The organism is Mesorhizobium sp. M0768 (genome assembly GCF_040320195.1).
Lineage (GTDB): Bacteria > Pseudomonadota > Alphaproteobacteria > Rhizobiales > Rhizobiaceae > Mesorhizobium.
The window spans coordinates 170805-227917 of record NZ_JAMYPD010000003.1 but is presented as its reverse complement, the minus strand read 5'-3'; the positions used below and the strand labels follow the sequence as shown (position 1 = coordinate 227917).

Genomic DNA, 57113 nt, shown 5'->3' with positions numbered 1-57113 from the left:
GTTGACCGAGACGGCGATCGGCCTGCTCACCGGCATGGGCTACAGCGTCGCCCACAACAAGCCCTATGCCGGAGGCTTCATTACCGAGCACTATGGCCGCCCCGTGCGCCATCTGCATGCGCTGCAGATCGAGGTCAATCGCGGGCTCTACATGAATGAGCGGACGTTCCAGAGATCGGCTGGTTTCGACGCACTGGCCGACGATCTGGCGCGGTTTTCGGCCGAACTGATGGCGATGCCCGATCACAATTTCATGGATCTGCCGCTGGCCGCCGAATAGCCGCGGAATCGCGGTACCCGCCGCTCATGCGGCAGCGTAAAAAAAGACCGCATCGTTTGCACGACACGGTCGAAGTCTAGGGAGGAAACGCCCAAGGAGGGCATGGACAGGAACCCCTGTCCGAGAACAAACGTATTGTGCGCTGCACAAATGTCAAGGCGCGTTCCGGCTTTTTTAATTCACTGTGAAGTGGAAACTGCATTTCCATGACGGCGGCGTTGCATTCGAGCAACAGTTGGCACCATGCGAAAGGCTCCGAACGCCCTTGTTTCGGCATAAATCCGTAGGCAAACGGGTATCTCCAAACATGCTGGAGCGGGAGAATCAGTTGGACATCAACATCGAGTTCATGCGGCGCATTGCGCGTGCCGCCGCAGCCGAGACCTTGCCGCGCTTCCGCAACCAGGGCGCGGTCACCAACAAGGAGCGCGGCAGCTTCGACCCGGTCACCGAGGCCGACCGCGAGGCCGAGCGCGCCATCCGGGCGCTGATATCAGCGCAATACCCCGATCACGGCATTCTCGGCGAGGAACATGGCAGCGAAAACATCTCCAGCCGGCATGTCTGGGTGATCGATCCGATCGATGGAACGCGCGCCTTCATTTCCGGCCTGCCGGTATGGGGCACGCTGGTCGGGCTGACGGTCGACGGCGATGCCGTCGCCGGCATGATGTCGCAGCCCTTCACCGGCGAGTTGTTCTACGCCAATGCCTCCGGCTCGCATTATGAAGGTCCCGGTGGCCCCCGAAAACTCGCTACGCGCAAGACGACGAATCTCGCCGAGGCGACGCTGTTCACCACCACGCCGGCGCTGTTCAAGGGAGACGCGCGCCTGCGCTACGACCTGTTCGAGCAACAGGTCCAGCTCGCCCGTTACGGCACCGACTGCTATGCCTTCGCGATGGTGGCGGCGGGCAGCGTCGATATCGTTGCCGATCCCGGATTGAAACCGTACGACATCGTCGCGCTGATCCCGATCATCGAGAAGGCAGGCGGCGTTGTCACCACCTTCGAAGGCGGCCCGGCGGAAAACGGCGGCGACATCCTGGCGGCGGCGACACCGGAGCTGCACGCAGCCGCGATGGCGGCGCTGCGCGGCTAAGCATCCGGTGCACCCACGCGTCTGTTTTGCGCAAATCCGACGGAAACCGCGGTACGGTCCTAAAGCAAAGCGCGCCGCGTTTGAGTGAACTCATGTGACGCGCTTGTTTTATGCATGTTATCGCAAAACCGCTGCGCGACATGCATTAGCTGTCGGCAGGCCAAGCGTCCGAGAGACGCAGGCCCCACAAAATGAGCAGGAAAGAGATGAGGCCGGTCGGCGCGGACGAATACGCCACACCTTTGATCACAGCTTCCTGAAAGGCACTTCCGTGGAAGGCTCCGGCCGCCAACGGCATAGTCTCGTTGCCGGCCGCCCAGGCGCTGGCGATCACGTAGGCGGCCAGGATCGCCAAAGCCGAATAGATCAGCAGCCAGAAAGCAATCCGCGACGTCGCCGCGCCGAGATTGAGCCTAGACCATGTGAGGCCTAGAGCCAGCAAGAGAACGCCCTCCAGGGCGCTGAGCGTGTGCGCGGACAGTCCGAGCCGCGGTGCGGCGAGATACGGTATTGCAAACCCTTCGAATGACGAAAACAGCAGCAGCGCGACGCCAATCTGCAGTAGCCGATGCCCCTGACGTGACAGCGTGTTCGATGCGTTCATGGTCCTTTTTCTCCCGGCGAATGGCCTCCATTCTCTTTGGCAGCAACCTAGCGCTCGATGCCTTAACGGGAATAAGGGGGCACGCTGCGTCGGACAAGCGACCCGTGCGGGCTTTGTTGGCGGGCGCCGGCGAAGCGGTCAAACAGCGTCGCCGGTTCCGGGGATGAAGGCATCGAATGCCGCAAGCAACTGCTCGCGATAGAGGTCGGCTTCCTGGAGGATCTCATGGCGGGCGCCGTCGATCATCACTAGCGAGCCGACGCGCAGACGCCTCGCATAGGCTTCGACTGCCCTGGTCGAGACGACCTGGTCGGCGCCGGCGGCGATCATCAGCAAGGGCACCTGGATCTTGGCCATGAAATCCGGGTCGCTGACGATCAAGGATGCCTCGGTGGCCGCCTTCAGCCAGCGGATCGTCGGTCCGCCGAGCGCCAGCTGCGGATAGGTTTCGTAGATCAGCGTGTTGCGCCGATAGCGTTCCGGGTCGCTGGTCAGCTTGTTTATGGCGAAGGGCACCGATTCCTTGGGCCGCGGCCCCCATGCGGCATAGAGCCGGCCAAGGCCGAGAAGGCAGAACAGCGAACAGAGGCGGCGGACGGTTTTTACCGAAACCGGCAGGTCCGGCACGGTGAAGAACGGTGCGATCAGCACCATGCGGCGCACGCGGTTCGCCATCGAGGGCGCGGCGAGCAGCGCAATCACCGCGCCGGCCGAGTGGGCCAGTATGTAGTAGGGTCCTCGGCAATCGGGCAGCACGATCTCCTCGAAGAACTGCTCCAGATCGCCGGTGTAATCGAAGAAGCTCCGGACGAAGCCGCGCTGTCGGTCGCCGATCAGCCGGTCGGAAGCGCCCTGTCCGCGCCAGTCGAGGGTTGCCACGCCAAAGCCCCGGTCGGCAAGGTTGCGAATGGTCTCGAAATACTTCTCGATGCACTCGTTGCGGCCGGTCAGGACGACGACGGTGCCCTTCATCGGGCGGGCAACCGCGGCAAACAGCCCATAGCGGATCTTCTTGCCGTCGCGCGCGGTGAAGAAGCCGCCGGCCGCGTTTTCCGGCAGCGGATTGCCCGGAGTTTCCTGGAAGAGAGGGGGCTGGTGGAGAAGATCGGTCATGCGGTTTTTGGTTGGTGTCGGTGCCGGTGTGGGCGCAAGTCAGGCATAAACGCCCATGCGCCAAAAGCAAAGGAATTTGGGACGCCGGGGAGCTCGACCGCCAGGCAGCGAACAAGTAAGGCCGGAAGCAGCCTTGGCGTGCTTCCGGCCTCTGTCGACCGGGAGGAAGGGACGTTACACCCGGTTCGGCCTCGTCGTGTCGCCTTTTCCGGCGACCTGTTCGTTATCTCGAGAACAGTTTTAATGCCGCCTGGCTGAACGCTCGCCGAAGCCACGGTTCATCTGCCGTTCATCGGCATCGGGACGTGGGCCGGGACCGGTCCCGTTCGGACGCGGGAAAATCTTGAAATGCCGTCGCCGGCTTCCCAAATTTGGCATGCGGTCGCCAATGTCGGGGCCGCTGGCCCATCCGGAACGCCGTCACGGGTTTCGCACCGGCCATACGCAACTTTGTTGCTCAACAGGAGAACACACTATGCGTCACGTTGATTTTTCCCCGCTCTACCGTTCGACCGTCGGTTTTGACCGGTTGTTCACCATGCTCGATTCGCTTGCGCAGCCGGAAGGCCAGACGTATCCGCCTTACAACATCGAGCGCACGGGCGAGGATGCCTATCGCATCTCGATGGCTGTGGCCGGCTTCTCGGAAGATGAGATTTCGATCGAAGCTCACCGCAATGTGCTGACCGTCAAGGGTGAGCGCAAGGAGGAAGGCAATGGCGAAGGCTCCGAACTGCTCTATCGCGGTATCGCCAGCCGAGCCTTCGAGCGCCGCTTCCAGCTTGCCGATCACGTCGAGGTTGTCGGCGCCGCGCTGAAGAACGGCCTGCTCTTCGTCGACCTCAAGCGCAACATCCCCGAAGAGCTGAAGCCGCGCAAGATCGCGATCACCTCGGCTCCGGCCAAGGCCAAGCAGATCGAGGCCAAGACTGCGGCCTAAGCCAGGCAGCTAAACTCCGGGACGCCAACTCCCCGGGAAGAAAGGGCGGTGCAGCAATGCGCCGCTCTTTTTTGCTGGTGGGCAAGGCTTGCTATCCGGCGAGCAGGTAGCCGAAACGGTCGACCTCGTCGGGCGTGGTCGCGAAGCTGGTGACAAAGCGATAGAGCGCTTCGTCTTCGCCGATGTAGCCGTCGTAGCCGAGCGGCCTGTGCCAGTCGTGGAAGGCCGCCCCTGCCGCTTGCATTCTTTCGGCCTCGGCCTTTTTCATGACCGCGAAGACCTCGTTCGCCTGCGGCAGCCAGGCCAGCCGGGCGGAAGGGGAATCTTCTATCGCCGCGGCAAGCCGTGCCGCCATCGCATTGGCGTGCCGTGCTGTGTCGAGCCACAGCCCACCCCTGAAATAAGCATCGAATTGCGCGGCGATGAAGCGCGATTTCGAGAACAGTTGGGCCGCGCGCTTGCGCAAAAAGGCCAATTCCTTGGCTCGCTCGAGGTCGAACAGCACGATCGCCTCGGCGCACCAACAGCCATTCTTGGTGCCGCCGAAGGAGAGGATGTCAACGCCATGCTTCCAGGTCATTTCGGCCGGCGTCGTTTCCAGCGCGACGAGCGCATTGGCAAAGCGGGCCCCATCCATGTGCAGCGGCAGTCCATGCTGCTTTGCGATCGCCGAAATCCTGGCGATTTCGTTCAGCGTGTAGACGGTGCCGACTTCGGTCGACTGGGTGATCGAAACGGCAACCGGCCGCCCGGAATGGACGTTTTCGGGTGCGAAACGGTCCACCGCCCGTTCCAGATTGCCGGCATCGATCCTGCCGAGTGCGCCTTCGACTGTATAAAGCCGCGAACCGCCGGTGAAATATTCCGGTGCACCGCATTCGTCCTCGATGACGTGCGATTCGCGATGGCAGAAGGAAATGCCGCCTGGCTTGTTATAGGTAGTCAGCGACAGCGAATTGGCAGCGGTGCCGGTGGCGACGAAAAACACCGCGACTTCGCATTCGAAGATCTCATTGAAGCGCTGGTAAACGGTCTTGTCGAGGGCACCGTCGCCATAGGCGGTGGAGAAGCCGTCGGCATGGGCCGACAGGCCGGCAGCGATACGGGGATGGGCGCCTGCCCAATTGTCGGAAGCGAAAATCATGCGTCTGCCTATGCTGGGGAAATCGGTGCGAGCTTGGCCGCTTTCGCATGCCGGCCGCAAGGGGCAGATACCGAAAATCCGCTAAAGCCAGTGAAACGCATGAGCGTAGATGCAGCGACGGAAGGTTACGCTGACACGGCGTTCCGCGCAATTTTCTGTCGCGAAAGCTTCAAGAAATTTGTGAATCGGTCTTGTGTGCATCCAAAATTTCTGTCATAAAAATTTAGGACAGTAGTGCTGTCTTATTTTGTCGCACAAAACTGGCCGCATTGGCATATGATTGCGCCTCTGCGGCCATTGCCGCGAGCGACAGCTAGACAGTCTGGCTCCGGCCTGTACGAATACCATATGCGAACCATGCGGAAAGCCGCACGGTCGGCAAGATTTTCGCAAGACGTGCCGCAGATTGAAAGGGGAGCCACGCGCTTCCCGACGGAAACCAGCGCCCGAAGGGGACGGAACGGAGGACAGGACGATGACGGACATGACGCCATCTGCGACGAAGGCCGCGCAGACGACAGCGGCAGCCGTCAAAAATCCGTCCCTGACCAATATTCGGCGAACCAACACCGGCTATGCCGCGCACGGCCTCTATGATCCGCGCAACGAGCATGATGCCTGCGGCGTCGGCTTCATCGTCAACATGAAGGGCGTGAAGTCGCACCAGATCGTCGAGGACGGCCTTGCCGTGCTCGAAAACCTGACGCATCGCGGCGCGGTCGGCGCCGATCCGCTGATGGGTGACGGCGCCGGCGTGCTGGTGCAGCTGCCGGACCGCTTCTTCCGCGAGGAGATGGCCAAGCAAGGGGTCGAACTGCCGAAGCCCGGCCACTATGCCGTCGGCCAGGTGTTCATGCCGCGCGACCCGGAGCTGCAGGCGCATATCGAAGGCATCATCGCCGAGGTGGCGCAACTCGAGGGCCAGCCGCTGCTCGGCTTTCGCGACGTGCCGGTCGACAATTCGTCGCTGTCCAAGGCGCCCGACATCGCCGCTTCCGAGCCGGTGCACCGGCAGGTGTTCCTGGGCCGCGGCGCCGAGATCGAGAACGACGACGACTACGAGCGGCGGCTCTACATCCTGCGCAAGGTCATTTCCGGTCGCATCCATGAGGAGACCAAAGGCGTCGACAACGGCTTCTATGTCGTCTCGATGTCGTCGCGGACCATCGTCTACAAGGGCATGTTCCTGGCCTATCAGGTCGGCGCCTACTACAAGGACCTCACCGACCCGCGTTTCGAGACGGCGCTGATCCTGGTCCACCAGCGCTTCTCGACCAACACGTTCCCGTCGTGGAAGCTGGCGCATCCCTACCGCATGGTCGCCCACAATGGCGAGATCAATACGCTGCGCGGCAACGTCAACTGGATGGCGGCGCGGCAGGCCTCGGTCGATTCCGAACTGTTCGGCAACGACATCTCGAAGCTGTGGCCGATCTCCTACGAAGGGCAGTCGGACACCGCCTGCTTCGACAATGCGCTCGAATTCCTGACGCAGGGCGGCTATTCGCTCGCCCACGCCATGATGATGCTGATCCCGGAAGCCTGGGCCGGCAACAAGCTGATGGGTCAGGACCGCAAGGCCTTCTACGAGTATCACGCAGCGCTGATGGAGCCGTGGGACGGGCCAGCGGCGGTTGCCTTCACCGACGGCCGCCAGATCGGTGCCACGCTCGACCGCAACGGGCTGCGGCCGGCGCGCTACATCGTCACCGATGACGACCGCGTCATCATGGCTTCGGAAGCCGGCGTGCTGCCAGTGCCGGAGGAAAGGATCGTCAAGAAGTGGCGGCTGCAGCCCGGCCGCATGCTGCTGATCGACCTGGACAAGGGCCGCATCGTTTCCGACGAGGAAATCAAGTCGGAGATCGCGACCAGGCATCCCTACAAGAGCTGGCTCGCCAACACACAGCTCATCCTCGAGGATCTGAACCCGGTCGAGCCGCGCGCCCTGCGCAGGGATGTCTCACTGCTCGACCGCCAGCAGGCGTTTGGCTACACCCAGGAGGACACCAAGCTGTTGATGTCGCCGATGGCGACCACCGGCCAGGAAGCCGTCGGCTCGATGGGTACCGACACGCCGATTTCGGCAATGTCGGACAGATCGAAGCTGCTCTACACCTATTTCAAGCAGAATTTCGCACAGGTCACCAATCCGCCGATCGACCCGATCCGCGAGGAGCTGGTGATGAGCCTGGTGTCCTTCATCGGGCCGCGGCCCAACATCTTCGATCTTGTCGGCAATTCGCGCCGCAAGCGGCTCGAAGTGCGCCAACCGATCCTGACGAATGGCGATCTGGAGAAGCTGCGCTCCGTCGGCCACACCGAAGACCGTTTCGACACCAAGACGATCGACATCACTTACGGTTCGAATGAAGGCGCGGCCGGCATGCAGGGCGCCATCGACCGGCTGTGCGAGCGCGCCGAGGCGGCGGTCGCCGGCGGCTACAACATCATCATCCTTTCGGACCGTCAGCTCGGCCCGGATCGCATTGCCATTCCGGCGCTGCTGGCAACGGCGGCCGTGCACCATCATTTGATCCGCAAGGGATTGCGCACCTCGGTTGGGCTCGTCGTGGAATCCGGCGAGCCGCGCGAGGTGCATCATTTCTGCTGTCTCGCCGGCTACGGCGCCGAGGCGATCAATCCCTATCTCGCTTTCGACACGCTGCTCGACATGCACAAGCGTGGCGAATTGCCAGCGGAGGTCGATGCCTACGAGGTCGTCTCCCGCTACATCAAGTCGATCGGCAAGGGCATCCTCAAGGTGATGTCCAAGATGGGCATCTCGACCTACCAGTCCTATTGCGGCGCGCAGATCTTCGACGCCATCGGGCTCAAGTCGGATTTCGTGCAGAAGTACTTCACCGGCACGGCGACGCTGATCGAAGGCGTCGGGCTGGACGAGATCGCCGCCGAAACGGTCAGCCGCCACACCGACGGCTTCGGCAACGACCCGGTGCTGCGCAACAGCCTCGAGGTCGGCGGCGAATACATGTTCCGCATGCGCGGCGAGGCCCATATCTGGTCGCCCGACGCAGTGGCGACCTTGCAGCACGCCGTGCGCCAAGGCTCGTGGGAGACGTTCAAGGACTATTCCGCCCAAATCGACAGCGAGACGGCGCAGGCGCAGACCATTCGCGGCCTGTTCAAGATCAAGCTTGCGCAAGAGACCGGGCGCAAGAAGGTCAAGCTCGACGAGGTGATGCCGGCGGCCGATATCGTCAAGCGCTTCTCGACCGGGGCGATGTCCTTCGGCTCGATCTCAAGGGAAGCGCACACGACGCTGGCGCGCGCCATGAACGCCATCGGCGGCAAGTCGAACACCGGCGAGGGCGGCGAAGAGGCCGATCGCTATCTGCCACTGCCGGGCGGCGGCAAGAACCCCGAACGCTCGGCGATCAAGCAGGTCGCCTCGGGACGCTTTGGCGTCACGGCGGAGTATCTTGTCAATTCCGACATGATGCAGATCAAGGTCGCGCAAGGGGCGAAGCCAGGCGAGGGCGGCCAGCTGCCGGGTCACAAGGTCGATGCGACCATAGCAAAGGTCAGGCACTCGACGCCGGGCGTCGGCCTGATCTCGCCGCCGCCGCATCACGACATCTATTCGATCGAGGATCTGGCGCAGCTCATCTACGACCTGAAGAACGTCAATCCGGCGGCCGACGTATCGGTCAAGCTGGTCTCGGAAGTCGGCGTCGGCACGGTTGCGGCCGGCGTCGCCAAGGCGCGTGCCGACCACATCACCATATCAGGCTATGACGGCGGCACCGGTGCCTCGCCGCTGACCTCGCTCAAGCATGCCGGCAGCCCGTGGGAGATGGGCCTTGCCGAGACGCACCAGACGCTGGTGCTCAACGGCCTCAGGTCGCGCGTCGCGCTGCAGGTCGATGGCGGCCTGCGCACCGGGCGTGACGTCATTATCGGCGCACTGCTCGGCGCCGACGAGTTCGGCTTTTCGACTGCGCCGTTGATCGCGGCCGGCTGCATCATGATGCGCAAGTGCCATCTCAACACCTGCCCCGTCGGCGTCGCGACACAGGACCCGGTGCTGCGCAAGCGCTTCAAGGGCACGCCCGAGCACGTCATCAACTTCTTCTTCTATGTGGCGGAAGAGGTGCGGGCGCTGCTTGCCGAGATGGGCTACACCCATCTCGACCAGATCATCGGCGACACCGACCTTCTGGAAAAGCGCGAGCTGATCCAGCACTGGAAAGCACGCGGGCTCGACTTCAGCAAGATGTTCTACAAGCCCGATGCGCCGCACGAGGCGGTGCACTGGACCGAGCGGCAGAAGCATCCGATCGACGACGTGCTCGACCGCAAGCTGATCGAACTCGCAAAGCCGGCGCTCGAAGCCAGGCAGCCGGTCAGTATCGAACTGCCGATCCGCAACGTCGACCGTTCGACCGGCGCCATGCTGTCGGGCGAGGTGGCAAAGCGCTTCAAGCACAAGGGCCTGCGCGAGGACACGATCTCGGTCAAGCTCACCGGCACGGCCGGCCAGTCCTTTGGCGCCTTCCTGGCGCGCGGTGTCTCGTTCGAACTGGTGGGCGCCGCCAACGACTATGTCGGCAAGGGCCTGTCGGGTGGCCGCATTGTCATCCGCCCGCCGGAGAACACGAAAATCGTTGCTGCCGAATCCATTATTGTCGGCAATACCGTGCTCTACGGCGCAACCGAGGGCGAGGCCTATTTCTGCGGCGTTGCCGGCGAGCGTTTTGCCGTGCGCAATTCGGGTGTCGCCGCCGTCGTTGAAGGCGTCGGCGACCATGGTTGCGAATACATGACTGGCGGTATCGTCGTCGTCATCGGCCAGACCGGCCGCAACTTCGCCGCCGGCATGTCGGGCGGCGTCGCCTATGTGCTCGACGAGGCGGGTGATTTCGCCGAACGCTGCAACATGGCGATGGTCGAGCTGGAGCCGGTTCCGGAAGAGGACGACCTGATGGAAAAGCTGCTCCACCATGGCGGCGATCTCGACCATAAGGGCCGTGTCGACGTATCCGGCGATATGACCAGCCATGACGAGGAGCGGCTCTACCAGCTGATCTCCAACCACGTTCACTACACCGGCTCGGTACGAGGTCGCGAAATCCTCGACGACTGGGCGACTTTCCGGCCGAAATTCCGGAAGATCATGCCGGTCGAATACCGCCGCGCGCTGATCGAGATGGAGCGGATGCGCATGAACGTGGCGGCGGAATAGATTTGGAAATTGCCGGGAGGCCATGCGTCCCGGCAACCATCTTCATCAACAATCCTGACCTCGGACTGAAGGTTGCCACAGCTGCCTTATGAGGTTAACGGGTGCGTCGCCAGGCGTGCCTTCCGGACAGCAGGGACTGGACAATGGGCAAGGTAACAGGGTTTCTCGAGATCGACCGGCAGGTGCACAAGTACCAGCCGGCTTCCGACCGCATCCGGCATTTCCGCGAGTTCACGCTGCCGATGTCGGACAAGGAGGTCGAGAAACAGGCCGCGCGGTGCATGGATTGCGGCATTCCGTATTGCCATGGACCGACCGGCTGCCCGATCCACAACCAGATCCCGGACTGGAACGACCTCGTCTACAATGGCGACTGGGAAAACGCGATCCGCAACCTGCATTCGACCAACAATTTTCCGGAATTTACCGGCCGCATCTGCCCCGCACCTTGCGAGGAAGCCTGCACGCTGAACCTCGAGGATATTCCGGTCGCCATCAAGACCATCGAGCAGGCCATTGCCGACAAAGCCTATGAAACCGGCCATATCCGGCCCTATCCGCCGGAACGGAAGACCGGCAAGCGCGTCGCGATCATCGGCTCGGGGCCGGCAGGCATGGCGGCTGCCCAGCAACTCGGCCGCGCCGGCCATGACGTTCACGTCTATGAGCGCGAGAGCCGGCCGGGCGGGCTGATGCGCTACGGCATCCCCGATTTCAAGATCGAGAAGCATTATATCGACCGGCGCATCGAGCAGATGCAGGGCGAAGGTGTCAGCTTCCATTGCGGCGTCAATGTCGGCGTCGACAAGCCGGTCGCCGAACTGCTCGCCGAATATGACGCCGTGCTCTATTGCGGCGGCTCCGAAACGCCGCGCCCGGCCAACATCCCGGGCGACGATCTCGACGGCGTGCACGACGCCATGCCGTATCTGGTGCAGCAGAACAAGCGTATCGGCGGCGAGCCGATCCAGTCGGTGGCATGGCCGTCGCGCCCGATCGTCGCCGGCGGCCAGCACGTCGTCGTCGTCGGCGGCGGCGACACTGCCTCAGACTGCGTCGGCACCGCCTTCCGCCAGGGCGCGGTACGCGTCACCCAGCTCGACATCCGGCCGCAGCCGCCGGAAAAGGAGGACAAGCTGTCGGTCTGGCCCTACTGGGCGACCAAGATGCGCACGTCATCGTCGCAGGCCGAAGGCGCCGAGCGCGAATTCCAGGTGGCGACGCTTGAATTCATCGGCGAAGACGGCCAGCTGACCGGGGTCAAATGCTGCGAGGTCGACGAAAAGCGCAAGCCGATCGCGGGCACGGAATTCGTCATCCGCGCCGATCTCGCGTTCATCGCCATCGGCTTTGCCGGGCCAGCCGCTCGCGGGCCGATCTCGGAACTCGACGGGCAGATGAAGATCGTCACCGACAGCCGCCGTTCGAAGAATGTCGAGGCCAATGACCGGGACTACAGGACCAGCGTCGAAAGGCTCTATGCGGCGGGCGACGTGCGGCGCGGCCAGTCGCTGGTCGTCTGGGCGATCCGCGAGGGTCGCCAGGCGGCGCGCGCCATCGACGAGGCGCTGATGGGATCGAGCGTGCTGCCGCGCTGAGCCCGTTCCGAAGAGGTTCTGTTTACTGGCGGATCGCCGTCGTCGTATCGGATGCGGCCGCCGTCGCAGGCTGTGTCTTGGGCGGCCAGGAGAAATCGTCGGCGCGGCCCGGTGAGGCGTCGGGCGCCTTGCCCTCGACGATCAGCCTTTCGCCCGGCAAATTCTTGTCAGCTTTTGCCGGCGGGGCGGCGCCGAGAAGTTCCGAGCCGCCGTCCAGCGCCGGATCGCTGAGCAGCATCGGCACGGTGCGATCGACAGCTATCGGTGCCGCGGCAGGTGCCGGCGCCTCGACGGGAGCGCCGGCCGGGGCAGAAGCCGTCACCACGCTTCCCGGCGCGGCCAGCCCCAGGATCTTCATCAGCGGCTTTTCGGTATAGAAGGCGAGCTTGCGCTTGCCGGCCTTCGACATGTTGATGCCGTCGTCGGAGCGCAGGCGCACCGATTGGCCGTTGATGTCCGGTCCGCTGGTGATGAAGGCGCCGTTCTCGTCGACGAACCCGTCCCAGACGTCGACGAATTCGCCGCCGTGGCTTTCGGCGGACGAGCGGAAGATGTCGTTGAAGGCCAGCATGTCGGAGGTCATTTTCGAGACCCGGAAGGCCGGCATGCCGACCCACAGATACGGCACCTTGGTTGCGGCGATGGCCTTGCCGAACGCATCGGTCCGGCGCTCGTATTCCTTGGTCCAGTTTTCGGATCGCGGCTGCTCGCGTACATCGCCGACGCGCATCTGCTGCCGGTCGTTGGATCCGAGCATGACGACGACGGCTGCCGGTTTTTCGGCAGCGATCAGCGACTTGACCTGTTCTGGCCAGTTGTAGACATCGTCACGCACGAAGCCGGACGATCCGTTGGCACGGACGACGATCCTGACGCCAGTGTTTTCGGCAAAGGCGGCGTCGAGCCCCTCAGCCAGCCCAGACGCCATGAAATCGCCGACCACCAGAACGACGCGTGCATCCGGCGCCTTCTCGACTACTGGGGTTGTCGGCTCGGCCGGCGGCGGCCGGCTAACTGACCGGGGCTTTCTCAGCTTGGGCCTGGGCTTTGTTCTCTGGAATTCTCTCTGGAATTCGGGCGGCGGCTGCTCAAACCGCTCGCTTCTGCGCGGAAACAACAGGTCGCGCAGCGACCAGCCACGACTTTCCGGCTCCTGCGCCATGGCCGCGGTATGAAAGGCACTGGCGCCGCCGACCGCCAGAACGGCGATCGCCAGAACGAGGATCGGCACGCGACGAACGATTAACCGGATGCACGCAGCCGAAACCAATCACCCTCTCCATCCCGCAACCGGCTCTAGTTCTGCCTGAGCCATTTGAGCACTTCCTTGCTCGGATACCCGTCCTGGGTCAAGCCAGCCTTTGCTTGGAAGGCCATGATGGCGGTTTTCGATCCGTCACCGATCTTGCCGTCGAACTTGCCGTCGTAATAGCCGTGCTCGGAAAGTCGCTTCTGAAGCTCCTGCCTTTCCTCGAAGGAGAGCTTGGTAAACGGTCGCTTCCAGTCCTGCACAAGCCCGCCATAGCCGGCAATTTCGTCGGCAAGAAGGCCCACGGCGAGCGCATATTTGTCGGCATTGTTGTAACGCTTGATGACCGAGAAATTCTTGATCATCAGGAAAGCCGGCCCGCCGCTGCCGCCGGGCAGCTTCAACGTCGCTTTGTCCGCACCGTTCTTGAACGGCTTGCCGTTGGCACGGCTGACCCCCAGCGCCTGCCATTGCGACAGCGACTTCGAGCCTCCGGGCAGCTTCTTGCCGTCCGGAAGGCTGACCTCATAACCCCAGGTCTTGCCTGCCTGCCAGCCGTTCTTCCTCAGCAAATTGGCGGCTGTCGCCAGTGCGTCGGGAATCGAATTCCAGATGTCGCGCTTGCCGTTGCCGTCCATATCGACCGCATAGGACTGGTAGCTGGTGGGGATGAACTGGGTATGGCCCATCGCGCCGGCCCATGAGCCGCTGAGATGGCTTTCGTCGATGTCGCCGGTCTGCAGGATCTTCAGCGCCGCGATCAGCTGGGTGCGGGCAAATTTCGCTCGCTTCGGATCGGCATAACCAAGCGTCGCCAGCGAGCGCACGACATTGCGCATGATATCATCGCGCTTGAGGGTTTCGCCGTAGTTCGATTCCATAGACCAGATGGCCAGCAGGATGTAGCGGTCGACGCCGTATCTTGCCTCGATCCTGTCCAGCCAAGGCTTCCATTTCCTTGCCATCTGCTGGCCGACGGCGACCGACTGGTCATGGACGCGGTTGTCGAAATAATCCCAGGCGGGTGCGGTGAATTCGGGTTGAGTACGGGCCTTTTCCAGTACCACCGGGTCAGCATCGTTGATGCCCTTGAATGCCTGGTCGTAGACGGAGCCGGAAACGCCGCTCGCCACGGCGGTAGCACGGAAGCTGGCGACCCATTGGCGGAAGCCGGCATCGGCAAAAGCCGGCCCGCTGGGCATGAGCAAAGCAAGCGAGAGGCTGGCGGCCGTCAGGACGCTGGTGAAGCGCCTTGCGGCGTTGCGAACGGACATCTTTTCCTCCTTCTTCATCTCAGGAAGACTATTCATCGCCGAACCCGGTTAGCATTTGGTTTACCATAGGTGCCGTGCGGGATAAAAAGATGCGTCAATGCTTTACCAGCTGAGATTTATGACCCGCCGTTCAGTAATCCTCGATTTCGGCATGAAAATGTCTCGAATCGGGATTGCCGAACAGGCATGCAAATGGATAATTGGCACATGAAGAGAGTTCGCAAGGCAGTGTTCCCGGTTGCCGGTCTCGGCACGCGCTTTCTCCCTGCTACCAAGGCCATTCCCAAGGAAATGCTGACGGTCGTCGACAGGCCGGTCATCCAGTATGTGGTCGATGAGGCGCGCGATGCCGGGATCGAGCATTTCATCTTCGTGACCGGCCGCAACAAGGCGGTCATCGAGGATCACTTCGATGTCCAGTTCGAGCTCTACGACACGCTTGCGCAGCGCGGCAAGGACGACCAGCTCGCCCGCCTGCAGCGGCTGCAGCCGGCGCCGGGGCAGACCAGCTTCACCCGCCAGCAGGTACCGCTCGGCCTTGGCCACGCCGTCTGGTGCGCGCGCGAGCTCGTCGGCGACGAGCCCTTTGCGCTGCTGTTGCCCGACATGATCATGCAGTCGGAAAAAAGCTGCATGAAGGACATGGTCGAGCTTTACGCCGAGACCGGCAACAACATCGTCGCCGTGCAGGAATGCGATCCGGCCGAGGCGCACAAATACGGCATTGTCGGCCGCGGCGAGGACGCGCATCACGGTTTCCGCATCACCGGCATGGTGGAAAAGCCGAAGACCGGCACGGAGCCGTCGAACCTCTACATCAACGGGCGCTATATCCTGCAGCCGGAGATATTCAAGATACTCGAAGGTCAGGAAAAAGGCGCAGGCAACGAGATCCAGCTCACCGATGCAATGCTGAAGCTGCAGAAGCAACAGCCCTTCTACGGCTACCACTACCGCGGGCGGACGTTCGACTGCGGCTCGCCCGAAGGCTTCGTCGAGGCCAACGTTGCCTTCGCACTGTGGCGCAGAGACATGAATGCCAGCATGGCCGGTGTCATTCGCACGCTTCTCGACGAACTCGCGCCGTCAGAACGCCGCGGCATAGCCTTGTAGTTTCAACACTGGTTGCCGCGCTGATCGGCTAAAGCGCGCCGCGTTCGACCGGCCTCATGCGACGCGCTTTAGGTTCTTGTTTTAGGCAAGTCGTTATCGCAAAACCGCTGCACACTTTTGCGCGACATGCATTTAGCGCTGCAACTTCAAGCCGACGAAGATACTGTTGGCCGTGTAGTCGCGCCCAATCAGGTTGCTGGTCAGTTTTTCAGTCCTGGCGCGGGTGGTGAGCCCGGTGTAGCGGTTCAGCCACCACGTCAGCCCAGCCTCGGCGCTCAGCGTCAAATCATGATCGTCGGAGCCGGTATAGTCGCGCCATTCGAGGCCGACAGCGGCATTTCCGGTCAGGTTGGCGCGGATCAGCCTCTCGCCGGTGAGGCTGCCGGAATAGAGCATGTCGCCGCTTTCGCCCGCATTCGTCGTGTTCTCGGCGGTCGTCTGTGCGGTGAGCCCGATCGTGGTGCCGCGTTCCGGCGACCATTTGAGATCGGCATTGACCGTCGCGCCCGAAATAGGCGGCAGGGCATCGTCGTCGATAGCTTCGCGCAGCCAGCCGACCGAGAACTCGCCGGTAAGCTTCTCGCGGAGATCGAGCTCGACGCCGGCCCGTGCGCCAAGCCTGGTCGAGGAGCGCTGGAAGCCGTTTGGATCGACGCGCAAATCATAAGCGCGCCGGCCGATCTCGATTTCGGTGAACGGGGTGATGGCAGGCGAGATCTCGTAACCGGTACGCAAAATGGCCGTGTAGAGCGTCGAGTCGCGGCCCTTCTGCGACAGCGATCCGCCCGACGAAAGCTTGGCGTCGCCAAAGATGTCGTGCTCGACCGCGCCGGTCAGCGCGAAGCGCATCTTGCCGGCATCCTTCTCGACGGCGAGACTGCCGTTCACGGTCTGGCGCACCGGCTGGCCAACGGCGCCGACGACCGCGTCCGGCGCCGAGGCCGATTCGGGCACGGCCTCATAGCCCAGCTTGGCGATGGCGCGCAGATCATTGTCGAGATCGATGTTGAGTGTGCCGTCGACGCGGCCTTGCGCCTCGTGAATGTCATAGCCGGACAAGGTTTCGCGGAAGATGCCATAGCCCTCAACCGTCGCCGAATTCTCCCGCCAGTCGGAGACGGCGTTGAAGCGCAGCGTCGTTTCCGACAGCAAGGCCGGCTTGCCGAGGCTGCTCGAATCGGCGTTTGTCGAAGACGTCAGGCCTTGCTCGAGCGTCGGCCGGATTACGAAAGAGCCGAGCTTGATGCCGGTGGCGGCGAACGGGTCGTCCTCGTTCTTTTTGTTCTGGCCTTCGATGGCTTCGGTGCGCTCGGCGCCGGGGTCGAGCCTGAGCCTCTCGGCGGAATCGATGGTGACGGCACGGCGGTTGACCGTATCCTGCTCGTCTGTAGCGGCGGTATCGGTGTCATCGGTCGCCGCCGCGGCTGCAGTCGCGGCTCTCTTGCGCTTCTGGCTTTCAGCGGTCTCGTCTTCGGCGTTGGCCGCATTGGCGGCGCGTGGCGTCGCGCTTGGTCGCCGTCGGGGTGGCGGAGCAGGGTTGTCGGGAAATGGGTCGCCGCTGGCCGCTGGTTGATCGAAAGTGCCGCCGGTTGTGGCCGCCTCGCCCGTGCCGTCGTCAGGCAACGCCCCTTGGCTGGCCGGGCGATAGGTAGGCAGCGGCGTATTGTCGTTGGCGGTTGCAGCAGCCTGCGCGGCTTGGGTTCCGGCTATGCTCGATTGCCTGATCTTGTACTGCTGTTCGTCCAGAATTGTCGATTCCGAAACCTCGCCGCGCAGCTCGGTTTCCTGGGCGCAAAGCAGTGCCGGCCGCGACAAGGCAAAGACACTGGTTGCCAGCAGCAAAGCGCAGACCGCCTTGCCCTTTCGTCCCATTTTGTTTTGAAGCTGAAACCCGGACATCGGCACCACTGCTTGCGCGGCGCACGCGCGCCATACTTACGAAACCGTAAATGGGGATGGTTAACGGAGCGTTGAGGCATGGCCCGTCAGGAGGTTCCGGACGGCAATTCCGTTGGACAGGCGCGCGCCGAAGCGCTAATCGCATCGTCCATGGACGTGAAATCCCCAGACAGGAAGCGGCATGACGGGCAGGCCGCGATTGCCTCGGCGCTGAGAACCGTGGCGACGGAGCAGGCCGGCGTCGCGGCACTGGCAGACGCTCTCGAAAACGGGCTGGCCGAGCCGTTCGCACGAGCCGTCGGCATGGTGTCGCAGATCGATGGCCGCGTCATCGTCACCGGGGTCGGCAAAAGCGGCCATATCGGCTCGAAGATCGCCGCAACGCTCGCCTCGACCGGCACGCCGGCCTTTTTCGTCCACCCTGCCGAAGCCAATCACGGCGACCTTGGCATGATCGCCAGAAACGACGCCATAATCGCGCTTTCGTGGTCGGGCGAAAGCCTTGAGCTCAAGGGCATCATCGCCTATTCGAGGCGCTTCTCGATCCCGCTGGTCGCGGTCACCGCGGGTGAAAAATCGGCTCTGGCGCGCGCGGCCGACGTTGTGCTTCTGCTGCCGCGAGCACCGGAAGCCTGCCCGCACGGGCTTGCGCCGACGACCTCGACACTATTGCAAATGGTGATGGGCGATGCGCTGGCCATCGCGCTGCTCGAGGCACGCGGCTTCACCCCGGACCATTTCCGCACGTTTCATCCCGGCGGCCAGCTCGGAGCCAACCTGACGCAGATCCGCGAGATCATGCATGTCGGCGACAGGCTGCCGCTGGTGTCGTCAGGTACCGGCATGCGCGAGGCAATCCTCGAACTGTCGCGCAAGGGGTTTGGCTGCGTGGCCGTGACTGCCGCGGACGGCAAGCTGATCGGCATCATCACCGATGGCGACATCAGGCGCCATATCGGCAGCGATCTCCTGGCAATGAGCGTCGATCAGGTGATGACCAGAGAGCCGAAAATGGCTTCGCCCGACACGCTTGTTGCGACGGCGCTGCAGACAATCAACGACTCGGCTATCACCAGCCTGATGGTGGTCGAAGGCAGGCAGCCGATCGGGCTCGTCCATCTGCACGACCTGCTGCGCATCGGTGCTGCCTAGCGGGTTCCTAGACCGCCTCGACCGTCAGTTCCAGGTCGGTATCAGCGGCGCCCGTCACGCGCACTTGCGTGCCGGCCGGCAGGTCAGGGCCGGAGACGCGCCACAACGTGTCGCCCAGCTTTATGCGGCCGCGCCCGTCCTTGATCGGCTCGGCAAGGGTCGCCGTCCGGCCGACCATCTGTGCGCCGCGACGGTTGAGCAGGGGCTGGTCGGTTTCATCATGGCGCCCGCCCACCAGCCGCTTTCCGACATAGGCCGAGACCAGCGACAGCGCGAGGAAGGCGAGGACCTGGATCTGCCAGGTCCAGAAACCGGCATCCCAGACGAGCAGTGAGACGACGCCGATCAACAGCGCGGCAATGCCGATCCACAGCATGAAAATGCCCGGCGCGATGACCTCCATTACCAGCAGGACGAAGCCGAGGACCATCCACCTCCACGGGCCGAGTTCAGAAACAATGCGGCCGAGCATGGCTGTGGCCTCAGGTTTCGCTCGGACGAACGACCGGCGGGCGGGCGGCCTGTCGTGCGGCACCGGCGGTGCCTTCGCTTCGGAAAACTTCCTTGGCGATTTCGCCAATACCGCCGAGCGTGCCGATCAGCGATGAGGCCTCCATCGGCATCAGCACGAGCTTGCTGTTTGTCGCTGAGCCGATCCTGGTCAGCGCTTCGGTGTATTTCAGCGCGACGAAGTAGTTGAGCGCCTGCACGTCGCCTTTGGAAATCGCCTCCGACACCACCTGCGTGGCGCGTGCTTCAGCCTCGGCCGAGCGCTCGCGCGCCTCGGCATCGCGGAAGGCGGCTTCCTTGCGGCCTTCGGCCTCCAGGATCTGCGATTGCTTGAGGCCTTCGGCGGCGAGGATCTGCGCGCGCTTATTGCGCTCGGCCATCATCTGTCGGCCCATCGATTCGACGAGATTGGCCGGCGGGTTGATGTCCTTGATCTCGACACGAGTGATCTTGATGCCCCAGGGATGCGCCGCCTCGTCAACGACGCGCAGCAGGCGCTCGTTGATGGCGTCGCGGTTCGACAAAAGTTCGTCGAGGTCCATCGAGCCCATCACGGTGCGGATGTTGGTCATCGTGAGATTGAGAATCGCATTCTGCAGGCCGGAGACCTGGTAGGCGGCCTGCGCCGCGTTGAGCACCTGATAGAAGGCGATGCCATCGACGGCAACGGTGGCATTGTCGCGGGTGATGATCTCCTGCGTCGGTACGTCGAGCACCTGCTCCATCATGTTCATCTTGGCGCCGACACGGTCGACGAAAGGCACGATCAGGTTGAGGCCCGGGTTCAATGTCTTGGTGTAACGGCCAAAACGTTCGACGGTATAATTATAGCCTTGCGGAATTGTTCGGATGCCCTTGATAAGCACCAGCACGACAAGGGCGACAAGAACAAGAAGCGCGATATCAAAACCACTGAAACCCATTTGGCTCTCCCCTCAAAGGCCGGCCATGTTGGATATTCCACGCGACCGATTCCACCAAACACTTAAGTGTGTTTCAGCAATGTTACAATCAGGTGATCACGGATTGCGGGTGCATAGACGGGTGATCTGTTCAGGCCCAGCCGGACAGCTCGCGCCGCACCATCGCCTCGATCACCGCCATGCCCTCGGCACTGTCGTTGAGGCAAGGGATGTGTGCGAACTTTTCGCCGCCGGCATGATGGAAGGTCTCGGACGCTTCCCTGCCGATCTCGTCCAGCGTCTCGATGCAGTCGACGGAAAATCCTGGATTGACGATGGCGACCGATTTCACGCCTTCGCGCCCTAGTCTTTCGACCGTCTTGTCGGTGTAGGGCTGCAGCCACTCCTGCGCGCCGAAGCGCGACTGGAAGGTGGTAATCAGCTTGTTTTCATCCCAGCCGAGCTTTTCGCGCAGCAGTCGGGTCGTCTCGAGGCAATGGGCCTGGTAGGGGTCGCCCTTGTCGGAATAGGGTTTCGGAATGCCGTGATAGGAAGCAATGACAATTTCCGGTTCGAATCCGAGGCTCGCCAGATGCTTTTCGATCGAACGGGCGAGCGCCTCGATATAGGCCGGCTCGTTGTAATAGGGTGGCACGCTGCGAATGGCCGGGGCGCGGCGCATCTTCATCAGCGCGCGAAACAGCTGGTCGTTGGCAGTCGCAGTCGTCGTCGCCGAATATTGCGGGTAGAGCGGGAAAGACAGGATGCGGTCGCAGCCTTGCTCGACCAGTCTCTCGGCCACGCTCTCGGTCGAAGGGTTGCCGTAGCGCATCGCCCAGTCGACGACGACATTGGGTAGCTCGCCGAGCGCGAGCCCGAGCTTCTCGGCCTGGGCGCGGGTGTAGGTTCGCAACGGCGACTCGTTGCGCTCCCGGTTCCATATCCTGGCATAGTTGGCCCCTGATTTCTTCGGCCGGGTGGTGAGGACCACGCCGTAGAGGATCGGATACCAGATCGCCTTGTTGAGCTCGATGACGCGCGGATCGGACAGGAACTCCCGGAGGTAGCGCCACATCGGCTTGAAGCCGGTGCCGTCCGGGGTGCCGAGATTGATCAGCATGACGCCGACCTTGCCGGTCCTGACCAGAGGGCGCCCTGCCGACGGCGAGGCGGCAGTCTTCTCGGCTTTGATTTCAGCAGGGTTGGCAAGCGTCATGAGGTTCTCCAACACCGCGAACCAACGGTGCCGCGGCGAAAGTAGCGATGCCGCGCCGGTTTTCAAATGCTGCGTCTGGCCGCACCTTATCCCAGAAATGCAACACCCGCCCGGTCTGCCGGGCGGGTGCATTGCGTTCCTGCGGCCGGATTACTTCGAGGCCGCCGGGATCGTCAAGGTTGCGCCGACCGGAAGGCGGCGTGGCTCGTAGGCTTTGTTGGCATCGGAGATTATTTTCCATTTGGTGCCGTCGCCATAAGCCTTCACCGCGAGATCCCAATAGGTATCGCCGGCGACGATTACATGGCTGCTTTCGGCCGGTGCCGGCTCGGCCGGAGCAGGGGTCGCCGGAGCCGGTGTGGCCGGAGCCGCAGGTGCCGCCGGCTGGGCCGGCTCGGCGGGTGCGGGTGCCGGCGCTGTTTCAGCCGGGACGGCCGGCGGCGTCTTGGAAATGTCGCCGGAGCCGGCCGGCATTTCGGGCATTGCCGGCTCAACGGGCTTTGCCGGCGCAGCCTCAGCAGGTTTTGGCGGTTCGGCAGGGTTGGCAGGTTCTGCGGCCGGGGCCACGGTCGCGGCGATCTCGGTGATGCGGCCGTCGAGCTTCGGCGTATAGGGCCGGTGCGCGCCTAGGTAGTCGGCGACGACCTGTTCCAGCCCCGGGCCGTAATCATAGGCGTTCTTGGCCTTCTCGGCGAACACCTTGTAGCCGTCGCCGCCCTGGCGGACATAGTTGTTGGTGGCGACCAGGTAATCCTTGTCCGGCTTAATCGGCGTCCAGGCGCCGCCTTCCATGACCTCGACCGATTTGACGCGTGCGTTAGGCGGCGCCGATTTGTCGAACGCATATTTCAGGCCGGCAACCTGCGGGAAGCGCCCGGCGCCGTCCTCGACCTGGCTGAGGCCGCTTTCGAGGCCGGCAACCAAATCCTTGCCGGAGATCTGGAAGGTCGCCAGCGTGTTCTGAAACGGCAGGACGGTGAGAACCTCGCCCATGGTGACGGTGCCCTGGTCGATGGAGGCGCGCAAGCCGCCGCCATTCGAGATGACGATCTCGACACCTTGGCCCTTGACCCGGTCGAGGACGGCGTCGGAGACCAGATTGCCCATCTCGCATTCGCGGGCGCGGCAGTTTTCGCGACTGCCGTCGATCGCCTTGGTGGTCTCGGCGACTTCCTTGTTCTTCAAGGCCTCGATCGGCGCGCCGAGTTCCTTGATGCGGGCAAGCACGGCGGGGTCGGGCGTGATCGATTTGTCGAGATGGATGGGATCGCCGCTGGCCTCCTTGACGACGCCGTTGTCGTCGAACACGACCTTGAACTCGCCGAGATATTTCGAATAGGACGCCGCCTGGACGACCGGCACTTTGTAGCCGTCCGGATTGTCGACCATCGTCGGATATGGGCCTTCCGCCTTGGGGTCGGTGTTGGACAGCAGCGAATGGCTGTGGCCGCCGACCACCACGTCGATGCCCGGAATCTTGGCGATCACATCGCGCTCGCGCTTGTAGCCGATATGGGTGACCGCGATGATCTTGTTGACGCCCTCTCGCTTCAGTTTCTCGACCTCAGCGGTGATCGACTTGACGTCGTCTTCGATGGCAATGTTCGGGCCAGGCGAGGCAAGCTCCGGCGTGTCGTTGGTGACCGCGCCGACGATCCCGATCTTCTGGCCGCCGACCTCGACTATGATCGACGGCTTGACGCGGTCGCCGAGCTTGGATTGCGCATTGGCCTTCACGTTGGCGCCGAGCACCGGAAACTGGATCATGTCGAGGAACGGCGCCAGCGCCGACTCGCCATCGTCGAACTCATGGTTGCCGAGAGCCTCGGCATCGAATTTCATCTGGTTGAGGAATTCGCCTTCGGTCTTGCCTTTGTAGGTCGTGTAGAAGAGCGAGCCCTGGAAATTGTCGCCGGCGCTGAGCAGCAGCACGTTCTGGCCTTCCAGCTTCTTGCGCTCCTGCGCGATCGCGGTGACCAGGCGGGCGGCGCCGCCGACGCATTCGCCCTTGGTCTCCTCCTCGGCCGAGCAGGTCGATTCGTACTTGTTGTTGCTCTCGATGCGGCTATGCCAGTCGTTGATGTGCAGGATGTTGAGCGTATAGTCGGCAAAGGATACCCCTGCCGACAGGCCAAGCGCCGATGCCGACAGCGCGGCGATGGCAGCAATCTTCTTCATTCTCGTCTCCCGGATAACTTGACCAGAGGCGTTTAACGCTCTTGTTTGACTGGGATGTAACAGCCCTCTTGGGCTATGTTCACATCGCGTTTCAGTCGATGCAAGCGGAAATCGGCATCAGCTTTGCCGGCGTAAAAAGAAGACGGCGGCTTGAAGCCGCCGCCCTTGTGCAAAGTAAATTCGGAATCGAATTTCAGGTGCGCCTGGTCAGCACAAAATTCTGCCCGCTCGCGCTGGTGCAATTGAGCTGGCTGGTGGAGACCATCAGGCAGTTGAAGCTGATCGGCGTCTGGCGGATCAGCGACGTGCCATGGATCTCGACCGAGGTGCCGCCGGTCATGGTGTAGCTGCCATCGGCAAGCTTCTGGCCGGTGTCGGTTGCGACGGTCGCGAAGCTGCCGCCCTTGAAGGTCGACAAGCCCGTGCCCTGCGCGTCGATCCAGGAGCCTTCAACCCCCTTGGCCGTGATCACCGGCGGCTCGCCTGGGCCGGTTGTCGTGCAGGCCGCCAACGCGACCGTAGCGGCCGCGGCAATGCCAGCCGAAAGCAGTCTTTGCGCAATCGTCATCTTCAAGATCCTCTCCTCTCGCATCGGCCCGAAAATCGATCCGATTTTCGGAAAGCACGATGCGCACATTCAAAGTGCTAGAGCGTACTTTGTGCGTCCAAATGGACGCACGTGGCTCTAGGCCGCCCCTCTTCAATCGCCCGATTTCCGGGCGATTGCAAGCTGGCCGAGTGTCGAGGCAACGCTGCTATCGAACGAGGATGTTGCGGAATTGCCACGGGTCTTTGGTATCGAGATCCTCGGGAAACAGACCAGGCCGATTGTCGAGCGGTGTCCAGTCGGTATAATAGCTCCTGACCGGCCCGAGATAGGGGCCCTGCACGTCGAGGCAGCGCTTGTAATCCATCTCGTCGGCCTCGACGATGCCGGCCTCGGGATTTTCCAGCGCCCAGACCATGCCGGCCAGCACCGCCGACGTGACCTGCATGCCGGTGGCGTTCTGATAGGGCGCCAGCTTGCGCGCCTCGGCCAGCGACAGCTGCGAGCCGTACCAGTAGGCGTTCTTGGCGTGGCCGTAGAGCAGCACGCCGAGTTCGTCGACGCCATCGACCAGTTCATTTTCGTCGAGCACGTGATGCACGGGCTGAGCCTTGCCGGCGACACCGAACATCTCGTGCAGCGACAGCACTGCGTCGTTGCAGGGATGATAGGCGTAATGGCAGGTCGGCCGGTATTGCACCTTGCCCTTCTTGCCGCGCAGCGTGAAAAAATCGGCGATCGAGATCGCTTCGTTGTGTGTCACCAGGAAACCGTATTGCGGGCCGGGCGTCGGACACCATGTGCGCACGCGTGTATTGGCGCCGGGCTGCTCCAGATAGATCGCGGCCTTCGAACCGTTCTTGTGGCTTTTGGCGTTCTTCGGCATCCACGCCTCATGCGTGCCCCAGCCGAGCTCGGCCGGCTGCAGCCCTTCCGAAATGAAGCCTTCGACCGACCAGGTGTTCCAGAACACGTTCATCGGCTTGGGCTTCTTGGTGCGCTGGGTGTCGCGCTCGGCGATATGGATGCCCTTGACGCCGGCCTTCTTCATCAGCCTGGCCCAGCCTTCGCGATCGTGCTGCGCGGGTTCCGAGAAGTCGAGGCCAAGATCTGTGGCGAGATTGACCAGTGCCTGCTTGACGAACCACGAGACCATGCCCGGATTGGCGCCGCAGCACGAGATCGCCGTGGTGCCGCCCGGGTTCTTCGCGATTTCAGTACGTACGGTCTCGCGCAGCGCATAGTTGGTGCGTGAGGCGTTGTCGGCCTTCTCGTCGAAATAAAAGCCGAGCCAGGGTTCGACCACCGTGTCGATATAGAGGACGCCAAGCTTGCGGCAGAGCTTCATCAGCTCAAGCGAGGAAGTGTCGACCGACAGGTTGACGCAAAAGCCCTGGCCGCCGCCATTGGTCAAAAGTGGTGTCAGCAGCTTCTTGTAGTTCTTTTTGGTCACCGCATCCTGCATGAAAGTGATGCCGCGCTCGTCGAGCAATTTACGGTCGGTGTCGCGCGGGTCGATGACCGTCATGCGCGACTTGTCGAATTTGAAATGGCGCTCGATCAGCGGCAGCGTTCCCCGTCCGATCGAGCCGAAGCCGATCATCACTACAGGGCCGGTGATCTCACCGTAAACGGGCCAGTTTTCATTCGCCATTTATCGATTACTCCCTCAAAAAACGCTTCGGAACAGCGGCTTGGCCGCGGCGCGACAAACCATAGATCATTGTCACAATAAAGCGAAAAGCGGACGGCCGGCCTCACGCCGCGCCATCCCGGCTACGGCTCGACTAGTCTTGCGAATGCAGGCTTGAAGAGGTCACGTGCCTCGGAGACCGGCAGTTCCAGCAGATCGTCGGCGCAGGCCTGGATGGCATGCGGCAGGGTCTGGAGCCCGAAAACCAGAACCTGCTTGTCGCCCTCACGCCAGAGGCTGACCGCTAGATATTCGCCGATGAGATCGTCAATGCCGCATTCGGCTTCGTGATCGATATCGGTCTGATCGATCGGTTTCTTGCGCCGCTGCTTGACGAAGGAGGCCAGGGAAGGACCGGGCTTGCCATCCACCGTATCCGAGAAAATGTCCTGAAGGCCAAGCAGGACGCCGCGCCGCAGATCCATGATGTAGGCGTCCGAATAGTTGGTCGGATGCGCTCCGCCGCAGAAGATGCTGCCGGACTCCCGCCAGCTCATCAGCCGCGGAGTCAGCGACGTCACTTCGAATGTGCTGTCCTCATAGCCGCCGAGCGTGCCGCCGTTCATACCGTCAATTGGCCCGCCGTCGTTGAAACCGGCATATTGCGCCGCCACGCAGCCCAGTGCGCCGATGTTTGCGCGCCAGTGCCTCTCTTGCAGCAGAGCATTCGCGGCCTCGATCGGAACGTCGCCGGACAGTTCGACAATGCGCGGCGTGGCAAACCTGGTGCGGGGGTCGACGACATAGCGGTAGGTTGCGTCCGGCCAACCAGTCGTCTTGCCGTTATCGAGCTGAGTGTCCATCCGCAGATAGTCATAAGGGGACGTTTCCATAGTGAGCGGCGTGTCATTGGCGAAGAACTTCATGAAGCTGAAATCGTAGAGATCGAGCGGGGTGCCGGGCTCGTTCCCGGTCACTTGCCGACTTGCGACCCGTTCCAATCTGAGCGGCAGCGCCTTCTTTCCGTTCCAGCTGCCTTCAAGGGTCTTGCCGTTACTGGATGAGGCCAGGCGCCACACAGCGGCAATCGGCGCGGCCTTTCCGTCATCGCAATTGTCGGCGCCGCATGCCTCCTCCTCGGCCAGTTCGAACTTGCTCCCCTTTGAGACCGGGCCTGCAGCGGGATGTCAACGCCCTTCGAGCGGTAGAAATAGCGGCCGGCCAGCGGGCCGCCGGGCGCCGCGGGGTCGCCGTTGAATTCGACGACGATATCGGCCTTTCCAAGCTTGCCGGCATAAGTCACCGGCTCCGCCCCGGCTGCTGTCGACAGCAGCAGGATCGCGGCCATGAACGTGACCGGCCTGCTAAGATGCTGGATCATTGTTCCCCCCAGCGATCATTTTCAGTGTTTCCACCAGCCGGTCACGGTCGGCGGTCATCCCCTTGTAGTCGAGTTGTGCCTCGTCCAGCGCCAGAAGTTGTTCGGCCAAGGACGCCGCGAGCGCCGCGCGGTCGGGGTGGCGTTCCAGCACGGCGAGCGGGTCGAGATGGATGCGGATGGTGAAGAGTACGTCGCCCGAAACGGGGAGCTTTCTCAGCGTCTGCCGCTCGACGCGGATAAAGGCATGGGCGTCGATGTCGCCATCCGGGAATCTCGACGGGCGACTGCTGGCGCGGTCGATGCGTTCGAGGTTGGAGAGCGGGTGGTAGAGTGCGTCGCCCGCCTGGATCGACCAGTTGTAGCGCTCGACGGCTTGGCCCTGGAGGCCGTCGAACATGCGGTTGATGAGATCGGCCGGGCGTGTGCCCGGGCCGAAACCCGGTACCGGCGCGTGGATCTGCTGCAGCGGCTTGCCGAATTTTTCGATCAGCGACCATGACGACGGGAAGCAGAGCGAGCCGGCCGCCAGACGCCAGCCGCTCTCGTCGCGACGCATCAGGATCAAATCCTCCTGGACGAGCAACGAGGCCGCGACAAGCGGCGCATCGCTGAAAGAAGCTGAGGTGCCTGAGCCCTCGAGATTGTCGATGCCGCCGATCACCTCGATCGCATTGTCGGTACGCCTGTGGGTCTCAGGAAAGTTCGCCGCCAGATGCGCACCGAGCAGATCGAGCACTTCGCGCTGAGCGTCGCGCGTTGTTTGCTCCTCGACAAAAACCTTGCCGGGAATTTCCGCATAAAGCCGGCGTTTCTCGGCAAGATAGGGCAGCAGATATTCGTCGACCTCGATCCAGCTATCGAGATTGAGCGGCTTCAGCCCGATGGTGAACAGTTTCGACGAGCCGTCATAGGGTGTGTGGGTCGGCGGGCGGAAGCTCATGCCTCTTTGTAGGCTTCCAGTGCGGCGGCGGCCATTCTCGCCGTGAATTCGGTGATTTCGTAATCGGCGGCACCTGCCTTGGCGAAGGGATCGTCCGCCAGTCTGGCTTCGAGCACTTCGCGTGGACCACGCGCGATGATGATGCCGCCGGTCCTTGGCCGCTTTGGCCCGGAGGCGACAAAGATACCTTGCGCATAGCAGGCCTTCAGCCACTCGACATGCGCTTGCTGCAGGCGGTCGATCTCGGTCAGCGGCACCTTGTAGTTCAGCGAAACCACGAACATTGTTGTCTCCAGATGCTTCAGCCCAGCCGCGCCGGGATCAATCCGCGCAGCGAGTTGCCGACGAACAGCGCCTTGGCCGATTTCAGTTCGTTCCACGTGTAGACCGCTTCACCGGCGCGGCCTTGATCCAGCAGTTCGCCGCGCAGGACGCCAGGCAGCAGGCCGCAATCGAGCCGCGGCGTGGCCAGCACGCCGTCGCCGAAATCGGCAAAGACATTAGTGATCGTGCCCTCGCAGATTTCGCCGCGCTCATTGGCGAGCAGCACCTCGTCGGCGCGCCCGGCGAGATATTCGGCGCGCGCGCGCGTATAGGTTTGTCGGCGGCTGGTCTTGTGGCGCAGCAGCATATCGCTCGAATCAAGCCGCACGCGCGCCAGCTGCAGGGTCCAGACCTTGTCTGCGGCGAGCGGCTCGTAGGGCTGCACCGACACCGCCATTTCGCCCTTGCGCGACAGGACGAGGCGGGTGCGCAACGCGATCTGTTGGTGGCCGACCGCATTCATCAGCGCTTCGCCGACCCTTGTCGGATCGCAGGCGAAACCGAGTTCGCTTGCCGAGCCGTAAAGCCGCGCGAGATGGCGGTCGAAACGGAGGAAACCCGAGCCGGGTTCCCAGCGCATTGTTTCGATCAGTTCGAAATCGGCAGTGTTCCTGTCGCGAAACGGGCTTTCAGCAGACACTCCTGGTACTCCTCTTCGGCTGTCGAATCGAAGACGACGCCACCGCCGACATTGTAGACCGCCTCGCCATTGGCAAAGAGCGAGATGGTGCGGATCGCCACCGAAAAGCGCATCCGGCCCCCGGGCGCGATCCAGCCTATGGCGCCGCAATAGACATCGCGCGGGCCACTTTCCAGCTCGCGCAGGATCTCCATGGCGCGGATCTTCGGTGCGCCGGTAATCGAGCCGCAGGGGAACAGCGCGGCGAAAATCTGATGGATGGCGAGGCCGGGCAAGAGTTTCGCCCGCACGCGGCTCACCATCTGGTGGACGGTCGGGTAGCTCTCGATGCGGAAAAGCTCCGGCACATCGAGCGTGCCAACCTCGCTGATCAGTGAGATGTCGTTGCGCAGGAGATCGACGATCATCCGGTTCTCGGCCTGGTTCTTCTCGTCGTTGCGCAAGAACGCTTTCAGGCGATCGTCCTCGGCTTTTGTTGCGCCGCGCGGCGCGGTGCCCTTCATCGGATGCGTCTCGATCATGCCTTCCGCGTCCACCTCGAAGAACAGTTCGGGCGAACGCGACAAGACGATCGGATCGCCGAGCGCGACCAGCGCCCCATACTTCACCGGCTGGCGTTCGGTCAGCGCGTTGAAGGCGACCAGCGGGTCGCCCGACCACTGCGCATGGACCGGAAAGGTCAGATTGCCCTGGTAGCAGTCGCCCTTGCGGATGTGGTCATGCAGCCTGGCAAAGCGTTTGGCGTAGTCGTCCGAAGACCAGGCTGCCTTGGCGTCGAAGATTGGGCCGTTGCTGGCCGGCGGATCGCCTGGCGCGACCGTCTGCTCGACCGGCGCATCGAACACGCCGAGGCAAAAAAGCGGGGCGCGGCGGCCGGCCGGCAGCAGCGGAACGAGCTTGGGTTCGAGCAGGTAACCGGCCTCGTAGGAGAAATAACCGGCCAGCCATTTGCCGCCGTCATGTGCAGCCTGCGCGGCTTCCAGCGCCGGTAAAAAATCCGCCTCGCCATGCGCTGCGATTATCTCGGCCGGCCGGTCGAAAACGAGCTGCCGCGCGGTCTCGTCGTTCCTGAAAATTGCAAACGGCAGGGGCAGGGACATAAGGCTCGGATGCTGCGGTCACCAGCGATCGATCTATATGGGGGCTCGACCGTGCGCAATCGAGGGAACGGCGTCTCAAGACGCAAAGGCGCGGCGGGCAAAAACAAAAGCGGCGCCCGAGAGCGCCGCCTTGTTCCCGATGCCGCCTTGCGATGGATCAGGTGTTGCTGGCTTCTCCCGCGGTCGGGAAGCGGCGCGCAAATTCCTTTTCGTCGCCGGCGGCAAGCAGTTTCGCCTGCTCGATCCAGCGTTCACGTTCGATGCGGCCGTCGAAATTCAACGTCGCCTCGATCCGCTTGACATCGTCGGGTGTCCAGGCGGCGATCTGGGCATAGGTCGTGACCCCAAGCCCTTTGAGCAGCCGCTCGTTGGTGGGGCCGATGCCGATCAGGCGACGCAGGTCGTTGGCTTTGCCTGGGGCAATAGCTGTTGCCTTGCCGGTCGCGGCTTTCTTTGCCGCCGGCGCGGCCTTGCTTGCCGCCGGCGCAGCCTTGCTTGCCGTCGGCGCGGCGCTCGCTTTCGATGCAGGCGGTTTCGGCGTTGCCGTTTTCGCGGCACTTGCGCGTGGCGCGGTCGCGGCCTTCGCCGTTGCAGATTTCTTCGGCGCCGGTTTGGCTGGTGCGGATGTCGAAAGCAGGGTTGACGGCGCCCGCATCGCCGCCTTGGTCGCACCGGCATTGGCGGCTGGCGCCTTGGCTGTTGCCGCCTTCGCGGTTGGCGCCTGGGTGGTTTTCGCCTCGCCCAGCCGGCGTTCGAGATCGGCGCGGGCGCGGCCGCATGCATCCAACTCACCGGTCAGACGGTCGCTATCGGCCCGCAATCTGTCGCGTTCGCTGCGCGTGCGGTCTAGATCGCCGCGCAAACTGTCGAGTTCGCCACGCAGGCGTCCCCAAATGAACCAGCCAACCAACACACCTACCAGGAACGCCAGGAGCATGTAGAAAAAAGTGCCCATTGTCTTTCTCTCTCCAGTCCGATCCGTCCGCCCTGGCCTGTAGAGCCATGACCTCGGCGAAGGACCATTCGATGGTGGTTCCGCAATTTGCAGAACAGCCGGCTTCGATCGAGCTGTCGGCGACCGGTTTGCCCCTGGCCAACAACCGTTGTCGCATCCGCCGACACGCCATGGCCGGTCGGGATTTTCCGACCGGATCCATTCGTGCCCGGCTGAGCTTGAGGGCGGACGCTATCATACAGCTTACGGGAATCTAACGGAAAACTTCCATGGAAAGTTATTTAAGAACAAATAACCAAGACAAGAATAGACCATCGCCAATATGCGTTGCTGCTAAACTGTTCTGGAAAACCCGGTCATCCGGTGTTGCGCATCGCCCAGTGTTGCGCATCACTTGTCCAGTGTTTCCAGCTCGTCGATCAGTCCGCTGATCACGCCAAGCCCGATCTGCCAGAAGGCAGGGTCGGCCGCGTCGAGGCCGAACGGCGCTAGAAGCTCGGAATGATGCTTGGTGCCGCCGGCGCGCAGCATGGCAAAATATTTCTCCTGAAAGCCGCGCTCGGCGTTCTGGTAGACCGCGTAGAGCGAGTTCACCAGGCAATCGCCGAATGCGTAGGCATAGACGTAGAAAGGCGAGTGGATGAAGTGCGGGATATAGGTCCAGAAAACCTCGTACCCTTCGCGCAGCTTGATCGCCGGCCCGAGGCTTTCCGCCTGCACTTCCAACCAGAACTGGCCGAGCTTGTCGGAGGTCAGTTCGCCGCTCCTGCGCTCGGCATGCACCTTGCGCTCGAACTCGTAGAAGGCGATCTGGCGCACGACCGTGTTGATCATGTCCTCGACCTTCTGGGCGAGCATGGCCTTGCGTTCGCGCTTGTCGGTGGTCTGCTCGAGCAGCGAGCGGAAGGTCAGCATTTCGCCAAACACCGATGCGGTTTCGGCCAGCGTCAGCGGCGTCGATGCCATCAGGGCGCCCTGGCCGCCGGCCAGCACCTGGTGCACGCCGTGGCCGAGTTCGTGCGCCAGCGTCATCACATCGCGCGGCTTGCCCATGTAGTTGAGCAGCACATAGGGATGCGCCGAAGGCACGGTCGGATGGGCGAAGGCGCCAGGCGACTTGCCGGGTCTCACCGGTGCATCGATCCAGTTGCGGTCGAAGAAAGTTCTGGCGATCTCCGCCATGTCGGGCGAAAAGCGCTGGTAGGCGGAAAGCACGGTGTTCTTGGCCTCGTCCCAGCCGATGACCGCCTGTGGGGTCTCGGGCAATGGCGCATTGCGGTCCCAGTGGTTCATCACCTCCATGCCGAGCCAGCGCGCCTTCATCGCGTAATAGCGATGCGACAGGCGTGGATAGGCGTCGCGAACCGCGGCGGCGAGCGCATCCACCACGCTGCGTTCGACGCGGTTGGCGAGATGGCGGGAATCGGCAATGTCCTCGAAGCCGCGCCAGCGGTCGGAGATCTCCTTGTCCTTGGCCAGCGTGTTGGTGACCAGTGTAAAGACGCGCAGATTCTTGCGGAAGGTCGTGGCCAGCGCCTCGGACGCCCGGCGGCGCACCTCGCCGTCGGCGTCCTGCAGGCGATTGAGCGCCGGCTCAAGCGTCAACTCCTCGCCGTCGACGTCGAAACGCAAATCGGTCATCGTCTCGTCGAACAGGCGGTTCCAGGCCCCGCGCCCGGTGATCGATTTTTCATGGAAGAGCTGCTCGATGCGGTCTTCGAGCTGGAAGGGCTTGTCCTTGCGCAGATCGAGCACCCAGGGCCGGTAATGGGCGAAGGCCGGATCGGCGGCGAGTGCGTTTTCGATCGCACCATCGTCAATGAGATTCAGCTCGAGCGCGAAAAACAGCAGGTGCGCGCTGGCATCGGTCATCTTTTCCTGGATGTCGCCATAGAGCTTGGCGCGCTGCGGATCCGACGTGTTGCCGGCATAGACAAGCCCGGCATAGGAGACGATGCGGCCGATCAGCTCCTCCAGCGCTTCATAGGCCTGAAGCGCCTCGCCAAGCCTGCCGGCGCCGCCACGCCCGGCCTCGGCGGCGAGCGTGCCTTTCCAACGGCTCTCGAAAACGATGGCATTGGTGGCGGCCTTGGCGATGTCGCGCTTCAACTCAGGCGCCTCCATGCCCGAATAGAGATCGGCCAGATTCCATTCCGGCAGGTCGCCAAGCTCCGCCACGCCCTGACCGGGCGCCGCCGCCAGCTTTCGAGCAAAAACCATGCGCATTGCCGATCCTTCCAGACACAAAAATTCGAGGAAACGAGAAGCCGGTCAAATCCTAAGGAATTCATTCACCGGGTTTTTTGAAAGCTTATTTAGAACCCTGTGCCAAGATGATCCATAGGGCGCATTCTCGGGCGGGCACGGTCGGATCAGTCATGGCAGCTTCCATACTCATAGTCGATGACGATCCCGTGCAGCGCAGGCTGCTCGAGGCGGCGGTGACGAAATTCGGCCACACCGCGATCGTCGCCGATGGGGGCGAGGCCGGTCTCGATCTCGTCGACGGGCCCAATGCGCGCGACGTGTCGGTGGTCATCCTCGACCTGATGATGCCGGGCCTCGATGGCATCGGCGTGCTGAAGGCGATGCGCGAGCGCGGCATCCACATTCCCGTCATCGTGCAGACCGCGCAGGGCGGCATCGAAACCGTCGTTTCGGCAATGCGTCACGGCGCCTTCGATTTCGTCGTCAAGCCGGCCTCTCCCGACAGGCTGCAGGCGTCGATCGGCAACGCCCTCAAGGTCGAAGCGCTCGAAGGCGAAGTGAAGCGCTCGTCACGGCAGCGCGGCGGCCATCTGACGTTCAAGGACATGATCACCCACAGTCCGGCGATGGATCGGGTGATCCGGCTCGGCAGCAAGGCGGCGGCGTCCAACATTCCGATCCTGATCGAAGGTGAATCCGGCGTCGGCAAGGAACTGGTGGCGCGCGCCATCCAGGGCAGCGGCGACCGCCGCTCGAAACCCTTCGTCACCGTCAATTGCGGCGCCATCCCCGACAATCTGGTCGAATCGATCCTGTTCGGGCACGAGAAGGGCTCGTTCACCGGCGCCACCGAAAAACATACCGGCAAGTTCGTCGAAGCGCACACCGGCACGCTGTTCCTTGACGAGATCGGCGACCTGCCGCTCGACGTGCAGGTCAAGCTGTTGCGCGCCGTACAGGACGGCGAGGTCGATCCGGTTGGCGGGCGCTCGACCGTCAGGGTCGACATCAGGCTGATCTCGGCAACCCATCGCAACCTGCTGCAGCAGGTCAAGGACGGCAAGTTCCGCGAGGACCTGTTCTATCGGCTGAACGTCTATCCGATCTTCGTGCCGCCATTGCGCGACCGTCGCGACGACATCCCCTATCTGGTCGAGCACTTCATGGAGAAGGTGGCGCCCGCCGATCCGCGCCACCGCCTGCGAGGCATCTCGGCTGCGGCGCTTGCCATGCTGCAGGCCTATGACTGGCCGGGCAACATAAGGCAGCTCGAAAACGCCGTCTTCCGGGCCTCGGTGCTCGCCGACGGCGACATGCTGACCGAAGAAGAATTCCCGCAGATCCGGGCGCAAGTCGAGGGCACGGTCAATCTCGATCCGGGTATCGCCTTGCCAGCTCCAGGGTGGCCAGCTTCAGGGGGGCCAACTCCAGGGTGGCCAGCTTCCGGAGTGGCTTCGGGCAGCCAGCCGCGCGACAACATATCGGCCGCTGGCGGCATCGCAGCCGCCGACGCCGATGCCCCAGCCAAGCCTCGTTTCGGCACGCTGCGGGCGCTCGACGAGCGCGGCAATGTGCGTGCGCTGGCCGACGTCGAACTCGAAATGATCAAGCTCGCCATCGATCACTATAACGGCCAGATGAGCGAAGTCGCCCGCCGCCTCGGCATCGGCCGGTCGACGCTCTACCGCAAGCTCAAGGAATACGGCATCGACCCGGAAACCGGCCGCGTCGAACGGCTCGCTTCCTGAGTCACAGGGCCAAGCCGGTTCTCATCCGGACATCATTCCACGCAACTGCGCCTCGAAATGATGTGTTCGCCACAGTGTTCACGTATTAAGGCGGACGGTAACAGATCGTGTTTCGAGCTGGCGCCAAAAGATGATCTAAACCAGCGGTTTACCAAGATATCCTGCGCAATATTTTTGGCGGGATATCGCCACCGTGTTACCGCATTTCGGCTTCAATAAGCGACGATTAACCATTAGGATCGATATTCGGATGCACACACCACGCATCCGTTTGGTCAAATCCGGGGACAAAACGGCAGCCTGCAAGGCCTTTTGATTTGAACAGAATCGAACGACACGAAAACGGGCGGCATTATCACATGAGCGTCTGGCCGAGATGGCTGGCAGCGGTGATTGTTGCCGTCGGGTTCCTTGCAGCGGCGGCAACCGTCGCCAGCGCCGAGACACGTTCGCTGAAGCTCTATCATCTCCACACGCATGAAAAGGCGGAGATCGTCTACAAGCGTAATGGCCGCTACGACCAGGCGGGCTTGCGAAAGATCAACATCATCCTGCGCGACTGGCGCCGCAACGAGCCGACCAAGATGGATCCGCGCCTGCTGGACCTGGTCTGGGAAGCGTATCGGGAGAGCGGCGCCACCGATTACATCCAGGTCGTCTGCGGCTATCGTTCGCCGGCCACGAATTCGATGCTGCGCAGCCGCAGCAGGGGCGTCGCCGAGAAGAGCCAGCACATGCTCGGCAGGGCGATGGATTTCTACATTCCCGGTGTCCCATTGAAGAAGCTGCGTGACATCGGCCTCAGGATGCAGGGCGGCGGCGTCGGCTACTACCCCAGTTCCGGCTCGCCCTTCGTGCATATGGATGTCGGCAATGTGCGCCACTGGCCCGGCATCAGCCGCCAGGAACTGGCGCGCGTGTTCCCCAACGGCAAGACGCTGCATGTGCCGAGCGACGGCAAGCCGCTGCCTGGTTATCAACAGGCGCTCGCCTCCTACAAGGCCCGCAAGGGCGCCGGTGCGCCGGCCATCGAACTGGCCAGCGCAAGCGGCGGCGGCAAGAAATCCCGCGGGTTCCTGGCAGCCTTGTTCGGCGGTGGCGACGACGAGGCGGACGACAGCGCCGACGTGGCGATGGCCGAGCCGGCGCCAAAGCCCCGTAACGTGAAGCCGGCGCCGTCCGCCAAGAGCAGCAACCTGCCTGGCATTGCCATCGTCGCACCTCAGGATGCCAAGCGCGCCGAGATTCCGGAAGTCGCCGATGCTCCGGCGCCTGCGCCTGAACCGGAGGATGACACGCCGGAGACGATCATCGCGGCATTGCCGGCGCGCAGCATTCCGCTGCCGGATTTTGCTCCGCGCCCGAAGACGGACGTCGGCGCCCAGCCGCCTGAGAACGTTCCGTTCGGCGTGGCGGATGCGGCTGGATCGACTGAACAGGCGGTGGCGACCGCGCAAGCGCCGGCAAGCGTGGCGCCGGCAAATGTTCCGTTCGGCATAGCAGACCCGTCTGCCGCGGCCGGCCCGGTGCAGGTCTCGGCAAACAACATTCCCGTGCCGAGCTGGCGGCCCGATCATTCGCTGCCGGCCGATCTTTCGCCGGCTAGTCTTGCGCCGCAGGACAAGCAAGTGTTGCTGGCGCTGGCGAGTGCGGCCGAGCGGAGCAACACCGCCACCGACGCATTCTCGGTATTGCCGTCGGCGCGGCCAGACAGTTCCCAGCCCGACGAGGTCAAGGCCGTTCTGGAAAGGGTCAGCGCGACCGACGAATACAAGGTCGCGTCGCTTTCCGAGCAAGCATCGGTGTTCGAGGAACCGGCGAGCGACGACGGGGCATCGAGCGACGAGGCATCGCCGCGCGAGGCCATCGTTGCCCGCCCGGCCGGCTCCGATCCGGCCGCCGTCATCGGTGCAGGCGTGAAGACCACACGCAAGGAACCCAGGGCCACCGCCCGCGACCTGAAGCCCGGCCCCAAGCCGGTGGTGGTCGCCGCCGCGCCGCAGGCCGCTCGGTGGGCGCTGCACAGCGGTGAGTATGTCGCAACTGTTTCAGATGCGACAACGGCGCCGCGCTACGCCTACGACTTCGTCCGTACGGCACCGAGCGAGGTCTATACGATAGGCTTCCAGCCGGGCAACGAGATGGCCGACGCAAACCGGTTCACCGGCAAAGCCGTCAAGTTCATGTCGGTTGCCCGCTTCAAGACCGAGTAGGCCGCGCTGGGCACCTCGCGCGGCCTCCACCGCCGGCACTGGCTTCCTTCATCCAGGGATGCTAACCACTGGTCGGCATTCTCCCGCTTCGTCTAATGGTAGGACAGCGCCCTTTGAAGGCGTGAATCGTGGTTCGAGCCCATGAGCGGGAACCAGCCCGGCGAACCAGATCGGCGGCGGCTTTTGATGCAGAAGATGCTAGCGCCCGAGCTTGCTTGCCGCGCGCGCCAAGGCTTCGATCTCGTCCCATTTGCCGGCCTTGACCAGATCGTCCGGCGCCACCCAGGAACCGCCGACGCAGATGACGTTGGGCAGGCTGAGGTAGTCGGCGGCATTCTTGCCGGTGATACCGCCGGTCGGGCAGAATTTCACGTCGGCAAGCGGCGAGGCGAAAGCCTTGAGCGAAGCGATGCCGCCCGACTGTTCGGCCGGGAAGAATTTCAGAAAGCGCAGGCCGGCTTCGCGGGCGGCCATGACCTCTCCCGGCGTGATGGCGCCGGGCAGCAACGGCACGTCGCTGTCCTTGGCTGCCGCGAGAAGCTCGCGGGTGATGCCGGGGCTGACGATGAACTTCGAACCGGCGGCCGCCGCCTCGCCGAACTGCCGGGCGTCCAGGATGGTGCCGGCGCCGACGACGGCGTCTTCAACCTCGCCCGCCACCCGGCGGATCGCCTCCAGCGCGTCGGCGGTGCGCAGCGTGATCTCGATCGCCGGCAGGCCGCCGCGGGCCAGCGCCCGGGCCAGCGGCACCGCGTCGGCGGGATTGGCGATCTTCAGCACCGGTATGACCGGCTGGCCGTTGAGGAGCGACAGGAGCTTTTCGGTCGTGCTGGGCATTCGTCGTCTCTCCTCTGTTGATCAAGTCGACCGGTTAGCAGAAGGCGGTTTTTCTGTCCACGAAACGCGGCGTGTCGCGATGTCACGCGTGGTGTTCGAAACCTCCGCGATCAGACCGCACCCGGCTCTGCCTTGATCCGGCTGCCGTGAGCGTCTAGTGGCTTGGTGATGACACTGCCCAGCCAAGCCTTCCGCGTTGCCGCGCTTTACCGCTTCGCCCGGCTCGACACCTTCGAGGCGCTGCGCGCGCCGCTCGCCGCCTTCTGCTGCGCACGCGGCATCAAAGGCACGCTGCTGTTGGCGCGTGAGGGCATCAACGCCACGGTCGCCGGCAGTGAAACGGCAATCGCCGCGCTCATCGATCATCTCGAATCCATCGACGGTCTCGCCGGCCTCGAGATCAAATACAGCAGCGCCGCAACGATGCCGTTCCACCGCATGAAGGTGCGGTTGAAGCGCGAGATCGTCACCATGGGCGTGGAGAATATCGATCCGGCGGCAGGTGCAGGCACCTATGTCGCGCCGGCCGACTGGAATGCACTGATCTCGGATACGGGCACCATCGTCATCGACACGCGCAATGCCTACGAGGTGTCGCTCGGCACCTTCAAGGGCGCTGTCGATCCCGCCACCAACAGCTTCCGCGAATTCCCGGCCTGGGTCGAGCAGCATCGGCACGAGCTCGACGGGCGCAAGGTCGCCATGTTCTGCACCGGCGGCATTCGCTGCGAGAAAGCGACAGCCTATGTGAAGTCGCTCGGTTTGGAGGATGTGTTCCACCTCAAGGGCGGCATTCTGAAATATCTCGAGGACGTGCCCGCCGAACAGAGCCTCTGGCAAGGCGAATGCTTCGTCTTCGACGAGCGCGTTTCGGTATCGCACGGGCTGGTCGAAGGCGAGGCCGAACTCTGCCGCGCCTGCCGGCATCCGCTAGCCGCGGAAGACCGGCTGTCGCCGCAATATGCCACCGGCGTTTCATGCCCGCATTGCTTCGATGCCCGCTCGGACGAAGATCGCGCCCGCTACGCCGAGCGCCAGCGCCAGGTCGAGCTGGCGCAAGCGCGCGGCGACCGCCACATCGGAAGTTAGCTTCACGTTAAGCAACTTCACGTCAAGCAACAGAGAAACGATCGATGACCCACAGCCATGTCCCGTCGTTCTGCCGGCGCGCCACCTCGGTGGTGATGGTGCCATCGGGAAGCCGGGTCGAGGTGAGCGCCAGGTCGCCACTGACGACAGCCGGGCGCTGATCTCCGGACTGAAATTTTCGGCCGGTTGCGGTGATCTCCGCGAACAGCGCCCGGATGGCTTCGCGGCCGAACGTCAGGTGTCCGCCACCGCTGTCGATGACTGCATGCGGCTCGAAAAGCGCGGCCATGCCGTCAATGTCTCCGACCCATTGCCGCGAAATCAGCAGGCGCTCCAGTTCCTGGGGGTCGCGTGCCGGCTGGCGGTCTGTCTCATCGGTCATGCCAGGCTCCTCTCAAGCGACATGCCGCGACATTACTCGAAGTCGAAGCTGGTTTCGACACGTCCGATGTCCACAGCGTCGCGCGTTTTTTGACGCGGAAGGAGGCTGCAGCACTGTAATTTCCGCGTGAAATCCAAGCAGATGTCGGTGCGAGGTCATGCGTGGCAGCGGGCAAAAGGACGCGCCGCGTCATTGTAATGTCAAACTGCGGGACCTAGGTCTTCGACGTGCAAACCTGCCCGCGCACCTTCGGCCGGGCCAATTCTGGAGGCATTGATGTTCGATCCCAAGAAGCTCCTCGACGATCTGCTCGGCTCGCAAGTTCCCGGCACCGGATCGACTGTCCGCGACAAGGCGGGGCAGGCGGTGCAGATGGCCAAGGACAATCCGCTTGCCGCCGGCGCGCTGGCCGCGGTGCTGCTCGGAACCGGCCCAGGCCGCCAGGTCACCGGTGCGGCGGTGAAGCTTGGTGGGTTGGCTGCGATCGGCGGCCTCGCCTACAAGGCCTACCAGAACTACAAGAACGGCAACGCGCCGGCCGAGACGCAAGCTGCAGGCGAACCGGAATTGCTGCCGCCGCCGGCCGATACCGCCTTCCATCCGTCGCAAGCGCCGCAGGGCGAAGACGAATTCACGCTGACGCTGGTCAGGGCGATGATCTCGGCGGCGAAGGCCGACGGTCACGTCGATGACGAAGAGCGGCAGAAGATCGCCGGCAAGCTCAGCCTCGCCGGCGTCGGCGCCGAAGCGGAGAAATTCCTGATGTCGGAACTGGAGGCGCCGCTCGATCTGGATGTGCTGATCGCCGGGGCCAAGACCGATGCGCAAAAGCTGGAACTCTACACCGCCTCGCGTCTTGCCATCGATCCGGACACGCGGGCCGAACGCGGCTATCTCGACCTGCTTGCCGGCCGTCTCGGCCTGCCGGATGCGCTGGTCGACCATGTCGAGGCGACGGTGACGGCGGCGAAGGTGCCGGCAGCGGGCAGCACGGCCAAGCCGGTCGCAGGCTCGCGCTGGTAGCTCGAAGAGGAAGCCTCGGAGCTCGGCGCCGTTGGCGTTAGCTTCTCGTTAATCCGGTGAGCGCATGATTTCAGTCAGTCGGATCGGTTTTCCTCCTCCCATGCCCGGTTCGGATCAGGGGCGGTCGCCAACGGCCGCCCTTTTTGTGAGCACAGGCTTTGGGCCGGCTTGCCATGGTTCCCGTCATTTGCGATGCCTCATCCCTTTCAGGGAGTACAGCCATGACCGACTATAAAACCGCCATCGTCACCGGCGCCGGCACGGGCATCGGCAAAAGCGTCGCCACGGCGCTGCTCAAGGCCGGCTGGAATACGGTCTTCTGCGGTCGCCGCAAGCCGGTGCTGGAGGATGCGATCGCCGCGGCCGGGCCGACGCAGGCCAAGGCATTGGCCTTCGCCTGCGACATCAGCAAGGCCGATCAGGTCGACGATCTGTTCGAGACGGTGGCTGCGGCTTTCGGGCGCGTCGACCTGCTCTTCAACAATGCCGGCACGAGCTACAAATCGACATTGATCGACGACATCCCGGTCGACGTGTGGAACGACATCGTCGGGGTCAATCTCACCGGCTCGTTCCTGTGTGCTCGCGCCGCGTTCGGCGCCATGCGCAGGCAGCAGCCGATGGGCGGCCGCATCATCAACAACGGCTCGGTATCGGCCTATGCGCCACGGCCGGGCTCGGTGCCCTATACGGCGACCAAGCACGCCATCACCGGGCTGACCAGGACGCTGGCGCTGGACGGCAGGCCCTTCGACATTGCTTGCGGCCAGATCGACATCGGCAACGCGCTGACCGACATGGCGCAGGCGATGACGGTCGGCGTGCCGCAAGCCAACGGCACCATTGCCGCCGAAGCGGTGATGGATGTCGAGCGCGTCGCCGATGCCGTCCTCCATATGGCCAGCCTGCCGCTCGACGCGAACGTGCTGTTCATGACCGTGATGGCGACGAAGATGCCGTTTGTCGGGCGAGGGTAGGCAACCGGTCCAGGTTGTATACATGTCGTTGTCCCAAAACCGCTGCGCACTTTGGGCGACATGCACTAGACTAGGCCGTAAACTCATAAATGCGGAATGACCGGGATAGGTGGAAAGCGGGCTTGGGATTTGTGGAAAGCGGTCATGGCACATGTCATGCTAGAACTGCAGTCATTGAGAATGGTTCATGCATGAATTGGGAACAGATAGCATCGGATTTCGCTTGGGACGGCTCCTGGCGAGACATCTACGTTCTGAACACGTCTGAGGCAGATTGGCAGGTCGTCTGGGACATCCTCCTCGAATGGACCCCGCCTGCTAGTTTCAGTGTCTCCGGCAAGATCGAGTCGATGCCATTGGGCGTCGAAGCGGCCCTGGAAAGCGAAACAGGCAGCTTACTGTCTTTCTACGTCGGGCCAATCCAGCTTGCATGTCACTTCTTCAGCGCTGTCGAAATTGAGTTCGACTTCGATCCAAGGCAAGTCAGCGGAAAAACCGAGGTTGAGAAGCTTGACCGCTTTATGCGATTGCTCGGTGACGCTACTGGGAAGCAGATAATTCTCACGCAGGAACATGATCAAGAGGCTATCATCGCCCGCTACTCTCCCGATCTTGAGAGTGTGGTCTGGACGTCACTTTCATAGCCAAATGTCTGCCTCCGCAGCGGACTTGATCAAAGATTTGCCTGAAAGTGCGATGCTGCTCGCCGACAAGGGCTACGATGCCAACGCATTGCGCACTGCCATCACCGACCAGAACACTTGGGCCAATATCCCCCAAAGCCTATCGCAAGGCCCCGATCTGCTTCAGCCCTTCCTATACAAAGCCCGTAACCTGATCGAGCGCTTCTTCAACAAAGCCAAACAGTTCCGTCGCATCGCGACGCGCTACGACAAGCTGGCTGAGAACTTTCTTGCCGCCCTAAAACTCGTCGCAATCCGCATCTGGCCACGTAGCTATGAGTCTACGTCCTAGGGCTGGGTGACCGGAAGCGGCACGCCGGGTAAATATAGCGAAATCGGGCGGATTTCGTAGACGGCGGTCGGATTGACACGGCGAAGGTCGCGCGCAATGTCGATGGCGGCGTCACGGTTGGCGCAGTCGACGACATAGAGCCCCAGCAATTGTTCCTTGGTCTCGGCGAAGGGGCCGTCGATAACCATTCCGGTGCCTGGCCCGCGCAAGGTGCAGGCGTCTTGTGTCGCGCCGAGCCGGGCCGCCGGCCCAAGGGTGCCTTGGCGGTAGAGCCGATCGTTGATCTGGAGAAGATCGGTCATCAGCGCCGCATCCTGCTCAGGCGTCAGTGCCGTAATCGCTTCTTCCTCGTGATAGGCAAGAATGGCATAGAACATGTGGCTTCTCCTATCGTCGTCCTCACTTCGCCAGGAACGCCTCGATCCGCTCCAGCGCGCGCAGGATGTTCTCCTCGGAATTGGCGTAGGACAGCCTGACATAGCCTTCGCCGAGAATGCCGAAATCGGGGCCGCCGATCAGCGCCACGCCGGCATCCTCGAGCAGCGCCGAGGCGAGCTTCTTGGCCTTCCAGCCGGTCTTGGAAACATTGGGGAAGGCATAGAAGGCGCCTTTCGGCGTAATGCAGGAAACGCCGGGCAAGGCATTCAACCCCTCGACCACGACCTTCCTGCGGCGGTCGAAGGCGCGCATCATCTTGTCGACGTCGTCCTGCGGGCCGTCGATGGCGGCTATGCCGGCATACTGGCTCGGCGCGTTGACGCAGGACCAGCAATTGACCGCCAGCTTGCGCACCTTGTCGTAGAGATGCGCGCCCTTGTCGCCATTCGGCCAGATCGACCAGCCCATGCGCCAACCGGTCATCGCCCAGGTCTTCGACCAGCCGTTGAGCACGATCAGCCGGTCGCGGATTTCGGGGAAGGCGAGCAGCGAGCAGTGCGTCTCGCCGTCATAGGTCATCACGTCGTAGATCTCGTCGGAGAGGATGGCGACGTCCGGGTGCGCTTGCAGCCCCCTGACCAGCTTTTCGATCTCGGCGCGAGGCGTGACGCCGCCGGTCGGATTGGCGGGCGAGTTGAGGATCAGCAGCCTGGTCTTCGGGGTGATCAGCGCCAAGGTCTCCGCAGCCGAAAAGGCAAAGCCGTTCTCCTCGCGCATCGGCACCGGGATGGGGGCAGCACCGGTGAACTCGATCATCGAGCGGTAGATCGGAAAGCCGGGATCGGGATAGAGAATTTCGGCGCCCGGCTCGCCGAACATCAGGATGGCCGCGAACATGGTCGGCTTGCCGCCGGGCAGGATCATCACCGCTTCCGGCGAGACTTCGACGCCGGTGGTGGCCAGCGTGCGGCGTACCACCGCTTCGCGCGTCGCCAGCAGTCCGTTGGCCGGCGTATAGCCGTGATGGCCATCGCGTAGCGCCTTGATCGCGGCCTCGACGATGTGCTGCGGCGTCTTGAAGTCGGGCTGGCCGATGCCGAGATTGACAATGTCGCGGCCCTGGTGGGCAAGTGCCGTGGCACGCGCCAGCACCGCGAACGCATTCTCCTCGCCGAGGCGGTCGAAGGCCGAAATCGTGTGGAGCATTTTTCCCGTCCGTGTGGTTCTTTCAGCGAGCGTGCGTTTTTGTGAGCGTCCGCCCGCAAAAGTCAAACGGATTGGAGTTTTCGGTGTCGGAAAATCTCAAGAATTGGCAACCGCGCCCGCGGGCCGAACGCAAGGTGCTGGAGGGGCGAACTGTCAGGCTGGAGCCGCTCAACGCCGAAAAGCACGGCGACGGCCTGTTTGAGGCCTCGTCGGTGGCCGATGTCGACGGCCGCTTCGCCTGGCTGCCAGACTACCCGCCGGAGAGCCGTGCCGCCTTCCAGCCGTGGCTGGACAAGGCAGAAGCCAGCGAAGACCCGCTGTTCTTCACGGTCATCGACAAGGCCAGCGGCAAGGTCGCCGGGCGCCAGACGCTGATGCGCATCGACGCCGCCTACGGCGTCATCGAGATCGGCAACATCTATTGGGGCCCGCTGATCTCGCGAAAGCCGGCGGCGACGGAAGCGCAGTTCCTGTTCATGAAGTATGTCTTCGACGAGCTTGGCTACCGCCGCTACGAATGGAAATGCAACAATCGCAACGAGCCGTCGAAGCGCGCGGCGGAACGTTTCGGCTTCAAGTTCGAGGGCATTTTCCGTCAGCATCTTGTGGTCAAGGGCGAAAACCGCGATACCGCGTGGTATTCGATCATCGACAAGGAATGGCCTGATCTGCGCAGAGCCTATGAGGCGTGGCTCGATCCGGCCAATTTCGACAGCGATGGCCAGCAGAAGCGGCGGCTCGAGGATTTTCGCGCCGAGTTCGGCGCCTGACCATGCTCCCGAAAAGTGGTATCCGGTTTTCGGAAAAGATCATGGTCAAATAAAAGATAGAGCCTCCATCCCGATTCTGCCGGGTTGGATCAGGCTCTAGCAGGAGCTCATAGATGGCGCATACCCACGACCATGCTGCGCAGGGCCACGACCACAGTCACGGTGCCGGGCATGTGCATGGCTCGACCGACAAAAAGCGCGTGCTGATCGCGGCCTGCCTGACCGCCGGCTTCATGGTCGTCGAAGCGCTTGGCGGTCTCTTGACGGGATCGCTGGCGCTGCTGGCGGATGCCGGCCACATGCTTGCCGATTGCATTGCGCTCGGCCTTGCCTGGTATGCCTTTCACCTTGCGAGCCGGCCGGCAACCGTGCGCCTCACCTATGGTTTCGGCCGGGTCAAGACACTGGTCGCCTATACCAACGGCATCGCCATCTTCGCCATTGCGCTGTGGATCGTCTACGAGGCCTGGGGGCGTTTGCTGACGCCTGAGCCCGTGCTCGGCGGGCCGATGCTGGTCGTTGCCATCGCCGGCCTTGCGATCAATATCGGCTCTTTCTTCGTGCTGCATGGCGGCGACCGCGGCAGCCTGAATATGCGCGGCGCCATCCTGCACGTGCTCGGCGACCTGCTCGGCTCGGCAGCGGCAATCGTCGCGGCGCTGGTGATCCTGGCGACGGGCTGGACGCCCATCGATCCGATCCTGTCGATCCTGGTCTCGCTGCTGATCCTGTCCACGGCCTGGTCGCTGATGCGCGAGGCAGCCCACGTCCTGCTCGAAGGCGTGCCGGCAAGCCTCGACCGCGACCTGATCGCCAGGGACATCGAGGCGACAATCAAGGGCGTGCGCGAGGTGCATCACATGCATGTCTGGTCGATCGACGGTTCCAGCAACATGGCGACGTTGCATGCCTGCCTCAATGACGGCGTCGACGCGCATATGGCGGTAAGCGCGATCAAGAAGCGGCTTGCGGCGGAACATGGCATAGCCCATGCCACGGTCGAACCGGAATTCGGCCGATGTGCCGACAGCCATGAGCATGATGACGAGCACGATCACGCGCATGATGCGGCACCGCACCGCGGCCATTATCACTGACTTCGGGAGTTCTGGGCATTGGCAACGATCGACATGAACTCTCGCCACCCTGGCGCCGCGTGATGGACCGCGACACCCGCAATGCGGCGATCGGCGCCGCCTGGGTTTTGCTGCTGTTCGGCATCGCAGCCTATTATCTTCCAACAGTGATGCTGGCGGTCGGCAAGGTCTCGACGGTGCTTGCCGGTGTCGTCGCGGCGATCTTCATGGTGGCAATCTTCGTCGTGTTCTGGCTGCGTAGCCGCAGCCAGCGCAAAAAGGGAAAGTGACATGCGCATTCTGATTACCGGCGCGGCAGGCATGGTCGGCCGCAAACTCATCGCCAGGTTGGCCAAGGACGGGACGCTCGGCGGCCGCAAGATCGCCGCGCTCGATCTTCACGATATCGTGCCGCCGCAAGCGCCGGTGCTCGAAGGTGTCAGCATTACCCTCCACACCGGCGACCTTGCCGCACCGGGAGCGACCGCAAATCTGGTCGCGCCGCGCCCCGGCGTGATCTTTCATCTCGCCGGCGTGGTGTCGGGCGAGGCGGAGGCCAATTTCGATCTCGGCTACCGCGTCAATCTCGACGGCACCAGGGCGCTGTTCGATGCCATCCGCTTGGCCGCCTATACGCCACGCGTCGTCTTCACCTCGTCGATCGCCGTGTTCGGCGCACCGTTTCCCGACATCATTCCGGACGAGTTCCACCCGACGCCGCTGACCTCCTACGGCACGCAGAAGCTGATCGGCGAGGCGCTGCTTGCCGACTATACGCGCCGCGGTTTCTTCGACGGCATCGGCATCAGGCTGCCGACCATCTGCGTCAGGCCGGGAAAGCCGAACAAGGCGGCCTCAGGGTTCTTCTCCGGTATCATCCGCGAGCCGCTGAGCGGCCATGAAGCGATCCTGCCGGTGCCGCGCTCAGTCGTCCACACACACGCCAGCCCGCGTTCGGCGGTGAATTTCCTGATCCATGCGGCTCAGATCGACGGCAGTGCCGTCGGCCCGCGCCGCAACCTGACGATGCCGGGCGTCGCCGTCAGCGTCGGCGAACAGATCGAAGCGCTGGAACGTGTCGCCGGCGCCAAGGCGGTGAAACTGATCCGCGAGGAGCCCGACGAGACGATCTGGGCGATCGTCAAGGGCTGGCCGACGCGCTTCGAGGCGCGGCGCTCGAGGGAGCTTGGCTTTGCCGCCGAAACGAGCTTCGACGAGATCATCCGCGTCCATATCGAGGACGAGTTGAGGCAATATCCCTAGTTAAAGCGCCCCGATCGGACGCAACGAGGTCAGGCGCCAGTCAGGCTGGCCGAAAGCAGCAGCAGGCCGAACAGGAAGACGAAGGCGGCGCCGCCGATCTCGACGAAGGAATGGATACGGTTGCCCATGCGGCCGTCGCCGGCGAAATACACCGCCCAGTTCTTGGCGGTCACCGCAAGCGTCGCCAGGGCCGAGACGGTGATTGCGGTGCCGAGCGCCATGGCCAGCACCGAAAGGATGCCGCCGAACCACAGCCCATTCAGCAAGGCGAAGCTCAGCACGATCAGCGCGCCGGAACAGGGGCGGATGCCGACGGCGGCCACCGCCGACCAGGCCGTGCGCCAATCGAAGCGATCACCGGAAAGCAGCGCCGGGTCGGGGGCATGCGAGTGTCCGCAGGTCTCGCAGACCTCGCCCGCCGCATGGCTGTGGTGATCGTGCGCAGCATGGGCGTGGTCGTGGGCGCCGTGGTCATGCGCATGATCGTGGTGGTCATGCGCATCAAGCGCGTGGGAATGTGCCGCATGGGCATGCGCGGAATGTGAATGGCCGGCATGTGAATGGCCGGCATGGGCAGCCGAGAGGCTGTAGCCCGGATTTGCGCCGAACAGGCGAAGGATGGCCGGGCCGGCCTTGCGCCACAGCAGCCAGGCGCCGAACAGAGTGACGAAGACATAGCTCATGATTTCAAGGAACCATGCGGCGTCTGTCATCGAGACGGCAGTGCCGCGCAGCAAGAAATAGGCGACCAGCATCACCACGATCGCGGTCAGCGCCTGCAGCAGGGCCGAGACGAAGGACAGCATGATGCCGCGCCGGAGCGCCACTTCATTGGCCACCATGTAGGAAGAGATCACCGCCTTGCCGTGACCGGGGCCGGCGGCGTGGAAAATGCCATAGGCAAAGGACAGGCCGATGAGCAGCCACAACTTGCTGCCGTCCTGGCGCATCGCCTTCATCGCGCCGGCAAGCGCATGATAGAATTCCTGCTGGCGCAGATTGATCCACATCAGGATGTGGGCGAACGGGCCGGTGGCGGTTGGAGCCATGCCGTCATTGGTGCCGATGCCGAGTGAACTCTGGGCGTGGGCGGAGCCGAGAAAGTGCGTCATCACAAAGGCGGCGGCCAGAAGACCGAATGCCAAACGCAGGGACGGTTTGGTCACTGGATCTATCCTTCCGGCTGACAGGTCAGTTCAAGCTTGGTGGCAAAGATCTTGCTCATGTCGGTGCCTGTCGGATCGTTGAAGAAGGCCTCGGTCAGGGTCTTCTGGTTCTGGGCGATCGCCTCGTCCGGGTTCGGGCGGACAACCTTGCTGGTGCAGGTCGGCGGCAACCCATCGACCTGCAGATTGGCATCCTCGGTGAAATCGATCGCGGTGTAGAAGGTCGGGTCGTAGACGCCGATATCTATCTTGCCGCTCAGTTTGATCGGTACCTTCGGTTCAGATTCAAACAGGATGATCAACTGGTCATTGTCGAAATTGGCCATCAAATGCGGCGGCGGGGTCATTGCCACGTCCTTGCCGTCGACGGTGACGAGCTGGAAATAGTTGAATTCGGCAAGCGAGGCATGGACGGTGTCGGCGACATCCTTCAGCTCCTTGTCGTCGAGTTTCAGGTCGGAATTCTTGTCGAACTCCATCATCACCGTGCTCGAAAACAAATCGTCGAAGCGCCAGACATGACGCAATGCCTTCACAGTTTGGTGATCCGGGCCGAGGACCACTTCGAGGCGGGCTTCGGCGAAGACGTGGGGATGCACCTCAGCCGGTCCGACGGCGGCAAACGTCGCGGTCAAGGCCGAAGCCAGCATGATTGCTTGCCGTTTCAGGTGCATTCTCGGTCGCGATTCAATCGGCTTCGGTGAATTGCCGACAGTTACCAGAAAGCGGGCGAAAATGGGACCGCAACGCGGCTGAAAGCTCATGCGTTGTCCAGCGTCTTGAACCACTGCACCAGGAAGTCGACGAAAACGCGAACTTTTGCAGGCAGATAGCGCCGGTGCGGATAGACGGCAAAAATGCCGCCGCCGGGCAGAATGCGGTCATCCAGCGCAGTCAGCAGCTTGCCGCTTTCGATGTCGGGCGCGGCGATGAAATCCGGCAGGACGGAAAATCCCAATCCAGCCACGGCAGCGGCCCTTGCCGCCATCGGGCTGTTGACCTCGATCGGGCCGGAAACCGAAACGCTCACCGTATCGCCGCTGTCGCCTTTGAACGGCCAGTTGGTGAGCCAGCGCCCATTGGTGTCGATGATGCAAGGCACGCGGGCAAGGTCTTGCGGCCTGACCGGCATGCCGTGCCTGGCGATCAGTTCAGGAGACGCGCAAAGCCGTACCGAAAATGGCGCCAGGCGCCTGGCGATCAACGAGGAATTTTCCAGCCGCGAAATGCGCACCGCCAGATCGAAGCCCTCCTCGACCAGATCGACGAAACGGTCGTCGAGATGGATGTCGAGCACGATGTCGGGGTGCTGCTTGGCGAAGTCGATCAGCGACTGGCCGATCGGCGCGTCGGCAAAGGTGCGCGGCGCCGACAGCTTGATCCTGCCGCGCACGTCGCCGGAGGATTCGCGCACCGCATCGGCAAGGCTGTCGACCTCGCGCACGATCTCCGAGGCGCGCCGGTAATAGGTGTGGCCGGCCTCGGTCAGGGAAAACTGCCTGGTGGTGCGGTTGAGCAGCAGCGCGCCGAGCTCGTCCTCCAGCTCGCGCACATATTTCGACAATAGCGCCTTCGAGCGGCCGATCTTGCGCGCCGCCGCCGAAAATCCTTCGGCCTCGACCACGTCGATGAAGGCGCGCATGCGGGTCAGCGTATCCATGTCATGCGCCTCCTTGGTGGGCCGAAAGGATGCGGGCGGCCAGCGCAATCAACTGCCGGTCGCTGTTCTTCGGACCGAGCAGCGAAAGGCCGAACGGCGCCCCGCCGGTCTTGCCGAGCGGCAGCGTGATTTGCGGAAAGCCGGACAGGCCGGAAAGGCAGAGCAGTCTCAGCGCCCGCTCGCGATAGGTCTGCAAATCGTCGAATGACGCGGCCTTGAGCGGCGCGGCACCAGGAGCGGTCGGAAGCACAAGAACGCCGTCGTCGCCAAGCAGGCCGGCCAGTTCGAGGCGAAACGAAACGCGACGTTCCGTTTCACATTGCGCGGTTGCCGCGTCGATTGTCGCGCCGTGCTCGAAACGCTCCTTGACACCGGGTCCCAGCATGCGGTCGCCGCCGGCGATCCAGGCGCCGTGACTTTGCCAGGCTTCATAGCCTTGCAGCTTGCGGAAGCACCAATAGAGATCGTCGGTCGAATGCGACAGCGGGCCGACGCTGCGCGGTGCGCCCAGCACCGAAGCGACACTGCGGAGCATGGCGAGATATTCGTCGGCCTCGTGCGGGCCGAGCACGAGGCCGTCCAGCTCAGCGAGAGTGACGGGGCGTCTCAGTTCATGGGAATGCGGATCGTCGCCGAGCAGCGCCGTGCCGACCTTTTCGTAGATGACGATGTCGCTTGCGAACCAGCCGAACGTGTCCAGCGAAGGCGCCAGCGGCATGGTGCCGTCGAGCGGGATGCGGCCATGCGTCGTCCTGAGGCCGATCAGGCCGCAGAAGCTTGCCGGCGCTCGGATCGAGCCGCCGGTGTCCGATCCGGTTGCAATGTCGGCCAGCCCGCCGGCGACTGCCGCGGCAGAACCGGAGGACGAGCCGCCGGTGACGCGGTCGGGTGCTGCCGGGTTGATGGGCGACGGGAAATGCGCGTTCAGCCCGAGCAGGGAAAATGCGAGTTCGTCGGTCTGCGTCTTGCCGACGAAGCGGGCGCCCGAATCAAGCAGCGCCTGGACGGCCGGCGCGGTCGCCATGGCCGGCGAGGCTTCGCGGTATTTCTGCGGGTTGCCGCAACCGGTGCGGTAGCCAGCGACGTCGAAGATATCCTTGACGGCCAGCCGCAAGCCGGCAAGCGGGCCGGATTGCGCATTGGTAACAGGGACTTGATCAAGATCGAGAAAAGCGTTCAGCGGGCCGCGAGTGCCTGTCATGCGTTCGATATCCGGATGTGCCTGTCGCAGCATTGTTCTTCTGGTGCCGCAGCATTGTTCGATGCCACAAATTTTACAACCTGCCATACGATTTTTATTGATTGTGAAATCTTTCGATCTTATATCGCGCTTGCCCAAAGTCGCACGTGCCTGTGGGTGTCCGCCGATCCTCGAATGGTGAGGGCAATCGGTAAGGTAACTGGAGCCAACCCCTCCAGTCGGTTTAGCGGCCAACCGCCAACCGAGGACACCTTGAAGCAACGACGGTGCGGGCCTTTCTGGTGTTCTGCCGGTCGTCCAAAGACCGGGGTTACTGAAGAGGCACACCTTCATTGCCGGCAGTGCGGACGGGTCTCCCATCCAAGCCAAGGCAGACAAAGCGAACCGAGGCCGGGCAAGGCCAAGGTTCACCGCCGCGAGACGGCGCTTCATGGTTCCGGGGTCTCCACCGGCTGGTTCCATGGATTTCCGTCCCGCCTTTGTCCACCGCGTGTTCGGGAGGCCGAGAGCCCGCGTCCGCAAGCCTTTGTGCGCGCCGCAAGGCGCTGATGGAGAGACCCGATGGCTACCCAGCGCATCCTTGACTTTCTCGCCACCCGACGTCCGAACGGCCCGTGCCTCGTCGTCGACCTCGATGTCGTGCGCGACAATTTCCGTGCTTTCGAGAAGGCGCTTCCCGATTCCAAGATCTACTATGCGGTGAAAGCAAATCCGGCGCCGGAAATCCTGCGCCTGCTTGCTGCGATGGGCTCGTCCTTCGACACCGCTTCCGTTGCTGAAGTCGAGATGGCGATGGACGCCGGTGCGCCGGCGGACCGCATCTCCTTCGGCAACACCATCAAGAAGGAGCGCGACATCCAGCGCGCCTACCAGCTCGGCATCAAGCTGTTTGCGGTGGACTGCGTCGAGGAAGTCGAGAAGATCGCTCGCGTCGCTCCCGGCGCCCGCGTGTTCTGCCGCGTCCTGACCGACGGCGAGGGCGCCGAATGGCCGCTGTCGCGCAAGTTCGGCTGTGTGCCGGCGATGGCGGTCGACGTGCTGCGCCATGCCAGGACACTCGGCCTCGACGCCCATGGCGTGTCATTCCATGTCGGCTCGCAGCAGACCGACCTGACCGCCTGGGACCGCGCGCTGGCCGACGCCAAGAAGGTGTTCGCGACGCTGGCCGACGAAGGCATCGTGCTGAAGATGGTCAATATGGGCGGCGGCTTCCCGACCCGCTATCTCAGGGATGTGCCGGTGGCGCAGGCCTACGGCCAGGCGATCTTCTCGGCGCTCAGGAAGCATTTCGGCAACGCCATCCCCGAGACGATCATCGAGCCGGGCCGCGGCATGGTCGGCAATGCCGGGGTCATCAAGTCGGAGGTCGTGCTGATCTCGAAGAAGGCCGACAACGACAATGTGCGCTGGGTGTTCCTCGACATCGGCAAGTTCGGCGGTCTCGCCGAGACGATGGACGAGGCGATCCGCTACCCGATCGTCACCGCGCATGACGGCAGCGAGACCGCGCCTTGCGTGCTCGCCGGCCCGACCTGCGATTCGGCCGACGTGATGTACGAAAAGACGCCGTACCCGCTGCCCCTGTCGCTGACCATCGGCGACGAGGTGCTGATCGAGGGCACCGGCGCCTACACGACGACCTACGCCTCGGTCGCCTTCAACGGCTTCGAGCCTCTCCGATCCTACGTGATCTGAGGGCTCGCAAGAGTTGCTCAGATCATCCCCGGTGGGCGCCTGTCGCCCGCCCCGGCTCGCCTGTGGAACAATCCGCTTGTGAAGGATCGCGGAAATGAACATTGCAGATCTCATCGTTGAAGGCGTGGGAATCTCCCCCCTCGAGGGGGAGATGGCCGCGAAGCGGCCAGAGGGGGTCGGTTCGACTGGACTCGGCCTCCTGCCGCAGATGGAGGCCGGCGCTTCACGCGCGACAACCCCCTCTGTCGCCTTCGGCGACATCTCCCCCTCGAGGGGGGAGATTGCGGTCGTCGCCGAAACCGCCGCCGACGTTGGCGCTCGCGACGCTTTGCTCGATCGCGCCATGGGGCCGAAGCGCCGGAAGAAGTCGTCGGAAAAGCTGCGGCGCGGCCGCCGGCCTTCGGAGGGCCTGGCCTTTGTCGCGCGCGATGCGTCGGGCACTGTTGCCGGCACGGTGCGGCTGTGGGACGTGGTGCTGGGCGAGGGCGGCACGGCAGCGCTGCTGCTCGGCCCGCTTGCGGTCGACCCGGCGCTGAAAAATGCCGGCATCGGCTCGGCGCTGATGCGCCATGCGGTCACCGAGGCCGAGCGGCTTGGCCATGTGGCGATCCTGCTGGTCGGCGACGCGCCCTATTACGAGCGCTTCGGGTTTTCGGCCGCAAAGACCGGCTCGCTGGCCATGCCGGGGCCTTACGAGCGGCACCGCCTGCTGGCGCGGGAACTGGTTGTCGGCGCGCTCGACCGCGCGCAAGGCACCCTGAAGGCGGCAGGGCGCAAGTTGAAGGCGCAGAGGCTGCCGCTCGCTGCGTGACGGTTCGAAGCAAGCCGCCGCCATCGTGCGGCGGCTTGTTTCACCTCAAGCGATCAGCCGATCAACTGGCTGAGCGCCATGGCGACGCTCATGTCGCCTTCGACCTTTATCTTGCCGGACATGAAGGCCATCGTCGGGTTGAGATCGCCAGATATCAGCGAGTCCAGATCGTCGAGCGACAGCTTTATGGTGCAATCGGCCGGCGCATCGGTAGTCGAGACATCGGCGCCGTCGATGACGATGACGCCGTCGCCGCCGGTGTCGAATTTCACCGAGCGATCGAACCCGGCACTCGCCACGCGCGACCTGATGTTGTCGGCAATCTCCTGAACGCTCATGGCGGTTCTCCTCGTCTGCTTGCGTTTGTCGCGCGCCGGCGCTTCGATCTGGCCGAAGCCGCTTGCCTGGTTTTACAGCCACGGCCGCCGGCGCATATAGCTTCGGGTTGACGTTTACGTCAACGCAGTTCCCCGAGGTGAAGATGGGCTTTATCGCCGCAGCATCACGCGGGCATGGTTGCCGGTGCTGTCCTTCGCCAAATTCAGGGATGCGGTGCTGGTGCCGAGCATGAACGTGCAATCGGCGGCCGAGACCTTCCAGCGCGCCGGCGCCGAGGAATTGGCGGTGGTCGAGGCTTTCACCGACCGCGAGGTGGTCGGTCTGCTGACCGAAGGCCACCTGATGCGGCGCTTTGCCGAAGAACTCGACAAGGCGCGGCGCGATCTGTCGGGCGAGGGGTAGCCGCGTCCTGTCCCGATAGCGATGCGACACACATGTCGGCTGCTGCGTAAGGAGGGCACGTCAACGGCCCGCTAATCGCCGGCTCCGAAATCCGACTGCGCCGACTGTCTCCTTCCTTGTGGAAGAGTGTCTTGAAGAAAAGAGCGTCGGGAACCGCCTTGATTACTTTTGCGATCACGGCGGTCGCGAGCACGGCAAACGCCAGGCGACCGAGAAGCACGCTCGTGACATCGGCGCCAAGTGTGACAACGACCAACGTATCCTCAATGAGGCTATGGGCAAAACCCATGAACACGCAGGCAAGGAATATCTGACGCGGCTCCGCGCTAGGCGTGCGCGCCTCGCGGATCAGCAGTCCTGCGCCATAGGAAATCCCGAGAAACAGGCCAACAGCGGCGAAAGGTACCGTCTGCTTTTCGATGCCGGCGAGCCGAAAGAGCGGTGCAAGCCCTCTGTTCATCCACTCCAAAATGCCCGACATCTTGAGAAGCTCGATCACCCAGCTCAGCGCAAGCAGAACAACGAGCATGATGCCCAGGGTTTTGAGCGTACCCAGGAGAAAGCCGCCCCAGTCGGTGCTTTCATTCGTCGGCATCCACGCCGGCTTCACCGATCCTGACAGCCATCCGGTTACGGCGAATATCTGATGCAGAAGGACAGCAAAGACCAAACCCCCGCCAATACGAAGCGCCGCGGTGACCAGGAAGCTCGGCCCGGCCCTCTGAATGATCCGTTGCTCGATCGGAATGGCATGTGCAAACAGCAAGAGAGCCGAAAGAACCGTCATGTCGGCAGTGCTGAGCGCCGAAACCGGAACCAAGGTGAATACGATCACAAGCGCGCCCCAGATCCCGACCAGCAATCCCGTCAGCCAGGCAAAGGCGAGTTCAGGTGGCAACCCCACCTGCAACATGAGCGGGGAGAAGAACGGAGAAATCGCCTGGATGACGCCAAGGTCCTGCAGCAGCCGCGTGGCAATCGCAACCGGAACGATCACGCGAACCAGTTCCCAATAGATTTCAAGCGTCTCCAATGTCCTGCGATAGAAGGCGGCGCAAATTGCCATCATGCTGCTCCATCATTCCTGGAGCCGTCTGAGTAGCGTGAGACGCTTCGCATTTGTGGTCAAAGTTTGCGATTCCGTGCAATAAAATTGCAACGCACCGACGCTGAGCGCGACCAACATGGACAAGATCGACAGAAGGCTTCTCAACCTGCTCCAGGATGATGCCTCACGAACTAACGCCAAACTGGCGGGATTAATCGGGCTTTCCCCTTCGAGCTGCCTGCGCCGCATACGACGACTGAAGAAAAGCGGTGTCATCAGCCGCGTTGTCGCGCTTCTCGCACCGGCAAAGGCTGGCCGGGGCTTGAAGGCGATCGTCACCGTCGAACTGGAGCGTCATGGTGAGCAGTTTATGCGGGACTTTCTCGAGTTGGCCGCCCAGGAACCGGCCGTCACTCAGGCCTACAGTGTAAGCGGCGAAACCGACGCCGTCCTCATGCTCCGCCTGACGGATATGGAAGAGTTCGATGCGCTGTGCGAGCGACTGTTCCGAGACCGAAGCAACGTCGCGCGATACCACACGATGTTCGTGATCCGAACGGCCAAAGAAGTGACCGCAATTCCACTGTAGTGTTCGGGTTACGATAGACCTGCTGGGCCGCGAATTCATAAACGAGCATTGGCCGCACGGAGCGCGGCTTGAGCTCGAGCCCAAATCATCCCCCGGCAAGGCGCGGCAGCAGGAAAATCTCCGCCCCTTCCGGCAGTTCCTTCGACCAGGTGTCGCGATAGATCGTCCCGTCGATGGCGACGGCGATGCCGCGATCGATGTAGGGCTCGAGGCCGGGATACTGTTCAGCCAGCTTCCTGAACAGCTCCCGAATATCCTTCGCCTCGATTTCGACCTTGCTCTTGCCTCCAGCGATCGCGCCGAGCGACCCCCAGAGCGTTACTTCGACCATCAGCCTCCCCGTTCCGCCTCGAGCGCCGCCAGGATGCGCGGCGGCGACATCGGGATATGCGTCATGCGCACGCCCGCGGCGTTCGAGACCGCATTGGCGATCGCCGCCAGCGGCGGCACGATCGAGGTCTCGCCGACGCCGCGCACCCCGTAAGGATGGTTAGGATTGGGGATCTCGAGGATCTGCGTGTCGATCATCGGCAGGTCCGAGCAGACCGGGATGCGGTAATCGAGGAAGCCAGGGTTCTGCAGCCGCCCGTCCTTGCCGTAGATATACTCCTCGTTCAGCGCCCAGCCGATGCCTTGCGCGGCACCCCCCTGGTATTGCCCCTCGACATAGGTCGGATGCACCGCCTTGCCGGCGTCCTGAACGACGGTGTAGCGCAGCACCCTGGTGGAGCCGGTCTCGGGATCGACCTCGATATCGCAGATATGGGTGGCGAAGGAGACGCCGGCGCCGTCGGCGACGAGCTCACTGTGCCCTGCGATCGGTCCCCCCGTCTTTCCGGAAGCGGCCGCGATCTCCTTCAGCGACAATGCTGCAAGGTTGCCGTATTTCTCGCCCTTGGCAATCGCGTGGCCCTTTTCCCAGACCACGTCGTCGACGGGAATGTCCCACATCTGTGCGGCGCGTTCCCGCAACACCTTGATGGCGTTGCGGGCGGCCGAGATCGTCGCCATGGAGGAGGAGAAGGTGCCGCGGCTGCCGTCCGTCATGTCGTTGTAG

Annotated in this window: 52 protein-coding genes, 1 tRNA gene and 2 pseudogenes (2 of these 55 cut by a window edge); 23 read left to right on the top strand and 32 right to left on the bottom strand. The window is 63.1% G+C overall.

Annotated elements, in window-relative coordinates; genetic code table 11:
• Together NKI08_RS05505 and hisN are read left to right on the top strand one after the other, a co-directional pair.
• A protein-coding gene (locus NKI08_RS05505) for an N-formylglutamate amidohydrolase (RefSeq protein WP_352539364.1) crosses the window boundary here: on the top strand, positions 1–280 show its 3' portion. The gene continues 662 nt to the left of window position 1, outside the view; 280 of the gene's 942 nt are visible here — the last part of the coding sequence; the start codon falls outside the window, past its left edge; it ends in the stop codon at positions 278–280.
• A 328-nt stretch (positions 281–608) separates the two neighbouring features.
• Complete coding sequence (gene hisN, locus NKI08_RS05500; RefSeq protein WP_352564879.1) at positions 609–1382, top strand: histidinol-phosphatase; 774 nt, start codon at positions 609–611, stop codon at positions 1380–1382.
• Positions 1383–1527: 145 nt separating this feature from the next.
• Here hisN and NKI08_RS05495 read toward each other — a convergent pair whose 3' ends face one another.
• Complete coding sequence (locus tag NKI08_RS05495) at positions 1528–1986, bottom strand: styrene oxide isomerase (RefSeq protein ID WP_352767675.1); 459 nt, start codon at positions 1984–1986, stop codon at positions 1528–1530.
• Between the two features lie 138 nt (positions 1987–2124).
• Positions 2125–3099 (bottom strand): alpha/beta fold hydrolase, encoded by a 975-nt coding sequence (locus tag NKI08_RS05490; RefSeq protein ID WP_352564883.1) that lies wholly within the window; start codon positions 3097–3099, stop codon positions 2125–2127.
• A gap of 475 nt (positions 3100–3574) precedes the next feature.
• Here NKI08_RS05490 and NKI08_RS05485 point away from each other — a divergent pair, with 475 nt between their 5' ends.
• Positions 3575–4039, top strand: coding sequence for an Hsp20 family protein (locus NKI08_RS05485; protein WP_023675381.1), 465 nt, complete (start codon positions 3575–3577; stop codon positions 4037–4039).
• A gap of 91 nt (positions 4040–4130) precedes the next feature.
• Here the strand turns inward: NKI08_RS05485 and NKI08_RS05480 are convergent, their stop codons facing one another.
• Positions 4131–5183: a threonine aldolase family protein gene (locus NKI08_RS05480; RefSeq protein WP_352767672.1), complete on the bottom strand. Its 1053-nt coding sequence runs from the start codon at positions 5181–5183 to the stop codon at positions 4131–4133.
• A 475-nt stretch (positions 5184–5658) separates the two neighbouring features.
• Here NKI08_RS05480 and gltB point away from each other — a divergent pair, with 475 nt between their 5' ends.
• Both gltB and NKI08_RS05470 read left to right on the top strand, forming a co-directional pair.
• A complete protein-coding gene (gltB, locus tag NKI08_RS05475) occupies positions 5659–10389 on the top strand; it encodes a glutamate synthase large subunit (RefSeq protein ID WP_352767670.1) in 4731 nt (1576 codons plus the stop codon).
• 143 nt (positions 10390–10532) lie between these two features.
• Positions 10533–11987, top strand: coding sequence for a glutamate synthase subunit beta (locus NKI08_RS05470; RefSeq protein WP_352469525.1), 1455 nt, complete (start codon positions 10533–10535; stop codon positions 11985–11987).
• Between the two features lie 22 nt (positions 11988–12009).
• Here the strand turns inward: NKI08_RS05470 and NKI08_RS05465 are convergent, their stop codons facing one another.
• Both NKI08_RS05465 and NKI08_RS05460 read right to left on the bottom strand, forming a co-directional pair.
• Positions 12010–13257, bottom strand: coding sequence for an SGNH/GDSL hydrolase family protein (locus NKI08_RS05465; protein WP_352767668.1), 1248 nt, complete (start codon positions 13255–13257; stop codon positions 12010–12012).
• 26 nt (positions 13258–13283) lie between these two features.
• The gene (locus NKI08_RS05460) at positions 13284–14510 is read right to left on the bottom strand and encodes a lytic murein transglycosylase (RefSeq protein ID WP_352564889.1); all 1227 of its coding nucleotides are present in this window, start codon (positions 14508–14510) and stop codon (positions 13284–13286) included.
• A 207-nt stretch (positions 14511–14717) separates the two neighbouring features.
• On the opposite strand from NKI08_RS05460, the gene galU reads away from it, so the two are divergent.
• Complete coding sequence (gene galU, locus NKI08_RS05455; RefSeq protein ID WP_352469528.1) at positions 14718–15623, top strand: UTP--glucose-1-phosphate uridylyltransferase GalU; 906 nt, start codon at positions 14718–14720, stop codon at positions 15621–15623.
• A 132-nt stretch (positions 15624–15755) separates the two neighbouring features.
• On the opposite strand, the gene NKI08_RS05450 is transcribed toward galU, so the two are convergent.
• Entirely contained in the window at positions 15756–17495 is a 1740-nt protein-coding gene (locus tag NKI08_RS05450) for an outer membrane beta-barrel protein (protein WP_502899560.1), read from the bottom strand.
• 177 nt (positions 17496–17672) lie between these two features.
• Between NKI08_RS05450 and NKI08_RS05445 the strand changes: the two genes are divergently transcribed.
• Positions 17673–18674, top strand: coding sequence for a KpsF/GutQ family sugar-phosphate isomerase (locus tag NKI08_RS05445; RefSeq protein ID WP_352767908.1), 1002 nt, complete (start codon positions 17673–17675; stop codon positions 18672–18674).
• Positions 18675–18681: 7 nt separating this feature from the next.
• Here NKI08_RS05445 and NKI08_RS05440 read toward each other — a convergent pair whose 3' ends face one another.
• From NKI08_RS05440 to NKI08_RS05375, 14 genes are all read right to left on the bottom strand, one after another.
• A complete protein-coding gene (locus NKI08_RS05440) occupies positions 18682–19146 on the bottom strand; it encodes an NfeD family protein (protein ID WP_352767663.1) in 465 nt (154 codons plus the stop codon).
• A 10-nt stretch (positions 19147–19156) separates the two neighbouring features.
• A complete protein-coding gene (locus NKI08_RS05435; protein WP_352539357.1) occupies positions 19157–20107 on the bottom strand; it encodes an SPFH domain-containing protein in 951 nt (316 codons plus the stop codon).
• Between the two features lie 130 nt (positions 20108–20237).
• Positions 20238–21302, bottom strand: coding sequence for a ferrochelatase (gene hemH, locus NKI08_RS05430; RefSeq protein ID WP_023675392.1), 1065 nt, complete (start codon positions 21300–21302; stop codon positions 20238–20240).
• A 150-nt stretch (positions 21303–21452) separates the two neighbouring features.
• Entirely contained in the window at positions 21453–23480 is a 2028-nt protein-coding gene (locus tag NKI08_RS05425; protein ID WP_352767660.1) for a 5'-nucleotidase C-terminal domain-containing protein, read from the bottom strand.
• 193 nt (positions 23481–23673) lie between these two features.
• Entirely contained in the window at positions 23674–24048 is a 375-nt protein-coding gene (gene omp10 / locus NKI08_RS05420) for an outer membrane lipoprotein Omp10 (RefSeq protein WP_023720183.1), read from the bottom strand.
• Positions 24049–24235: 187 nt separating this feature from the next.
• The gene (locus NKI08_RS05415) at positions 24236–25681 is read right to left on the bottom strand and encodes a homospermidine synthase (protein WP_352448220.1); all 1446 of its coding nucleotides are present in this window, start codon (positions 25679–25681) and stop codon (positions 24236–24238) included.
• 122 nt (positions 25682–25803) lie between these two features.
• Positions 25804–26637: a hypothetical protein gene (locus tag NKI08_RS05410; protein WP_352767658.1), complete on the bottom strand. Its 834-nt coding sequence runs from the start codon at positions 26635–26637 to the stop codon at positions 25804–25806.
• Positions 26634–27041 carry a hypothetical protein gene (locus NKI08_RS05405; protein WP_352767656.1) on the bottom strand — a complete coding sequence of 136 codons (408 nt, stop codon included), beginning with the start codon at positions 27039–27041 and terminating at the stop codon, positions 26634–26636. Before NKI08_RS05405 ends, NKI08_RS05410 begins: the two co-directional genes overlap by 4 nt.
• Positions 27025–27981, bottom strand: coding sequence for a heme-dependent oxidative N-demethylase family protein (locus NKI08_RS05400; protein WP_352612883.1), 957 nt, complete (start codon positions 27979–27981; stop codon positions 27025–27027). Before NKI08_RS05400 ends, NKI08_RS05405 begins: the two co-directional genes overlap by 17 nt.
• Positions 27978–28265, bottom strand: coding sequence for a YciI family protein (locus NKI08_RS05395; protein ID WP_352469536.1), 288 nt, complete (start codon positions 28263–28265; stop codon positions 27978–27980). The genes NKI08_RS05400 and NKI08_RS05395 overlap by 4 nt, the downstream gene beginning before the upstream one ends.
• A gap of 17 nt (positions 28266–28282) precedes the next feature.
• A complete protein-coding gene (locus NKI08_RS05390) occupies positions 28283–28945 on the bottom strand; it encodes an aminotransferase class IV family protein (RefSeq protein WP_352539352.1) in 663 nt (220 codons plus the stop codon).
• Positions 28894–30045 (bottom strand): aminodeoxychorismate synthase component I, encoded by a 1152-nt coding sequence (locus NKI08_RS05385; protein ID WP_352539351.1) that lies wholly within the window; start codon positions 30043–30045, stop codon positions 28894–28896. The genes NKI08_RS05390 and NKI08_RS05385 overlap by 52 nt, the downstream gene beginning before the upstream one ends.
• 157 nt (positions 30046–30202) lie before the next feature.
• Complete coding sequence (locus tag NKI08_RS05380) at positions 30203–31000, bottom strand: helix-hairpin-helix domain-containing protein (protein WP_352767652.1); 798 nt, start codon at positions 30998–31000, stop codon at positions 30203–30205.
• Positions 31001–31390: 390 nt separating this feature from the next.
• Entirely contained in the window at positions 31391–33226 is a 1836-nt protein-coding gene (locus NKI08_RS05375; protein WP_352767650.1) for a M3 family oligoendopeptidase, read from the bottom strand.
• A gap of 152 nt (positions 33227–33378) precedes the next feature.
• On the opposite strand from NKI08_RS05375, the gene NKI08_RS05370 reads away from it, so the two are divergent.
• From NKI08_RS05370 to NKI08_RS05360, 3 genes are all read left to right on the top strand, one after another.
• The gene (locus NKI08_RS05370; protein WP_352767648.1) at positions 33379–34956 is read left to right on the top strand and encodes a sigma-54-dependent transcriptional regulator; all 1578 of its coding nucleotides are present in this window, start codon (positions 33379–33381) and stop codon (positions 34954–34956) included.
• A 359-nt stretch (positions 34957–35315) separates the two neighbouring features.
• Positions 35316–37169 (top strand): peptidoglycan L,D-endopeptidase MepK, encoded by a 1854-nt coding sequence (gene mepK, locus NKI08_RS05365; RefSeq protein WP_352767646.1) that lies wholly within the window; start codon positions 35316–35318, stop codon positions 37167–37169.
• 81 nt (positions 37170–37250) lie between these two features.
• Positions 37251–37324 (top strand) — tRNA-Gln (locus tag NKI08_RS05360).
• Positions 37325–37367: 43 nt separating this feature from the next.
• Here NKI08_RS05360 and NKI08_RS05355 read toward each other — a convergent pair.
• Positions 37368–38006, bottom strand: coding sequence for a 2-dehydro-3-deoxy-phosphogluconate aldolase (locus NKI08_RS05355; RefSeq protein WP_352469543.1), 639 nt, complete (start codon positions 38004–38006; stop codon positions 37368–37370).
• Positions 38007–38174: 168 nt separating this feature from the next.
• Here NKI08_RS05355 and trhO point away from each other — a divergent pair, with 168 nt between their 5' ends.
• On the top strand, positions 38175–39095 hold the full coding sequence (gene trhO, locus NKI08_RS05350) for an oxygen-dependent tRNA uridine(34) hydroxylase TrhO (protein ID WP_502899559.1): 921 nt from the start codon (positions 38175–38177) through the stop codon (positions 39093–39095).
• A gap of 22 nt (positions 39096–39117) precedes the next feature.
• Here trhO and NKI08_RS05345 read toward each other — a convergent pair whose 3' ends face one another.
• On the bottom strand, positions 39118–39477 hold the full coding sequence (locus NKI08_RS05345; protein ID WP_352488763.1) for a YybH family protein: 360 nt from the start codon (positions 39475–39477) through the stop codon (positions 39118–39120).
• A gap of 276 nt (positions 39478–39753) precedes the next feature.
• On the opposite strand from NKI08_RS05345, the gene NKI08_RS05340 reads away from it, so the two are divergent.
• The 4 genes from NKI08_RS05340 to NKI08_RS05325 all read left to right on the top strand — a co-directional run bounded on the left by NKI08_RS05340 (position 39754) and on the right by NKI08_RS05325 (position 42452).
• Positions 39754–40500, top strand: coding sequence for a tellurite resistance TerB family protein (locus tag NKI08_RS05340; RefSeq protein ID WP_352488764.1), 747 nt, complete (start codon positions 39754–39756; stop codon positions 40498–40500).
• Positions 40501–40721: 221 nt separating this feature from the next.
• Entirely contained in the window at positions 40722–41477 is a 756-nt protein-coding gene (locus NKI08_RS05335) for an SDR family oxidoreductase (RefSeq protein WP_352469547.1), read from the top strand.
• Between the two features lie 191 nt (positions 41478–41668).
• A complete protein-coding gene (locus NKI08_RS05330) occupies positions 41669–42121 on the top strand; it encodes a hypothetical protein (protein WP_352488765.1) in 453 nt (150 codons plus the stop codon).
• 25 nt (positions 42122–42146) lie between these two features.
• A complete protein-coding gene (locus NKI08_RS05325) occupies positions 42147–42452 on the top strand; it encodes a transposase (RefSeq protein ID WP_352539341.1) in 306 nt (101 codons plus the stop codon).
• On the opposite strand, the gene NKI08_RS05320 is transcribed toward NKI08_RS05325, so the two are convergent.
• Together NKI08_RS05320 and NKI08_RS05315 are read right to left on the bottom strand one after the other, a co-directional pair.
• Positions 42449–42829 (bottom strand): YciI family protein, encoded by a 381-nt coding sequence (locus NKI08_RS05320; protein ID WP_352488768.1) that lies wholly within the window; start codon positions 42827–42829, stop codon positions 42449–42451. The genes NKI08_RS05325 and NKI08_RS05320 overlap by 4 nt on opposite strands.
• 22 nt (positions 42830–42851) lie before the next feature.
• On the bottom strand, positions 42852–44036 hold the full coding sequence (locus NKI08_RS05315; protein ID WP_352488769.1) for a pyridoxal phosphate-dependent aminotransferase: 1185 nt from the start codon (positions 44034–44036) through the stop codon (positions 42852–42854).
• An 83-nt stretch (positions 44037–44119) separates the two neighbouring features.
• Between NKI08_RS05315 and NKI08_RS05310 the strand changes: the two genes are divergently transcribed.
• The 4 genes from NKI08_RS05310 (at position 44120) to denD (ending at position 47145) form a co-directional block, all read left to right on the top strand.
• A complete protein-coding gene (locus NKI08_RS05310; protein WP_352767640.1) occupies positions 44120–44806 on the top strand; it encodes a GNAT family N-acetyltransferase in 687 nt (228 codons plus the stop codon).
• Between the two features lie 113 nt (positions 44807–44919).
• The gene (locus tag NKI08_RS05305; protein ID WP_352488771.1) at positions 44920–45903 is read left to right on the top strand and encodes a cation diffusion facilitator family transporter; all 984 of its coding nucleotides are present in this window, start codon (positions 44920–44922) and stop codon (positions 45901–45903) included.
• A 62-nt stretch (positions 45904–45965) separates the two neighbouring features.
• Positions 45966–46172, top strand: coding sequence for a hypothetical protein (locus NKI08_RS05300; RefSeq protein WP_352448198.1), 207 nt, complete (start codon positions 45966–45968; stop codon positions 46170–46172).
• Position 46173: 1 nt separating this feature from the next.
• Positions 46174–47145, top strand: coding sequence for a D-erythronate dehydrogenase (gene denD, locus NKI08_RS05295; RefSeq protein ID WP_352767637.1), 972 nt, complete (start codon positions 46174–46176; stop codon positions 47143–47145).
• Positions 47146–47174: 29 nt separating this feature from the next.
• Here the strand turns inward: denD and NKI08_RS05290 are convergent, their stop codons facing one another.
• From NKI08_RS05290 to NKI08_RS05275, 4 genes are all read right to left on the bottom strand, one after another.
• Positions 47175–48320 carry a nickel/cobalt transporter gene (locus tag NKI08_RS05290; RefSeq protein WP_352539487.1) on the bottom strand — a complete coding sequence of 382 codons (1146 nt, stop codon included), beginning with the start codon at positions 48318–48320 and terminating at the stop codon, positions 47175–47177.
• A complete protein-coding gene (locus tag NKI08_RS05285; protein WP_352469555.1) occupies positions 48317–48985 on the bottom strand; it encodes a DUF1007 family protein in 669 nt (222 codons plus the stop codon). The genes NKI08_RS05290 and NKI08_RS05285 overlap by 4 nt, the downstream gene beginning before the upstream one ends.
• 86 nt (positions 48986–49071) lie before the next feature.
• Positions 49072–49971, bottom strand: a complete 900-nt coding sequence (locus tag NKI08_RS05280) for a LysR family transcriptional regulator (RefSeq protein ID WP_352469556.1) — start codon at positions 49969–49971, stop codon at positions 49072–49074.
• Position 49972: 1 nt separating this feature from the next.
• On the bottom strand, positions 49973–51172 hold the full coding sequence (locus tag NKI08_RS05275) for an amidase (protein ID WP_352488773.1): 1200 nt from the start codon (positions 51170–51172) through the stop codon (positions 49973–49975).
• Positions 51173–51733: 561 nt separating this feature from the next.
• On the opposite strand from NKI08_RS05275, the gene odc2 reads away from it, so the two are divergent.
• Both odc2 and NKI08_RS05265 read left to right on the top strand, forming a co-directional pair.
• Positions 51734–52867, top strand: coding sequence for an ornithine/lysine decarboxylase (odc2, locus tag NKI08_RS05270; protein ID WP_352767634.1), 1134 nt, complete (start codon positions 51734–51736; stop codon positions 52865–52867).
• A 208-nt stretch (positions 52868–53075) separates the two neighbouring features.
• The gene (locus NKI08_RS05265; protein WP_352767904.1) at positions 53076–53678 is read left to right on the top strand and encodes a GNAT family N-acetyltransferase; all 603 of its coding nucleotides are present in this window, start codon (positions 53076–53078) and stop codon (positions 53676–53678) included.
• A 53-nt stretch (positions 53679–53731) separates the two neighbouring features.
• Here NKI08_RS05265 and NKI08_RS05260 read toward each other — a convergent pair whose 3' ends face one another.
• The gene (locus tag NKI08_RS05260; protein ID WP_352767632.1) at positions 53732–54016 is read right to left on the bottom strand and encodes an SCP2 sterol-binding domain-containing protein; all 285 of its coding nucleotides are present in this window, start codon (positions 54014–54016) and stop codon (positions 53732–53734) included.
• Between the two features lie 202 nt (positions 54017–54218).
• Here NKI08_RS05260 and NKI08_RS05255 point away from each other — a divergent pair.
• Positions 54219–54419 (top strand): annotated as a pseudogene (locus NKI08_RS05255) (chloride channel protein); the annotation flags it as partial.
• Between the two features lie 256 nt (positions 54420–54675).
• Here NKI08_RS05255 and NKI08_RS05250 read toward each other — a convergent pair.
• A pseudogene (locus NKI08_RS05250) lies at positions 54676–54948 on the bottom strand (nucleoside recognition domain-containing protein); the annotation flags it as partial.
• Between the two features lie 655 nt (positions 54949–55603).
• On the opposite strand from NKI08_RS05250, the gene NKI08_RS05245 reads away from it, so the two are divergent.
• Positions 55604–56056 (top strand): Lrp/AsnC family transcriptional regulator, encoded by a 453-nt coding sequence (locus NKI08_RS05245; protein ID WP_352448191.1) that lies wholly within the window; start codon positions 55604–55606, stop codon positions 56054–56056.
• Positions 56057–56141: 85 nt separating this feature from the next.
• On the opposite strand, the gene NKI08_RS05240 is transcribed toward NKI08_RS05245, so the two are convergent.
• Entirely contained in the window at positions 56142–56387 is a 246-nt protein-coding gene (locus NKI08_RS05240) for a MoaD/ThiS family protein (RefSeq protein WP_023675441.1), read from the bottom strand.
• Positions 56387–57113, bottom strand: partial view of a xanthine dehydrogenase family protein molybdopterin-binding subunit gene (locus NKI08_RS05235; protein ID WP_352767629.1) — the 3' end only. Its footprint extends 1538 nt past the window's final position; only the last 727 of its 2265 coding nucleotides appear in the window; its start codon lies beyond the right edge, outside the window; it ends in the stop codon at positions 56387–56389. The genes NKI08_RS05240 and NKI08_RS05235 overlap by 1 nt, the downstream gene beginning before the upstream one ends.

Bases quoted from the DNA above. Each gene is read 5' to 3' on its own strand.
- NKI08_RS05495 (WP_352767675.1), bottom strand. From the start codon at position 1,986: ATGAACGCATCGAACACGCTGTCACGTCAGGGGCATCGGCTACTGCAG.
- NKI08_RS05490 (WP_352564883.1), bottom strand. From the start codon at position 3,099: ATGACCGATCTTCTCCACCAGCCCCCTCTCTTCCAGGAAACTCCGGGC.
- NKI08_RS05485 (WP_023675381.1), top strand. From the start codon at position 3,575: ATGCGTCACGTTGATTTTTCCCCGCTCTACCGTTCGACCGTCGGTTTT.
- NKI08_RS05480 (WP_352767672.1), bottom strand. From the start codon at position 5,183: ATGATTTTCGCTTCCGACAATTGGGCAGGCGCCCATCCCCGTATCGCT.
- gltB (WP_352767670.1), top strand. From the start codon at position 5,659: ATGACGGACATGACGCCATCTGCGACGAAGGCCGCGCAGACGACAGCG.
- NKI08_RS05470 (WP_352469525.1), top strand. From the start codon at position 10,533: ATGGGCAAGGTAACAGGGTTTCTCGAGATCGACCGGCAGGTGCACAAG.
- NKI08_RS05460 (WP_352564889.1), bottom strand. From the start codon at position 14,510: ATGTCCGTTCGCAACGCCGCAAGGCGCTTCACCAGCGTCCTGACGGCC.
- galU (WP_352469528.1), top strand. From the start codon at position 14,718: ATGAAGAGAGTTCGCAAGGCAGTGTTCCCGGTTGCCGGTCTCGGCACG.
- NKI08_RS05450 (WP_502899560.1), bottom strand. From the start codon at position 17,495: ATGGGACGAAAGGGCAAGGCGGTCTGCGCTTTGCTGCTGGCAACCAGT.
- NKI08_RS05445 (WP_352767908.1), top strand. From the start codon at position 17,673: ATGGACGTGAAATCCCCAGACAGGAAGCGGCATGACGGGCAGGCCGCG.
- NKI08_RS05440 (WP_352767663.1), bottom strand. From the start codon at position 19,146: ATGCTCGGCCGCATTGTTTCTGAACTCGGCCCGTGGAGGTGGATGGTC.
- NKI08_RS05435 (WP_352539357.1), bottom strand. From the start codon at position 20,107: ATGGGTTTCAGTGGTTTTGATATCGCGCTTCTTGTTCTTGTCGCCCTT.
- hemH (WP_023675392.1), bottom strand. From the start codon at position 21,302: ATGACGCTTGCCAACCCTGCTGAAATCAAAGCCGAGAAGACTGCCGCC.
- NKI08_RS05425 (WP_352767660.1), bottom strand. From the start codon at position 23,480: ATGAAGAAGATTGCTGCCATCGCCGCGCTGTCGGCATCGGCGCTTGGC.
- omp10 (WP_023720183.1), bottom strand. From the start codon at position 24,048: ATGACGATTGCGCAAAGACTGCTTTCGGCTGGCATTGCCGCGGCCGCT.
- NKI08_RS05415 (WP_352448220.1), bottom strand. From the start codon at position 25,681: ATGGCGAATGAAAACTGGCCCGTTTACGGTGAGATCACCGGCCCTGTA.
- NKI08_RS05405 (WP_352767656.1), bottom strand. From the start codon at position 27,041: ATGATCCAGCATCTTAGCAGGCCGGTCACGTTCATGGCCGCGATCCTG.
- NKI08_RS05400 (WP_352612883.1), bottom strand. From the start codon at position 27,981: ATGAGCTTCCGCCCGCCGACCCACACACCCTATGACGGCTCGTCGAAA.
- NKI08_RS05395 (WP_352469536.1), bottom strand. From the start codon at position 28,265: ATGTTCGTGGTTTCGCTGAACTACAAGGTGCCGCTGACCGAGATCGAC.
- NKI08_RS05385 (WP_352539351.1), bottom strand. From the start codon at position 30,045: ATGTCCCTGCCCCTGCCGTTTGCAATTTTCAGGAACGACGAGACCGCG.
- NKI08_RS05380 (WP_352767652.1), bottom strand. From the start codon at position 31,000: ATGGGCACTTTTTTCTACATGCTCCTGGCGTTCCTGGTAGGTGTGTTG.
- NKI08_RS05375 (WP_352767650.1), bottom strand. From the start codon at position 33,226: ATGCGCATGGTTTTTGCTCGAAAGCTGGCGGCGGCGCCCGGTCAGGGC.
- NKI08_RS05370 (WP_352767648.1), top strand. From the start codon at position 33,379: ATGGCAGCTTCCATACTCATAGTCGATGACGATCCCGTGCAGCGCAGG.
- mepK (WP_352767646.1), top strand. From the start codon at position 35,316: ATGAGCGTCTGGCCGAGATGGCTGGCAGCGGTGATTGTTGCCGTCGGG.
- NKI08_RS05355 (WP_352469543.1), bottom strand. From the start codon at position 38,006: ATGCCCAGCACGACCGAAAAGCTCCTGTCGCTCCTCAACGGCCAGCCG.
- trhO (WP_502899559.1), top strand. From the start codon at position 38,175: ATGACACTGCCCAGCCAAGCCTTCCGCGTTGCCGCGCTTTACCGCTTC.
- NKI08_RS05345 (WP_352488763.1), bottom strand. From the start codon at position 39,477: ATGACCGATGAGACAGACCGCCAGCCGGCACGCGACCCCCAGGAACTG.
- NKI08_RS05340 (WP_352488764.1), top strand. From the start codon at position 39,754: ATGTTCGATCCCAAGAAGCTCCTCGACGATCTGCTCGGCTCGCAAGTT.
- NKI08_RS05335 (WP_352469547.1), top strand. From the start codon at position 40,722: ATGACCGACTATAAAACCGCCATCGTCACCGGCGCCGGCACGGGCATC.
- NKI08_RS05330 (WP_352488765.1), top strand. From the start codon at position 41,669: ATGAATTGGGAACAGATAGCATCGGATTTCGCTTGGGACGGCTCCTGG.
- NKI08_RS05320 (WP_352488768.1), bottom strand. From the start codon at position 42,829: ATGTTCTATGCCATTCTTGCCTATCACGAGGAAGAAGCGATTACGGCA.
- NKI08_RS05315 (WP_352488769.1), bottom strand. From the start codon at position 44,036: ATGCTCCACACGATTTCGGCCTTCGACCGCCTCGGCGAGGAGAATGCG.
- NKI08_RS05305 (WP_352488771.1), top strand. From the start codon at position 44,920: ATGGCGCATACCCACGACCATGCTGCGCAGGGCCACGACCACAGTCAC.
- NKI08_RS05300 (WP_352448198.1), top strand. From the start codon at position 45,966: ATGGACCGCGACACCCGCAATGCGGCGATCGGCGCCGCCTGGGTTTTG.
- denD (WP_352767637.1), top strand. From the start codon at position 46,174: ATGCGCATTCTGATTACCGGCGCGGCAGGCATGGTCGGCCGCAAACTC.
- NKI08_RS05285 (WP_352469555.1), bottom strand. From the start codon at position 48,985: ATGCACCTGAAACGGCAAGCAATCATGCTGGCTTCGGCCTTGACCGCG.
- NKI08_RS05280 (WP_352469556.1), bottom strand. From the start codon at position 49,971: ATGGATACGCTGACCCGCATGCGCGCCTTCATCGACGTGGTCGAGGCC.
- NKI08_RS05275 (WP_352488773.1), bottom strand. From the start codon at position 51,172: ATGACAGGCACTCGCGGCCCGCTGAACGCTTTTCTCGATCTTGATCAA.
- odc2 (WP_352767634.1), top strand. From the start codon at position 51,734: ATGGCTACCCAGCGCATCCTTGACTTTCTCGCCACCCGACGTCCGAAC.
- NKI08_RS05265 (WP_352767904.1), top strand. From the start codon at position 53,076: ATGGAGGCCGGCGCTTCACGCGCGACAACCCCCTCTGTCGCCTTCGGC.
- NKI08_RS05260 (WP_352767632.1), bottom strand. From the start codon at position 54,016: ATGAGCGTTCAGGAGATTGCCGACAACATCAGGTCGCGCGTGGCGAGT.
- NKI08_RS05245 (WP_352448191.1), top strand. From the start codon at position 55,604: ATGGACAAGATCGACAGAAGGCTTCTCAACCTGCTCCAGGATGATGCC.
- NKI08_RS05240 (WP_023675441.1), bottom strand. From the start codon at position 56,387: ATGGTCGAAGTAACGCTCTGGGGGTCGCTCGGCGCGATCGCTGGAGGC.